Origin of the sequence: Streptomyces sp. AA1529, assembly GCF_000280905.1 — a bacterium.
Taxonomy (GTDB): domain Bacteria; phylum Actinomycetota; class Actinomycetes; order Streptomycetales; family Streptomycetaceae; genus Streptomyces.
Genome location: NZ_ALAP01000030.1, coordinates 57,672 through 115,342 on the forward strand (window position 1 = coordinate 57,672; position 57,671 = coordinate 115,342).

Sequence of the window (57,671 nt, forward strand, 5' to 3'; positions counted from 1 at the left end):
TCAAGGCCTTCGCGCGCGACTGCGTGAAGATGTCCGACTGCCCGCTGGGCACCGACGGCGTCCAGCAGGCCGGTGAGAAGCTCAGCGCGCTCTTCGCCCGCGTGGACCGCGACCCCCTCAAGACCGACGACCCGGCGCGCACCCTCACCGAGTCCTTGGCCACCACGGGTGTGATCCGCGCCATGTACGACGAGGGCTCCTGGCCGGTGCTGCGCGAGGCCCTGACGGCGGCGGGCAAGGGCGACGGCGCACCGCTGCTGGCGCTCTCCGACGACTACTTCGAGCGCGGCCCCGACGGTGAGTACAGCAACATCATGTACGCCAACCCGGCCGTGAACTGCCTCGACCTGCCCCCGGCCTTCTCCGACGCCGCCGCGGCCCGCAAGGCCCTCCCCTCCTTCGAGAAGGCCAGCCCGGTCTTCGGCCGCGGCTTCGCGTGGGCGGCGCTGAACTGCGCCGAGTGGCCGGTCGAGCCGACGGGCGCCCCGCACCGCATCGCCGCGAAGGGCGCCGACCCGATCGTGGTCGTCGGCACCACCCGCGACCCGGCCACCCCCTACCGCTGGGCCCAGGGCCTGGCCGGCCAGCTCTCCTCGGCCCGCCTCCTCACCTACAAGGGCGACGGCCACACCGCCTACCTCCGCGGCAGCGACTGCGTCGACAAGGCCGTCGACGCCTACCTGCTGCAGGGCAAGCCCCCCGAGGACGGCACCACCTGCGGCTAACGCGGCCACCCCCGTCCCGACCACCCCCGCAAACCCTGTAGACTTATCGCCGCAGCGGCCCCCAGACTGGCCGCACGCACTGCCGCCTTAGCTCAGTCGGCCAGAGCGACGCACTCGTAATGCGTAGGTCAGGGGTTCGACTCCCCTAGGCGGCTCCACATGGAACCCCAGGTCAGATGGATTCTGACCTGGGGTTTTGTGGTTCAGGGAATACGACGGTGACGTTTCGTCCGCTCCGCGCGGGTCCGCCCGATCTCAGTTTTGGTCTCAGGCGGGGTGCACCCTGTGAGAGCGCGAGGCCGATCGTTTACCAGCAGGATCCCTCCGATGTACCGCCCTGCGTCCATGAATTGATGTCCCTCGGTGCGCGGGCCAGGGGGCGGACGTTGCGCTCAGGGTGCGGCGACGGCCTCCGCTCGCCACCGGGGTTGCTCTGCGGGCGTCGGCTGCGCCAGGCCGGGGCGGCGGTCAACAGGGTGAGGACCGCGGTGCGGATCTGCTCGGCGACCGCTTCGGGGGTGGCCGCGTCGAATGTGCCGTCGAGGTGCAGGAACGCCAGGCCGTGCACGAGTGTCCACACCGAGGTCCACGACGCCTCCGGATCGGCCTCGGGGAACGTCCGGCGGGCGATGTCGCGGACGTATGCGGCGATGGTCGCGGTCGCGGCGACCCGCTCCTCGTTGTCGGGGTCGCAGGGCTCGGCGAACATCGCTCGGAATGGAGCCGGGTGGTCGAGTGCGAAGCGGACGTAGGCGACGGCCACCGACGCGATTTCCTCGGGGGACGTGGGGGAGGGGTGGGCGGCGGCGAGGTGCGCGGCGACTTCGCGGTATCTCTCGGCGGCCACCGCGGAGACGAGCGTCTCCCGTTCCGGGAAGCGGCGGCAGGGGACGGTCGGCGAGACGCCCGCGCCGTGCGACGGCCCGCATCGACAGGGCGGCGCTGCCGTCCTCCTCCAGCAGCTCTCGCGCGGCGCGCAGGCGGGACAGGAGCACGGACGCGGGCACGGACCCCGACGACGAGCTGGGTCGTGTGACCAGTACGCGTCAGGCTGGGGCGGGCGGCGGCCCCGGGGGAGGCGACGAACCAGGGGCGCACAGCCTCCCGGGCGCGCCGCCCGCCCGGCGCCGGGTCGTGACACGGGTTGCGCCTCGCGGGTGAGGCGCGACGATGAGAAGAGGGGGATATGCGCCGTTCTGTCCGACAGGTGCGGGATGGCGCGCGTAGGACATCGTGCACGTCGGAGCACGTACCCGGGACAGGGAGCAGCCATGACCGAGACGCCGCAGCCCGCCGCCCCCTACCTCGAACCCGCCGCACGGGAGTTGACCGAGGCGACCGATCCGCATCCGCGGATCTACGAGGTCCCTCCGGAGCAGGGGCGCCAGATCCTGCTCGACCTCCAGAGCGACACCAGCGTGGCCCGCCCGGATGTGGACGAGGAGTGGGTCGAGGTGGACGCCGGGCAGTGGGGCACGGTCCGCACCCGCATCATCCGGCCCAAGGGGACGAGTGGGCCGCTGCCGGTGGTGTTCTACATCCACGGTGCCGGATGGGTCTTCGGCGACGACCGGACCCACGACCGGCTCTTCCGTGAGCTCACCGTGGGGGCGGGCGCCGCGGGAGTCTTCCCCGTCTACGACCGGGCGCCGGAGGCGAAGTACCCCACCCAGGTGGAGCAGAATTACGCCGTGGGCCAGTGGGTCCTGGCGCACGGCGCGGAGCACGGTCTGGACACCTCGCGCATCGCGGTCACCGGCGAGTCGGTGGGCGGCTGCATGGCGACCGTGTTCGCGCTGATGAACAAGGAGCGCGGCGGGATCGATCTCAAGGCGCAGGTTCTGCTCTACCCCGTCGCCGACGCCGACTTCGACACGCCTTCCTACCGTCAGTTCGCCGAGGGCTACTACCTCACCCGGGACGGGATGAAGTGGTTCTGGGACGCCTACACCGCCGACCCCGGCCAGCGTGCCGAGGTGTACGCCGCTCCGCTCCGGGCGTCCCTGGAGCAGTTGCGGGGGCTGCCCACCACGCTGGTGATCACCGACGAGGCGGATGTGCTGCGTGATGAGGGCGAGCGGTACGCGGGCAGGCTGCGGGAGGCCGGCGTGGACGTCACCTCGGTGCGGGTGGCGGGCATGGTGCACGACTTCCTGTTGCTGGACAGTCTGCGCGACACGCGTGCCGCCAACGTCGCCCGGAAGCTCGCCGTCGACGCTCTCGAGGCGGCTCTGCACGGTTCCTGACCCGGGCGCTCCCCGCCGTCCGTCTCCGCGCCGCCTCCCGCCGATCGCCGCCTGCCAGAATGACCGGCCATGACGACTCGGGTTCTCATCGCCGACGATCAGGAGATGGTCCGCCGCGGTATGCGCCGCATCCTCGAGCAGCAGGCGGACATCGAGGTGGTCGGCGAGGCCGTGGACGGGGCGGAGGCGCTGGAGGCGGCGATCCGGCTGCGGCCCGATGTCGCTCTCCTGGACGTCCGGATGCCGCGCGCCGACGGGCTGGAGGTCACCCGCCGTCTGCTCGCCCCCCCGGCCGGGTTTCCGGGCAGGGTCGTCATCGTCACGACCTTCGACCTGGACGAGTACGTGTACCCGGCGCTGCGCTACGGCGCCTCGGGCTTTCTGCTCAAGCGTTCCGGACCCACGCTGCTGGTGGAGGCCGTGCGTGCGGCGGTCGCCGGCGACAGTCTGATCAGCCCTTCCATCACGGTGCGGCTGCTCAGGCACGTCACCGGCCCGGGTACGGGAACCGGCTCCGGCCCCGGGCCGGGTGCGGCCCCCGGGCGCGGCTCCCGTACGGCGGCCGGAAACCGGAGCGGCGCCCCTGTCCCCGCACCCGTCGAACCGCTCACCAGGCGGGAGGGCGAAATCGCCGGGAAGGTCGGCGAAGGGCTCACCAACGCCGACATCGCGGCGGAGATGTTCATCTCACCCGGCACGGTCAAGACGCATGTCGCCAGCATTCAACGGAAGCTCGGCGTGCGGAACAGAGTCGGGATCGCCGTATGGGCATGGGAGAAGGGGTACGTCACGAAGTGACGAGCCGCCCCGCACCCGCCGCCCCGCACCCGCCGCCCGGCTCACCGGCGAAGGGCGTCCGGCTCGGCGTGCCGCATAGGCTGCCGGTATGACGACGAGCCGTGCGGCGCCGGGGGGTTGGCGGAGCATCGCCGTCGGGGCGGCGGCCGTCTGCCTGGTCCCACCGGCGCTGCTCGGCCCGTCCGGCGCGCTGTTCGTCTCACTGTCGGCCCTGCTCGTCGTGGCGGTGCCGCTGCTGCGGTGGCCGTGGGGGAGGGTCACCGGGAGCGCGGCGGCACTGGCGGCCCTGGCCGTCTCCCTGCTCACGGACGTCCTCTACGCCGGCCGACCGGGCCTCACGCTGCTGTGGATGCCCTTCGAGTGCGCGGGGCTGCTGGTCCTCACCGGGCGTCTCGTCCGGCATACGCGGTCCCGGTACCTCGTCCCCGCCGGGCTGCTCGCGGTCCTCACGACGCTCGCCCTGCCGCTGCGTTTCACCTTGCGGAAGCCGGGTGCCGGGGCGGACGACGTGGTGGTCATGGTGCTGGTGACGCTGCTGCCGGTGGTGTGCGCGGTCGGCGTCGGCGGCTATCTGCGGTCCGCGGACAACCGCCGGCGGCGGGCGGTTCTCCGGGCCCGGCGGGAGCAGCGGTTGCAGCTGGCGCGGGTCCTGCACGACTCCGTCGCCCACGAAGTGACCGGCATGGTGCTCGAAGTGCAGGCGGCGCAGGTCTCGGCCCACGAACCGGGGGAGAGCCGGGCGCTGCTGTCCCGGCTGGAGGAGGCGGGGCTGCGGGCGCTCGACTCCATGGACCGCACCCTGCGGACCCTGCACAGCGCCGAGGAATCGCGCGAGGACGCGGCGGGCGAGGACCCCGCGCAGCCCTCGACCCGGGTGCACGGTGTGGCGGATCTGCCCGAACTGGTCGGCAGGTTCGCCGAGTCCGGCGGGGTCAAAGCCGAACTGGACTTGGACGACGAGGTCGCCGGGGCGCTGCCGCGAGAGATCGACGAGGCCGTGTACCTCCTGGTGCTGGAGGCGCTGACCAACGTCCGGCGTCATGCCGCCGCGGCCCGGGACGTCAGGGTGACCGTCGAGCGGGCGGGTGCCGAGCTGCGGGTCCGGGTCGTGAACGCCGGGGGCGGCAGCAGCAGGCCGCTGCTCCCGCTCCGCAAGGGCGGCGGCACCGGGCTGGTCGGACTGGAGGACCGGTACCGGAGCCTGGGCGGGGCGCTGGAGGCGGGGCCGTGCGACGGAGGCTGGCGGGTGGCGGGGACGCTGCCGCCGACCGCGCCGACGGCCTCCTCCGGGAACCGCTGACCGGGCACCCGCCCTCGCGCCGGGCACCGGATATCTGCCGAACGGCAGATGTCCGCCGCACTCGCGGCGATCACTCTGGATGCGGCCTGTCGAGCTTTCCGGAGGTACGTGTGTTCTTTGATGGATTGTCACGGAGTGTCGTGGCTGCCGGTGTCCTGTCCTCGCCGACCGTTCTCCCCGGTTGCGCCGGGGCCGACGACGCGGCAGCCGAGGGGGAGACGTGCGCCTCCGGCTTCCGGGCCCAGGTGCCGAAGCCGGTGGCCGTGCTGCGCGGCGGCACGGCCACGAGGCCGACCGGCAGCGGGAAGTAGGGGGCGTCGTGCTGGAACTCGTCGACGTCACCAAGGTGTACCGAGGCGGCAAGCGGGCCGTGGACGCCGTGACCATGCGGCTGGAGACCGGGTTGCTGGGGCTGCTCGGCCCGAACGGCGCGGGCAAGTCGTCGCTGATGCGGATCGCCTCGACCGTGACCCGGCCGACCCGCGGAAGGGTGCTGTTCCACGGCACCGACGTGGTGGCCGGGCCCGGGGCGCTGCGCCGCTCCCTCGGCTACCTCCCGCAGGACTTCGGTGTGTACCCGAACCTCACCTCGCGGGAGTTCCTCTCGTATCTGGCCGCCGCCAAGGGGCTCTCGGCCCGCTCGGCCCGTGCCCGGATCGACGAGCTGCTGCAACTGGTCAACCTCACCGAGGCGGTCCGGCGGCCCCTCGGCACGTACTCCGGCGGCATGCTGCGCCGGGTGGGCATCGCCCAGGCGCTGCTCGCCGACCCGGAGGTCGTCATCGTGGACGAGCCGACCGCCGGTCTCGACCCCGAGGAGCGTGTGCGGTTCCGGAACCTGCTGAGCGAACTCGCCGCGGACCGGGTCGTCATGCTCTCCACCCACATCGTCTCCGACGTGGAGTCCGTGGCCTCCGACATCGCCGTGGTCGCCCACGGGCGGCTGCTGCGCCGCGGATCGCCGCAGGACCTGCTGGCAGCGGTCGAGGGACAGGTGTGGGAGGTCCTCGTCGACCCCGGGGACCTGCCGGACGTACAGCGGCGGCACCTCGTCAGCAGGCTGGTCCGCACCGCGGGCGGGGTCCGGGTCCGGCTGCTGGCGCAGGGCCGGCCGTCCGCCGGCGCCGAGCAGGTCACCCCCGACCTCGAGGACGCGTACCTGGCCGTCGTGCACCGGGCCGGGCAGCCGCACCCGCCGTCCGACCCCGACGCCGGGCAGCCGCACGCGCCGTCCGCCACCGACCGGTCCGCGGGGTGGCAGTGATGCCGGGGACCGTTGTCGGGCTCGCCGTCGGCGACTTCCGCGACCGGGTGCGTCGGCCCGCCTACGCCGTCGTGCTGATCGCGGCCGTGGGGCTGGGCTATCTCGCCACCCCGGCCCCTGAGTCCGAATGGGTGGTCATGCAGGTGGGCGACTACCGGGGCACCTACAACAGCGCGTACACCGGCATGGTCGTCGCGCTGGCCGCCACCGTCTGGCTCCCGCTGGGCGGGTTCTACGTCGTGCGCAACGCGCTCGCGCGCGACGAGGCCACCGGAGTGGGCCGCCTCCTGGCGACGACGCCGCTGCGGACCTGGACCTACCTGGTCGCCAAGTTCCTCAGCAGCGTGCTGGTGCTGGCCTCCATGCTGGGTGTCCTGGCGGTCACCGCGCTGGTCATGCAGTGGGCGCGCGGGGAGACCATGGCGGTCGACCCGGTGCGGCTGCTGAGCCCCTTCGTGTACATCGCGTTGCCGCTGATGGCGTGCACCGCGGCCGCGGCGCTGCTGTTCGAGACGATCCCGCTGCTGCGGGCGGGCCTCGGCAACGTCCTGTGGTTCTTCGTCTGGACCGTCCTCGTGCTCGCCGGCCAGTCCCCCGAGGCGCCGCTCGGCGGCATCGGCGTGCACGGCGTCGTCCAGTCGCTGGGCGCGGGTCTGGCCGAGCAGGGCGTCGACCCCGGCACGGCCGGCGAGTTCAGTCTCGGGCTGACGCAGATCCAGGAGCCGTTGAAAACCTTCGACTGGCAGGGCTTCGATCCGGACCCCGCCTTCCTGCTCGGCCGCTGCGCGCTGGTCGCGCTCGCCCTGGGCCTCGCGCTGCTGCCCGCACTCTGGTTCCCCCGGTTCGACCCGGCCCGGGGGCGCGGAACCCGGGCCGCGGCCCCGGGCCTGCTCCCGCGGTCGGCGGGCACCGGGCACGGCGGTGCCGTGCCCGTGGGAGCCGGCGCCCCTGCCGGTTCCGCCGCGGGTGTCCGGGACGCCGACCTTGCGGTGGCGCGGCCGGCCGCGTTCGCGCATCCGCCGCGCACCTCCGTGACATCCGGCAGTCCCGCGCTGCGCCTGCTGGTGGGGGAGGTGCGGATCCTCCTCCAGGGCACTCCGCTGTGGTGGTGGGCGGGAGTTCTCGTCCTCGTCGTCGTCTCGCAGTCGGTCACGCCCGCGACCGGTGTCACCCGCATTCTGCTGCCCGCGGCCTGGATCTGGCCGGTGCTCATCTGGTCCCGGCTGGGCACCCAGCGCCATGAGCACGGCGTCGAGGCCCTGCTGGGCGCCTACCCCGCGGTGCGCGGCAGGACGGCGGCGGAGTGGGATGCCGGGTTCCTGCTCACGGCCGCGGCCGGCCTCGGACCGGCGCTCCGCATGGTCACCGGAGCCGACACCCAGGGCCTGGTCCACTGGTTCCTCGGGGCGTTGTTCATCCCGTCCCTCGCGCTGCTCCTCGGCACGCTCAGCCGGACGCACCGCCTCTTCCAGTTCACCTACCTACCCCTCTGGTACGGCACGGTCAACGGCCTCGCGGCGGTCGACTTCATGGGCGCGATCCGGGGTGCGGACGGCAGTCCGGCCGGTCCGCCGCCGGTGTTCCTGGCGGTGGCCGTGGTCATGATGCTCTCGGTCGTCTTCCTGTCGGGCGCCGCCCGCCGGGCGACGTCGTGACCGTACGGCGCGGTGAGCCGGTCCGGGCCGGCAGGTCCCCGCGCGGGCAGCCGGCGGGGAAGGTCCTCCGGACGGCGTCCGGCGTCCTCGGCGCCCCCTCGACGCGCCCCGGCAGCGCCCCTCGACAATGCGTCCGGACAACGGCTACGGGGCAGAATCGGGCCGGGGCGGCAGACGATCCCAGGCGGCACGTCGCGATTCAGGAGAGTCCGGTTCCGGGGAATCCCAGGAAAGAACTGCTCACGCTCGTCGAGGCCTTCATGGCGGGCGAGGACCGGTCGACGGCGTTGCTCGGCAGGGTCGAGGAGATCCTGGTCGCGCACTTCCCCGACTCGCCCGCCTTCGAGGAACCGGCCGAGCCGCTGTCGCTCTTCCGCCCCGGCGCCGGGCCGCCCTGCTACAGCGTCCGGGACATGTGTGCGGCACTTCAGAGTGCGGTATACGGGCCGAATCCCATGGAAGGGATAAAAATGTAGTCCGGTGCGGATATCGAATTCCGGCGCGGCTCTCTTCCGGCGAATCCATGACGAGGTCGTTCGTGAATGTGTGGGGAAGCGCCTGCCGATGCCGGGAAGTGCTGCTTCGGGGGCGGGGCCGGCGGATCGGGGGCAGCTCGGACCTGTCGGGGAGGTGCGGGCCCGGCGTGGAGCGAACCGCCGCGCCCCAAGGCGGACGGGGTTGCGGGGCACCGGATATGAGGTGCCGTCAGGGAGGCGAGGCGGGCCGAGTGGCGACGATCCGGGCTGCGACTGCCGGGAGTTGAGGGCGGGGGAGGCGTGTGGAGTGCGCGGGTGTCGGTCCCTGCCGGGCGTCCGCGGGTGCCGAAAACCTCTCGTGTGTACGGCGGTTGAGGCGTATCCGACGCCGGTCCGCGCTGGTGCGGAGTGCCCGCGGGGCGCGTCGGCGACGGGCGCCGGGGGCGCTCCCCCGGTGGTGCGGGCGCCTGGTGCGGGCGCCCGCGTGCGCGGCAACGTCGCAGCTCAAGACCGACTCGGGAAGAATATTACTATCCAGTTACCTACTTGACCGGATCACATCCTTTGGGTCATTGCCTTCCGCTGGGGGCGTCCGATAGTGTGATCTGTGATCACGGGGGTGACGGGGTAGTTTGAGCTGTCCCCTCGTGTATCTGCGGCCGTGAAATTCGCGGTCGATCACAACGGGGGCACAAAAATGTAGGTATTTACGGGTGCGGCGCTATGCCCCCCGATCTCGACGGCATATTGCTGTCTTCTTCCAGTTGCAGAGCTCACTGACGCTCTTCGGTCTCGCGGGATTCCATGGTGCCGTGAAAGGGCCACCGCTCTTCGTGTGTTTCGTCCTGCGATGCGCCGTCGTCTTCGAATCCGTATTTCTTCCTGGCCGGAATTCCCTTCGTCGCGGAGCCGGTCCGGGCTTCATTGCCGGCTCGACGCTGTTCTGGAACGGATACCGATGGCAGATCTGTCGACGTCCACCGAGACCCTCTCCGAGCCCTTCACCGGGTCCCCTGCCGGGAAGCCGGCCCCCGCTGCGCCCTCCCGTGCCCTGCCCGGCACCGGGCAGCCGGACCTTCCGCACGCCCCGGCGCCGGCCCGTCCGGGACTTCGCCGCGCCTTACCGCCGCGGTCCGCACATCCGCCCGCGGCGGGGACCGGATCCGCAGTCGCAGTCGGCACCATCCGTCCAGGCCGCGCGAGCCGTGGCCGCACCGGAGCGTGCCGCGTTCCGGTGCGCCGAAAGCAGAGGTGAATACATGGACGTCGCTGTCATCGGCCTCACCGGGCGCTATCCGCGGTCGGAGGACCTGGACTCCTTCTGGGAGCACCTGAGGAACGGGCGGGACTGCGTCACCGAGCCGCCTGCCGACCGGTGGCAGGAGGGCCGGCCGACGGGAGCCTGGGGCGGATTCGTCGACGGGATCGACAGGTTCGATCCGGCGCTGTTCGACATATCCCCCCGCGAGGCCGCGCTGATGGATCCGCAGCAGCGACTGTTCCTGGAGACGGTGTGGGAACTGCTGGAGGGCTGCGGCGTCACCCAGGAGAGCATCGAGGAACAGTACGAGCGCCGCGTCGGGGTCTATGTGGGCGCCGCCTACCAGTTGTACCGGGCGGACGCTTCCGCGGACCCGGTGAGCGCGGCCCTCACCTCGACGGCCTCGTACAACCTCATCGCCAACCGCGTCTCCCATTTCTTCGGGCTGGAGGGGCCGAGTCTGGCGGTGGACAGCATGTGCACCTCCTCGGCCATGGCCGTCCACCTGGCCTGCGCCGATCTGCTGCGCGGGGAGAGCGGACTGGCCATCGCCGGCGGGGTGAACCTGGCCACCCACCCGGACAAGTTCCTCGGGCTGTCCGAGATGGGACTGCTGGGCAGCCATCCGGGCAGCCGCAGCTTCCGGGACGGCGACGGCTACCTGCCCGCGGAAGCGGTCGGTGCCCTGCTGCTCAAGCCGCTGGACGCCGCGCTGCGGGACGGCGACACCGTGCACGCCGTCGTCAAGGGCACCGCCTCGCTGCACAGCGGCCGCGTCGGCGGCTTCCTGACCCCCAGCCGCCGGGCCCAGGTGACGGTCATGAACCGGGCGCTGGAGCGGGCAGGCGCCGAGCCGGAGTCGATCGGGTACGTCGAATCGGCGGCGAACGGCGCCGCGATGTCCGACGAGATCGAGATGAGCGCGCTGCGGGAGGTGTTCGCAGGGGTTCCCGAGCCACTGCCGGTCGGCTCGGTGAAGTCGAACGTCGGACACCCGGAGGCGGCCTCGGGTGTCGCGCAGCTCACCAAGGTCGCGCTGCAACTGCGGCACGGGGAACTGGCACCGCTCGCCGCGACCGGCGAACCCAACCCCGACCTCGCGCTGGACCGGGGCCCCCTGGCCCTCTGCGAAGAGCTGACCCCGTGGCCGGAGCGCCGGGACGCGCAGGGCCGCCGCGTCGCACGACGCGCGCTGATCAACTCCGTCGCGGCCGGCGGCAGCCACGTCAGCCTCGTGGTCGAGGCACCGCCGCAGAGCGTGGCGGAGGCGCCGGACACGACGGCGGCGGGACCGCAGTTGGTGGTGGTGTCCGCGCGGGACCGGGCACGGCTGCGCGGCGCGGTACGGCGGCTGGAGGAGTACCTCGGGAGCAGCGGCACCGCGGCGGACCTGGCGGATGTGGCGTACACCCTCCAGGTGGGCCGGGAGCCGATGCCCGAGCGGTTCGCGGTGGTGGCCGACGGCGTCGAGGAGCTGCGCGGCGCCCTGGCCGGCTATCTGGCGGCCCCCGACGGCTCCGGAAGCCCGGACACCGCCCCCGTGTACACGGGCAGCGCCGCGGACGGCGGGGCGGGCCCGCTGCTGACGATGCTCGACGGTGCGCCGGGTGCGGCGTTCCTCTCCGCGCTGGTCGCCGACGGAGACCTGGCGCGGATCGCCGAACTGTGGGTGAACGGTGCGCGGATCCCCTGGCGCAGGCTGCACCCGCGAAGCCGGCGGCTGCTGTCCCTGCCGGGCACCGCCTTCGAACGCGGAAGCTACTGGCTCGGCAGCACGGGGGCGACGGCACACACCGGGCCGTCCTCGGCCTCGGCGCCGGAGCCGGTCCGCCCGGACGCCCCGGAGCCCGCCGCGGCGGCGACCGTTCCCGGCCCGGCGGTTCCGGAGCCCGCGGCCGCGGGCCCGGGTACCGCCGCCTCCCTCCGCCGGGAACCGGAAGCAGCGGAACGGGCCGAGGGGACGGAAGGGCAGAAGACGGCGGAGAGGGAAGCCGTCGTCCTGGAGACCTGTGCCGAACTGCTCGGCTTCCGGCCCGAGGACCTCGGCCCCGCGGACAGCTTCCTGGCTCTCGGCGGCCACTCCCTGCTCGCGCACCGGTTCGCGGCACTGCTGCGGGACCGGGGCCTGCACTGCGACCCGCCCGGCATCCTGCGGGCCCGCTCGCTCGCCGCCATCGCCGAGGCCGCGGAGGCCGCCCCGGTCTCCACGACCTCCCCGGCCGCCCCCACCTCGCCGGCCGCCCAGGCCGCCCCGGCCGCCCCGGCCTCTCCCGCCTCCGCTGAGGCCTCCCGGACCACCGCCGAGGCCTCCCCGTCCGCCGCGCCTGTCGCCGCCCCACCGGAGACCGCTCGCGTCACGCCTGCCGCGTTCCCGCTGGTGTCCCTGACCGAGGAGGAACTGGCGGCCGTGGTCGACGCGGTGCCGGGCGGAGCGGCGAACCTCCAGGACGTGTACCCGCTGACTCCGATGCAGGAGGGCATGTTCTTCCACCACATCAAGGAGAGCGCGCACGACCCCTACGTCTCCTCGGGGCTGTTCTCCTTCGCGGACCGCGACTGCCTGGACCGGTTCGCCGATGCGCTGCGCGCGGTCGTGGCGCGGCACGACGCGCTGCGCACCGTGCTCCTGGCGGACGGGCTGAGCGGCCCCGTGCAGGCCGTGCTGCGGCAGGTGGAGCTCACCGTGTCGGAGATCGAGCTCGGTGCGGGGAGCCCGGCCCGGGAGCAACTGGCCGAGCTGGTCCGCCGTGCTCCTCGCATGCGGCTCGACCGGGCGCCGCTGATCCGGCTGCGGCGCGGTCGGCACCCCGGCACCGGGGTGTGGCACGCGATCCTCACGCTGCACCACACCATCCACGACGCCTCCTCGCTGGGCGTGCTGTTCAGCGAGATCGGCGCACACATGGAGGGGCGTGCCGACGCGCTGCCGGAGCCGGTGTCCTACCGCGCGTTCGCCGAGCACACCAGGCGCGGCCCAGGGGATCTGGACGCGGCCGGGGTGTTCTTCGCCGAGCTGCTCGGGGACGTCTCGGAGCCGACGGTGCTGTTCGGGCTGCACGACGTGCACGGCGACGGCGCGCAGGTGCGGGATGTGCGCAGGTCGTTGGAGGACGGCCTGGGCCGGCGCATCCGCGCTCTCGCGGGAGAGCTGCGGACGAGTCCCGCGACGCTCTTCCATGTCGGCTGGGCGCTGACCGCGGCGGCCTGCACCGACCGCGACGACGTGGTGTTCGGCACCGTCATGTGGGGGCGGCTGCACGGGCCGGCCGGGATGGAGAGCATGCTCGGCAGCTTCATCAACACGCTGCCGGTGCGGTTCCGGCTGTCCGGCAGCAGTGTGCGGGAGCTGGTGCGGCAGGCCGACGAGGCGCTGCACGGGCTGGTGCGCTTCGAGCGGACCCCGCTGTCCGAGGCCCGGTCGCACAGCGGACTGCCCGGAGCGGACGTCCCGCTGTTCAACGCGATCCTCAACTACCGGCAGATGCCGGGCGACAACGGGGTCGAGCGGCTGCTGGAGCGGGTGGGCGTCGCTCCGCTGTCGACGGAGGTGATCGAGCGCAGCAACTATCCGCTGACCGTCTCGATCAACGACCTGGGGGACGCGTTCCAGATCGACGCGCAGATCCACCGGGCGCAGGACGCGGAGGTGGTCGTCGACTGCCTGGAGGCGGCCATGGTCTCCCTCGTCGACGCGCTCTCCGACGAGGAGGGCGCACAGCGGCCGGCCCGTGAGCTGTCCGTGCTGCCGCCCGCGATGCGGCGCCGCGAACTGGCCGAGTTCGCCTGGGAGCCGGTGACCGCCGAGATCACCGACGCCGACGCTGAGCGGCATGTGCACGACTGGTTCGAGGAGGTGGCGCGCCAGGTGCCGGACGCGGTGGCCGTGTGCTGTGCGGACCGGACGCTGACGTACGGCGAGCTGAACGCGCGGGCGAACAGGCTGGCCCGCCATCTGCGCGAGCAGGGCGTGGGACACGAGTCGCTGGTGGCGTTGTGTCTGCCGCGAAGCGAGTGGCTGGTGGTGTGCGCGCTGGCGGTGCTGAAGGCCGGGGGCGCCTACGTGCCGCTGGACCCGACGGCGCCGCCCGAGCGGCTCGGCCACGTGCTGACGGACAGCGCGCCGCGCGTGGTGCTGGTGGACGGCGCGCTCCCCGACGGGCTGGAGGCCGGTACCGCCGTCGTGGTGGACGTGCCGGGTGACGCGGACCGCTGGGCGCAGCTGCCGGACAGCGATCCGGAGCCGGTGCCGGGAGCCTCCCCGGGCGACCTGGCGTATGTGATCTACACCTCGGGGTCGACGGGACTGCCCAAGGGCGTGATGGTCGAGCACCGCAACGTCGCCCGGTTCTTCCTCGCGGCCCAGGAGTGGTTCGGCTACCGGGAAGGGGACGTGTGGACGCTGTTCCACTCCATCGCGTTCGACTTCACGGTCTGGGAGATGTGGGGCGCGCTGCTGCACCGCGGGCGGCTCGTGGTGGTCACCCAGGACGTGGCGCGCAGCCCGGCGGACTTCTACACGCTGCTGTGCGAGGAGGGCGTGACCGTGCTCGGCCAGACCCCCACCGGGTTCGGCCAGCTGATCGCGGCGCAGGGCGAGGACGGCGCACCGCACCAGGTGCGGACGGTGCTGCTGGGCGGCGAGGAGCTGGACGCCTCGCCGCTGGCGCCGTGGTTCCGGCGGCCCGTCAATGACGGGACGACGCTGGTCAACATGTGGGGCACCACCGAGACGACGGTGGTCTCCACCTACCGGGAGGTGGTCGAGCCGGACACCCGGCTGACGACCCGGCCCATCGGCCGCCCCCTGCCGGGCATGAGCGTGTACGTCCTGGACCGGTACGGGGACCCGGTGCCGACCGGCGCGGTGGGCGAACTGGTCATCGGCGGCGAGATCGTGGCCCGCGGCTACCTCAACCGGGCCGAGCTGAGTGCGGAGCGGTTCGTGGCCGACCCGTACTGCGACGCGCCCGGGGCCCGCATGTACCGCACCGGCGACCTGGGCCGGCGGCTGCCGGACGGCACGCTGGAGTTCCTGGGCCGCAACGACGGCCAGGTGAAGATCCGCGGATACCGCATCGAACTGGGAGAGATCGCCACCCGTCTCAACGAGCACCCGGCGGTCGCCGAGGCCCGCGTGGTGGTGCGCGGCCGGGGCGACGACCGGCGCCTGGTCGGATACGTCGTCCCGGCCCGGGGCGCCGTGCCGCAGCCGCACCGGCCGGACGAGCGGGAGCTGAAGGAGGAGCTGGACGCCGCGCTGCGGGCCGCGCTGCCGTCCTACATGGCGCCCTCCGGTTACGTCCTGCTGGACGAGCTGCCGCTGACCGGCAACGGCAAGCTGGACACCGCCGCGCTGCCCGAACCCGAGCTGCCGCAGCGGTCCGGCGAGCCGGACTCGGCCGCGCGCACCCCGACCGAAAAGGTGGTCTGCGAGGTCTGGGCCGAACTCCTGGGCACCGACACCGGGCACCTCGGGATGGACAGCAACTTCTTCTCGATGGGCGGCAACTCGCTGCTCGTCACCCGGATGATCAACATGATCAAGCAGCGGACCGGCGTGGAGCTGCGTGTCCAGACGGTCTTCGCGGCGGAGCAGTTGTCCGTGCTCGCCGCCGAGGTGGAGCGCGGCCTCCCGGACACCGGGCCCGCGGCCGCGCTGGACCTGACCGCGCTCAGCGAGAGCATCAGCCTCGTCCAGGGCCTGAGCGATGCGGAGGTGGACGCCCTGGACCTCGGCAGTGCCCTCCCCGACACCCAGAGCTAGGCAGAGAGGCCGACGATGAGCATGCCGCAAGAGGAGAGCGGGCAGGAGCTGATCCGCAGGATCCAGTCCATGCCCTTCAAGCGGCAGCGTGCCGTGATCGCGCTGCTGCGCCAACAGGGTGTCGACCTGTCAACGCTGGACATCATCCCCCGCCTCCCGCGGAACGGGGAGGCACCGCTGCCGCTGTCCTTCGCACAGCAGCGGCTGTGGTTCCTGGCCCAGCTGGAGGACAGCAGCGCGCACTACAACGTCCCGATGGCGATGCGGCTGCACGGCCGGCTCGACCGTGCCGCGCTGCGCCGGGCGCTGACGGAGCTGGTGCGCCGCCACGAGGCGCTGCGCACCCGGTTCGAGGACCGGGGCGGTGTGCCGCACCAGTGCATCGACGACGGGTCCGGATTCACCTTGCGGGAGCAGGAGCTGGTCGGCGAGGCGGAGGTGGCCCGCACCTGCCAGCAGGAGATGCTCACGCCCTTCGATCTGGCACGCGACTCGCTGATCCGGGCACTGCTGCTGCGGCAGAGCGAGACCGAGCACGTCCTGATGGTGACGATGCACCACATCGTCTCGGACGGCTGGTCGGTCGGGGTCTTCTTCCGCGAGGTGACCGAGCTGTACGAGGCGGTCCGGCAGGGGCGGGAGGCGGCGCTGGAGCCGCTGCCCGTGCAGTACGCCGACTTCGCGCACTGGCAGCGGGAGTGGCTCGCCGGGGAGGTGCAGACGCGGCAGATCGAGTACTGGAAGAAGCAGCTGGACGGCGTCGATCCGGGGCTGACGCTGCCGGCGGACCGCCCCCGTCCCGCCGTGCGCGACCACGAGGGCACCCGGGAGTTCTTCCGTACCTCACCCGAGCTGCTCGAAAAGCTGCGCAGGATCGGCGAGCAGCACGACGCGACCCTGTACATGACCCTGCTGGCCGCCTACTCGGTGCTGCTGCACCGCTATACGCAGCAGACCGACATCGCGGTGGGCACCGTGGTGGCCAACCGCAACCGGGCCGAGGTGGAGGGCCTGATCGGCCAGTTCGCCAACACCCTCGTGATGCGCAACGACCTCTCCGGCGATCCCGCCTTCGCGGAGCTGCTGGCCCGGGTGCGGCAGACGGCGCTGGAGGGCTACGACCACCAGGACGTGCCGTTCGAGGCCGTGGTGGACGCATTGCAGGCGGACCGCAGCCTGAGCCGCTCGCCGGTGTTCCAGACGGTGCTGGTGCTCCAGGAGGAGCAGGCGGAGCCGAAGCTCACCCTGGGCGGTCTGGAGGTGACGTCCGTCGATGTGGACTTCAGCATCAGCAAGTTCGATCTGACCCTGGATCTGCGGGAGACCCCGGACGGGCTGACGGGCGCGGTCGAGTACAGCACCGCGCTGTTCGACCGGGAGACCGTGCGGCGTTTCGTGCGCCACTTCACCACGCTGCTGGAGTCCCTCGCCGAGGCGCCGCAGACCCGCATCTCGCGGCTGGAGCTGCTGGACGGCACCGAACGCGGCGGTGGGGCGGAAGCGGAGGCGGCGCCGGGCGGCGTGGTGCCGTGGGCGGACCAGTGCCTGCACGAGCGGTTCGAGGACGTCGTGCGGCAGGCGCCGGATGCGGTGGCGGTGCGGTGTGCGGACCGGACGCTGAGCTACGGCGAGCTGAACGCGCGCGCGAACCGGATCGCCCGGTTCCTGCGTACGCGGGGCGTGGGGCGCGAGACGCTGGTGGCGCTGTGTCTGCCGCGGAGCGAGTGGCTGGTGGTGTGCGCGCTGGCGGTGCTGAAGGCCGGCGGCGCCTATGTGCCGCTGGACCCGTCGGCGCCGCCCGAACGGCTCGGCCATGTGCTGGCGGACAGCGCACCCCGGGTGGTGCTGGTGGACGGCGGCGTCCCGGCGGGCCTGGACGCCGGCCGGGCCGCCGTGGTGGACGTACGCGACCGCTGGGAGTGGCTGCCGGACGACGACCTGCAGCCGGTGGCCGGGGCCCTCCCGGCGAACCTGGCCTACGTCATCCACACCTCCGGGTCGACCGGGCGGCCCAAGGGCGTGCTCGTCGAGCACCGGAACGTCACCCGGCTGTTCACGGCGACCGCGGAGCGGTTCGGCTTCGGGCCCGAGGACGTGTGGACGCTCTTCCACTCCTTCGCCTTCGACTTCACGGTGTGGGAGATGTGGGGCGCCCTGCTGCACGGCGGCAGCCTGGTGGTCGTCCCGCACGAGGTGGCACGCAGTCCGCGGGAGTTCTACGCCCTGCTGTGCGCGGAGAACGTCACCGTCCTGAACCAGACGCCCAGCGCCTTCGGCCAGCTGATCGCGGCGCAGGGCGAGGACGGCGCCCCGCACCGGCTGCGGACGGTGGTCTTCGGCGGCGAGGCCCTGGACACCGCGGCGCTGCGGCCCTGGTTCGCGCGGCCGGTCAACGCCGCGACCGAACTGGTCAACATGTACGGGATCACCGAGACGACGGTGCACGTCACCCACCGGGTGGTGACCGAGGCCGACACCGGGCGCGGGGTCAGCCCGATCGGCGGCCCGCTGCCGGACCTGGCCGTGTACGTCCTGGACACGCACGGGAACCCCGTGCCGACCGGCGCGGTCGGCGAGATGTACGTGGGCGGCGCCGGTGTGGCGCGCGGCTATCTGAACCGGCCCGAGCTGACCGCGGAGCGCTTCCTGGACGACCCGTTCCGGCCCGGCCCGGGCGCCCGCATGTACCGCACCGGCGACCTGGGGCGGCTGCTGGCGGACGGTTCGCTGGAGTACTACGGCCGCAACGACGACCAGGTCAAGATCCGCGGCCACCGCATCGAGCCGGGCGAGGTCTCCGCCCGGCTGGACGAACACCCCGGGGTGGGCTCCTGCGCGGTCGTGGCCCGCGAGGACCAGCCGGGCAACCGGCAGCTCGTGGCCTATCTGGTGCCCGCGGACGACCGGCCGGAAGCGGACCTGCGCACCGAACTGGACCAGCTCGCCCGGCGGACCCTGCCCGACTACATGCTCCCCGGCGCCTACGTGTGCGTGCCGAGCCTGCCGCTGACCACCAACGGCAAGCTGGACCGCGCCGCGCTCCCCGCCCCCGGCATCGACGCCTACGCACAGCGGGAGGAGACCCACGTCGCCCCGGCCACCGTCACCGAACGGACGCTGGCGACCGTGTGGGCGGAGCTGCTCGGCTTCGAGGCGGAGCGGATCAGCGCCAACGACAACTTCTTCACCCTGGGCGGGCACTCGCTGCTGATCACCGTGCTGGTGGCGCGGCTGAACGAGGCCGGACTCCGGCTCACCGTGCGCGACACCTTCAGCGCGCCCACCCTGGCGGCACTGGCGGAGCGCATCGACGCACACACCGGGGAAGCGGCGGCCGACGCCTCCGGCGAGGGCTGGACCGTCCCGCCGAACGCCGTCCCCGAAGGGTGCGAGCGGCTCACGCCCGAGCTGCTGCCGCTGGTCGCGCTGGGCCAGGAGCACCTCGACTCCCTCGCCGGCCGCGTGCCCGGCGGCGCTGCCAACATCGCGGACGTCTATCCGCTGGTGCCCTCGCAGGAGGGCATCCTCTTCCACCATCTGATGGACCCGGAGAACGACCCGTACGTGATGTCCGCGGCGTTCACCGCGCGGGACGAAGCCGCGTGCACCGCGTTCACCGACGCCCTCCAGACGGTGGTCGACCGGCACGACGTGATGCGTACGGCGGTGTTCACCGAGGGACTGCCGGAGCCGGTGCAGGTGGTGCTGCGCTCCGCCGAACTCCCCGTCGACCGCATCAGCCTGACGGAGGAGGCGGGAGACGCGGGAGACGTGAAGCACACCGGGGGCGCGGAGGACGCCGCCGACGGCCCCGGGGCCGCCACCGCGGCGCGCGAGGCCGCCGAGCGGCAGGTCGAGGCGTTGCTGCACACCCCGCCGCCACTGCCCCCGCACCAGGCGCCGATGATGCGGGTCCGCGTCGCACCGGAACCCGGTTCGCAGCGCCGGTTCCTGCTGGTGACCTTTCACCACCTCATCGAGGACGCCACCTCGCTGCGGCTGATCTTCGACGAGCTGGCGGCCCTCATGGCGGGCCGCGCCGACCTGCTCGCCCCCGCGCCGCCCTACCGCGACTTCGTCGCCCACACGCTGCACCAGTTGCGGACGGGGGACGCCGAGGACCACTTCCGCGCCACTCTCGGTGACGTCACCGAGCCGACCGTGCCGTTCGGGCTGAGCGACGTGCACGGGGACGGCAGGCGCACCCGCAAGCCGCGCCGCTCGCTGTCCGCCGACCTCACCGCGCGGCTGCGGGCCGAGGCGGGGCGGCTGGGACTGAGCCCGGCCTGGCTCTTCCACGCGGCCTGCGCCCGGGTCGTGGCCGCCAGCAGCGGACGCGACGACGTGGTGTTCGGCACCGTGATGTCCGGACGGCTGCAGGGCGTGCCCGGCGTGGAGCGGATGCTGGGCAACTTCATCAACACGCTGCCGCTGCGGGTGCGGCTGGCCGGACGCAGCGTCCGCGAACTGGTGGACGAGGTGGCGTCGGGGCTGCGCGAGCTGATCGTGCGGGAGCAGTCCTCGCTGAGTCTGGCCCAGCGGTGCAGCGGACTGGACAGCGACACCCCGCTGTTCAGCGCCGCGATCAACTTCCGGCACTTCGAGCCCGCGCGCGACGAGATACCGGGCCCGTCCCTGGAGGAGCAGGGCATCGGCTGGCTGAACGTGATGGACCGCACCAACTACCCCATGGGCATGTCGCTCGACGACGTCGGCGACGAACTGTCCCTGACCGTGCAGGTCGAGGACGCCGTCGAGCCCGAGACCCTCCTGACGTATGTGGAGACCGCACTCGACGGCATCGTCGCGGCGCTCGCCGCCGACGACGGCAACGGCACCCGGGCGCTGGACCTCCCGGTGCTGCCCCCGGCCGAGCGGCAGCGGCTGCTGACCGCGGCCCGCGGCGCGACGCCGGAGTACCCGCGGGACGCCTGCCTCGCCGAACTGTTCGAGGAGCAGGCGGCCCGGCACCCCGACGCGGTCGCCGTCCGCCATGGCGACCGGGAGCTGACCTACGCACAGCTCAACGCCCGCGCGAACCGGGTCGCGCACCACCTGCGCGACCGCGGCGTCGGGCCCGACGTCCTGGTCGGACTGTGCGCCGACCGCTCGGTCGAGCTGGTGACCGGCCTGCTGGGCATCCTCAAGGCGGGCGGAGCCTACGTCCCCGTCGACCCGGACCACCCCGGGCAGCGCATCCGCGCCCTGCTGGAGACCTCCGGCGTGCAGACGGTGCTCGGGCTCTCCCGGCTGCCGGACGTGCTGTTCGAGGACGTCGACGAGGTGGTGCACCTCGACACCGGGGAGCGGGCCGCCGACCGCACCCAGGTGCTCGCGGACCGGTCCGAGCACGACCCCTCGCGCGCCGGACTCGGGCTGACGCCGGACCACCTGGCCTACGCGATCTTCACCTCCGGCTCCACCGGCCGCCCCAAGGGCGTGCTGGTGGAGCAGCGCGGTGTGGTCCGGCTCGTGCGCAACCCGGACTACTTCGCCGCCGACACCGACACGGTGGTGCTGCACCACTCCTCGATCTCGTTCGACGCCGGCTCCCAGGAGGTGCTGACCCCGCTGCTCTGCGGCGGCCGGCTGGTGCTGCACGACGGGGACTCCAAGGACCCCGGGCAGGTACTGGACTGCGTCGAACGCACCGGGGTCGGCACGATGCTGCTGTCGGCCGCGTTCCTGCCGGCGTTCGTGCAGGCCGCGGCCGGACGCATGCTCCCGCTGCGCCACCTGGCGGTGGTGGGGGACACCTTCTCGGCGCGGGACGTGCGCCGGCTGTACGCGGCACACCCCGGACTGACCGTGATCGACGGGTACGGCCCCACCGAGAACAGCATCGCCTCCACCTACTACGAGATCCCCCGCGACATCGCCGAGGACGCCCGGGTGCCCATCGGCCGGCCCGTCCCGCACACCACCGCCTACGTCACCGACGAGCAGCTCCGGCTGGTCCCGGACGGAGTGATCGGCGAACTGTGCCTGGGCGGCGCCGGAGTGGCCCGCGGCTATCTCGACGCGCCGGAGGCGACAGCCGAGCGGTTCGTGCGCGACCCGTTCGGCGACGCGCCGGACGGCCGGCTCTACCGCACCGGCGACCTGGTGCGCAGGCGGTCCGACGGCACCCTGGAGTTCCGCGGCCGGGTGGACGACCAGGTCAAGATCCGCGGCTTCCGGGTGGAACCCGGCGAGACAGAGACGGTGCTGCAGGCGCACCCCGCGGTGCACAGCGCCGTGGTGGTGCCGCAGACCTCCGGCGAGGCGCACAGCCTCAGCGCCTATGTGCGGCCCGCCGAGGAGTGGCTGGAGGCGGCCGCGCGGGAGCAGACCGACGAGAACCTCGGCCAGTGGGAGCGGCTCTTCGAGGACCAGTACGCACGCAGCGGGGAGGAGACCGTCCCCGACGATCTGAACCTCGCCGGCTGGGAGAGCAGTTACACGGGCGAGCCCGTCCCCGAGTCGGAGATGCGGGAGTGGATCGACGGCACGGTCGCCGCGATCCGGCGGCTGCGGCCCGAACGGCTGCTGGAGATCGGCTGCGGTACCGGGCTGCTGCTCTTCCGCTACGCGGAGAGCTGCCGGGAGGTGCACGGCATCGACATCTCCGCCTCCGCGCTGGCGGACGTGCGGCGCGGTGCGGCGCGGCGCGGCTGGTCGCATGTCACCCTGCGGCAGGGCGACGCGCTGTCAGTGGGCGGTCCGGACGCCGATGCGGAACCCGGCGGGTTCGACGTCGTCGTGCTCAACTCCGTCGCCCAGTACTTCCCCAGCCGCCAGTACCTGGACGAGGTCGTCGGGCGGATCCTCCCCCTGCTCGCGGAGGGCGGCCGCATCCTGCTGGGCGACATCCGCAACCTCGATCTGTTCTCCGCACACGTCTCGGCCATCGAACGCAGCCGCTCCGGCGCGGCCGGCACGGCGGGCGCGCTGAACGCGCAGATCCAGCGCCGCCGCCGCCAGGAGACCGAACTCCTGGTCAGCCCGACCTACTTCGCCCGGCTGCCGGAGCGGTTCCCGGCCGTGGGCGCCGTCGACATCGCCGTCAAGCGGGGCGTGGGCGACAACGAGATGCTCGCCTACCGCTACGACGTGGTGCTGACCAAGGGCGCCGCCCTCCCGGAGCCCGACCACCCCTGGCTGGAGGCCGACACCCCGGCCGGACTGCGCGCCCTGCTGGACGCGGGGGCGCCGGAGCGGTTCGGCGTCACCGGGCTGACCAACGAGCGGGTGGCGGAGGACGTGCGCGTCTGCGCGGCGCTGGCCCGGTGGGCGCCCTCCCGCCAGGTGGAGCCGCTGCCCGGCGGGGAGCGGCTCTCCGCGCCGGCCCGGGAGGCGGTCCGGGACCTGGAGGCGGTGCTGGCGCACGCCGAGGACCTCGGGTACGAGGTCGCGGCCACCTGGTCGCAGGACCGGCCGGAGGGCCTGGACCTGGTCCTGGCCCGGGGCGAGGCGCCCCGGGCGCGGGCCCGCTCCCCCTACCGGGCCACCCGGATGGCGAACGCGCCGCAGGTGGACCGGCTGGGCTCGGCGCTGGTGCGGGAGCTGCGGGACCACCTCGCCGAGCGGCTGCCCGACCATCTGGTGCCCGGCGCCTTCGTCGTACTGGAGGAGCTGCCGGTCACCTCGCAGGGCAAGGTCGACAAGCGCGCGCTGCCCGCGCCGGACGAGGAGGACGTCGCCAAGGAGGTGTACGTCGCGCCCCGCACCGAGGCGCAGCGCACCCTGTGCCGGATCGTGGGCGCCGTCCTGGACCTGGACCGGGTCGGCCTCCAGGACAACTTCTTCAACCTGGGCGGCCACTCGCTGCTGGCCACCCGCCTCAACCTGCGGGTGAAGAAGGAGACGGGCGTCGATCTGCCGCTCCAGCTCATCCTCACCGCCGCCAGCATGGCGGAGATGGCCGCGGCCCTGGAGGAGGAACCGGCCGGGCCGTCCTCCGCCGGGCCCGAGCCCGCACAGCCGGCGGCGGCCGGGCCGGTGGCCGAGGGCGGGGAGGCGCCGCTGTCCACCGCGCAGCAGGACCTGTGGTTCCTGCGCACCCCCGGGCATCTGGGGATCGCGCACGACAACGTCCAGCTCGCACTGCGGCTGCGGGGCGCGTTGGACCGGGCCGCGTGCACCGGGGCCGTGCGCGCCCTGGTCGAGCGCCATGCGATCCTGCGGACCGGCTATGAGCGCCGGGACGGCGTCGTGACGCAGCGGGTGCACGGCGCCGACGGTTTCACGGTGGCCGAGGTGGACATTCCGGCGGACCCCGGTGGTGCCGCGCTGGACGCGTGGCTGCGCGCCGAGCGGGCCCGTCCCTTCGCGCCGGAGGACGCGCACCCCTTCCGGGCGCATCTGCTGGCCCTCGCCGCGGACGAGCACGTACTGGTCCTCACCCGGCCCTGGGGCATCTTCGACGGCTGGTCGACCGGCATCCTGATGCGGGAGCTGAGCGCCGGCTACCGGGAGTTGAGCCAGGGCCGGGAACCCCGGTTCGCGCCGCTGCCGTTGCAGTACGCCGACTTCGCCCGGCAGCAGAGCGGCACGGTGGACGCCGCGGAGCTCGACCGGCAGCGCGACCACTGGCGCGAGCAGCTCGCCGGGCTGCCCGCCTGCCTGTCGCTGCGCACCGACTACCCCCGCCCGCCGGTGAAGACCCACCTGGGCGGCACCGTGCCGTTCGCGGTTCCGGGCGACCTGGTGGAGCGGCTGCGGAAGCTCGGCGCCGACCACGGGGCCTCGCTCCACATGACCCTGCTCGCGGCCTACGCGGTGCTGCTCGGCAGCCGTACCGACGACCGCGAGCTGGCGATCGGCGCACCGGCCAGCAACCGGCCCGCGGCCGAGCTGGAGGCGGTCGTCGGCTACTTCGTGAACGCGCTCGTGATGCGGCTGGATGTCGCGCCCCGGCAGTCGTTCGGGGAGCTGCTGGCGCACACCCGGGAGGTGGTCGCGGCGGCGCAGGACCACAAGGACCTGCCGTTCGCCGATCTCGTCCGCACCCTGGTGCCCCGGCCCGACCCGTCCTGTTCGCCGCTGTTCCAGGTGATGTTCAACCTGGTGCCCGCGCTCGCACCGGCCGGTGCGGAGGGCGCGGCCGGTGCGGAGCCCGCCGGGGAGGAGGACGGCGTGCCCGGTCTGGGGGCCGAACTCGTGGCGGTCGGTGCGGGGACGGCCAGGTTCGACCTGAGCCTGTCGCTGCGGGAGACCGAATCCGGGCTGGAAGGACATCTGGAGTACAGCACCGACCTGTTCGCCGGGGGCACCGCCGAGCGGCTGGCGGCGGACTACGCGGGCCTGCTGGAGCGGATCGTCCGCAGCCCGGAGGCGGACCTGGCGGGGCTGGCCCCGGCGGCCGGTGCGGGGGACGGGGAGGCGGCGGGCTGAGCCCGCGACCGGCGCGCGGGAGCGGCGCCGGAGGCGCCCGGAGAAGAGTTCGGCACATTCTGCACAGCTCGTCGGAAGCGGCGGCGAACGAACGGGAGAGAGAGCAGCGTGAGCAGCACCGAGACATATGACGTCGTCGTCGTGGGCGGCGGCCCCGGCGGTTCGACCCTGGCCGCGCTGGTGGCCAAGCAGGGGCACTCGGTGCTGCTGCTGGAGAAGGAGTTCTTCCCCCGGTACCAGATCGGGGAGTCCCTGCTGCCGTCCACCATCCACGGCATCTGCCGGCTGTCCGGTGCCACGGACGAGCTGCTCCGGGCGGGCTTCCCGGTCAAGCGCGGCGGCACGTTCCGCTGGGGCGCCAACCCCGAGCCGTGGACGTTCTCCTTCTCGGTCTCGCCGCGGATGGCGGGCCCGACCTCGACGGCGTTCCAGGTGGAGCGCTCCAGGTTCGACAAGATCCTGCTCGACAACGCCCGCCGGTGCGGTGCCGAGGTCCGCGAGGGCTGTGCGGTCACCGAGGTGCTGGAGGAGGGCGAGCGGGTCACCGGGGTGCGCTGGACCGACGACGGCGGAGCGCAGCGGGAGGCCGCCGCCCGGTTCGTGGTGGACTCCTCCGGCAGCAAGAGCCGGCTCAACCAGCGGATCGGCGGACACCGGGAGTACTCGGAGTTCTTCCGCAACCTGGCGCTGTTCGGCTACTTCGAGAACGGCAAGCGGCTGCCGGAGCCCGACCGCAACAACATCCTGTGCGTGGCATTCGACAGCGGCTGGTTCTGGTACATCCCGCTGAGCGACACGCTCACCAGCGTCGGGGCCGTCGTGCGGCGGGACCTGGCGGAGAAGGTGCAGGGCGACCCGGAGAAGGCACTCCAGGCGCTGATCGACGAGTGCCCGATGATCTCGGACTGCCTCGCCCCGGCCCGCCGGGTCACCGAGGGGCAGTACGGCGAGGTGCGGGTCCGCAAGGACTACTCGTACCACCACACCTCCTTCTGGCGGCCGGGCATGGTGCTGGTCGGCGACGCCGCCTGCTTCGTCGACCCGGTCTTCTCCTCCGGTGTGCACCTGGCCACCTACAGCGCGCTGCTGGCCGCCAGGTCGATCAACAGCACGCTGGCCGGAACGGTCGGGGAGGAGGCGGCCATGAACGAGTTCGAGGCCCGCTACCGCCGCGAGTACGGCGTCTTCTACGAGTTCCTGATGTCGTTCTACGACATGCACCAGGCGGAGGGCTCCTACTTCTGGGAGGCCAAGAAGGTCACCCGGAACAGCCGCTCCGAGATGGAGTCCTTCGTGGACCTGGTGGGCGGTGTCTCCTCGGGCGAGTCGGCGCTCACCGGCGCCGACGGGATCGAGCAGCGCCTGCACACGCAGAACCGGGAGTTCGCCTCCGCCGTCGAGACCATCGCCGACGGCGGCAACGACAACTGGGCGCCGCTGCTGGGGTCGTCCGTCGTCCGCGAGGCCATGACCGAGAGCTCCAAGGTGCAGATGCACGCGGCGCTGGGTGAGGACGCCGAGGAGGAGACGCCGCTGTTCGACGGCGGGCTGATCCCCTCGGCCGACGGCATGACCTGGGTCCGCGCCGCGGCGGACTGAAGCGCGGCACCCGCTGCCGGCCCCACCGCCACCGGGGCCGGCGGCGGCTTCGACCACAGCACGCTCGGGCGCGGCACCGCGGAGCACGACGGCAGGGGGCGCACCCCGCCGTCGGGCCCGGTGGGTGCGGCCCCGGTGAAGCAGTACGAGCCCGAAAGAAGGTGCACCATGTCGAACAGCACGGCACCCGAGTTCATCGCCGAGGTCGACCGACTGCGCGAGGAGATCAAAGGGTCCCGCGAGTCCTTCCGCGACCAGGAATTCCTGGACCGGCTCGCGCAGCGCATATCCGAAGCCCCGCACCTCGGTCGGCAACCGGCCGCCCGGGCGCTGGTCGAGGATCTGCGGAACTTCTCGTCCAAGCCGCGCCTGGAATCCGTGAAGGCGCACATCAGCGAAGAGCGCGACCATCACATCTTCTCGCTCTTCGACGCCTCCTATTTTCCGTCCCTCTCGCTGGAGTATCTGACCTACGAGACACTCCCGACGAATCCGCATCTGGCGACCCGGTACGCCAGCAACACCATGCCGGTGAACATCACGGCTCGTTCGAAGGGATTCTCGTCGCGTGTTGTCGTGGCGCTCTTCCCGGAGAATCACATCGACGGCGTCCAGCAGGGGGACGACCTGATCTTCTATTTCATCGACAAATTCGTCGAGCGGCACAACCGCATCACCCGCAAGATGATCGACGAGGTCATGGCGCCGGGCAGCTTCCCCTTCCTGCAGGGCGTCGACGACACCACGGTCGAACAGGCTTCCTCGTGGTGGGTCCGGCTGCACGAATACCACCACCGGCACGGGGACATGCCGATCCCCGATTTCCTGCCGTTCAAGAAGAAGAAGCCGCTCGCCGGGCTGGAGGAGCTGCGTGTCGACGTCTCGGCGATGCTGGTGTGCCTGAACGATCCCGAACTCCCGCGTCGGGAGGCCCGGTTGGCCTACGAGTACATTCTCTCCGAGCGGTTGCTGCGCTACGCGGTGGAAGGCATTCCGCGCCCCAACTACGACGCCGTGGCCTCGCAGTTGCTCTTCAACTACCTGTCCGAGAACGGCGGGATCGAGCTGCGCGGCGGAGCGATCCGGCTGCACTCCGGACTGCCCGCCGTACTGGCGCAGTTCCTCGGCGAGATCGAGCGCATCGAGGGGGAGATCCACAGCACCCCGGTCGAGGACGTGCAGAAGAAGCTGCTGGAATTCACCAATCAGTACACGGACTACGACCCGGAAGCGAAGGACTATCGGCACATTCCGTTCTTCGCCGAGGTCAAGGAGCGCCTGGGTGTCTGAGGCCGAAGCCCGGGCGGCGGCGATCCGGCCGTACCGCGGCGGATTCGCGGCCGCCCGGGAGGCCGGCGCCGGGATTGCCGCGCCGGGACCGGAACGGTCGGGGAGAGGGGCGCCTCCGACCGGCCGCCCGCGAGGATCGCGACCCTGGGTTCATTGCCTTCCGCAGGCGGCGTCCGATAGCATTACTGGTGCTCACCGGGGGAGTTGACGGGTGCGACCGAGGTCCCTCCCGGAGGGCCTGTGGCCGTGCAGTCCGCGGCCCGTTCGACGGGGGTCAAATGAACGTCAGTGGTCTTCACGGGTGCAGCGGCGACGCTCCCCCATTCTGAATTCCGGCGGCACCGGGCCGCCTTCTTCTCTTGCGCCCGAGGGTTCTGCGGGATTCCTCGGAGCGGAAATCAGCCGCCATTCCGAGGAGCGGCGGCTGCTGATTTCCGTGTGCCCGCATTGAATTGTTGCATTCGAATCCACTCCGCGCTCGCGTGCCCGGAAGCCGGCGGGGCGGTCCCGCCGCGGGGGCCGGTCCGGTCCGCCGCCGGAGCCGACCGGGCGCGGACGGTCAGGTCCGTGTGAGGAGTCACGTGCGACAGGAGCACCCGGGTCGGAACCACCGGGCCGGCCACACCGTGTCCGGCCCGCAGCACAGTCCCGCGGTCGCCGTCGTCGGAATGTCCTGCCGCGTCCCGGGCGCCGACGACCTCGACGCCTTCTGGGAGCTGCTGCACGACGGCGTCGAGGCGATCGGCGACCTGCCGGAAGGGCGCTGGGATCTCGGCGACCTCCCGGACGGCGATGCACCGGCCGGGTTGCGGCGGGGCGGATTCCTGGATCGGATCGCCGACTTCGACCCGGGATTCTTCGGTATCTCGCCCCGCGAGGCCGCGGCGATGGACCCGCGGCAGCGGCTGGCCCTGGAGCTGAGCTGGGTCGCGCTGGAGCATGCCCGGGTGGTGCCGGAGACGCTGCGCGGCGGCTCCGCGGCGGTGTTCCTGGGCGCCACCGGCGACGACTACGCCGCGCTCGTGCACGGCAGCGGCGAGGGCGCGGTCTCCCACCACTCGCTGGCGGGACTCAGCCGGGGGGTGATCGCCAACCGGATCTCCTACCAGCTGGGCCTGCGCGGACCGAGCCTCACGGTGGACGCGGCGCAGTCCTCGTCGCTGGTCGCCGTGCACCTGGCGTGCGAGAGCCTGCTGTCGGGCGCTACCGGGCTGGCGCTGGCCGGCGGCGTCCATCTCAACCTCACGCCCGCGAGCACGCTCGCCTTCGCCCGCGCCGGCGCGCTCTCGCCGGACGGCCGCTGCTACGCCTTCGACGCCCGGGCGAACGGCACCGTCCGCGGTGAGGGCGGCGGTGTCGTCGTGCTGAAGCGGCTGGCGGACGCGGTGGCCGACGGCGACCGGGTGCACTGCGTACTGCTCGGCGGCGCGGTGAACAACGACGGCGGCGGCGCGGGTCTCACCGTCCCCGACGGCGATGCGCAGCGCGCACTGCTGCGCGACGCCTGCGACCGGGCCGGGGTGGACCCGGGCGAGGTGCGGTATGTCGAGCTGCACGGCACCGGGACGAAGGCGGGCGACCCCGTCGAGGCGGCGGCGCTCGGCGCGGTGTTCGGCCGGAACCGGCCGGACGGGCGGGCGGCGCGGGACGCTCCGCCCCTGGCGGTCGGGTCGGTGAAGACCAACATCGGGCATCTGGACGGGGCCGCCGGTGTGGTGGGCCTGATCAAGGTCGCGCTGTCCCTCGGCCACCGGAAGCTCCCCGCGAGCCTGAACCACTCCGGGCCCCCGCCCGCCATCCCGCTGGACCGGCTGGGAATCCGGGTCAACACCGCCACCGGCCCGTGGCCGGACGGACCCCGGCTCGCCGGGGTCAGCTCCTTCGGCCTGGGCGGCACCAACTGCCATGTGGTGGTGGCCGAGGCCCCGGCGGACTCCCCGGCAGAGGAGCCCGCCGAGCACGGGGAGGCGCCCCCGGCCCGGACGCGCCGGACACCGCGCCCGGCGGCGGCTCCGGTGCCGGCGGTCCCCTCCCGGTGCCGGTGCTCGTGTCCGGCAGGACGGAGGGGGCGCTGCGGGCCCAGGCCGGACGGCTGCTGGAGCGGGTGGCGTCCGACGCCGGGCTGCGTCCCGCCGATGTGGGGTACGCGACCGTCACCACCCGCTCGGTGCTGGAGCACCGCGGGGTCGTCGTCGCGGCGGACCGCGCGGAACTGCTGTCCGGACTGACCGCGTTGGCGGCGGGCGAACCCGCGTCGAACGTGGTGGACGGCGTGGCCGGTGCCGCCCCGGGCGTGGTGTGGATGTTCCCGGGCCAGGGGCCGCAGTGGGCCGGTATGGCACGTGAGTTGTGGGAGTCCTCGGCGGTGTTCGCCGCCCGGATGGACGAGTGCGCCCGGTTGCTCGCCGACGAGGTCGACTGGTCGCTGCGCGAGGTGCTGGACGACGAGACGGCGCTGCGGCGCATGGACGTCATGCAACCCGCCCTGTTCGCGGTGCAGATGTCGCTGGCCGAGGTGTGGCGCGCCGTGGGGCTGTCGCCGTCCGCCGTGCTGGGTCACTCCCAGGGGGAGATCACCGCCGCGTGCGCGGCCGGGATGGTGCCGCTCGGCGACGCGCTGCGGCTGATGGTCGAGCGCAGCCGGATCATCGCCGCCGAGCTGTCCGGGCACGGTGCGATGGCCCAACTCGCGCTGCCGCCAGAGGAGATCGACTCGGGCGAGGTCGCGATCGGCGCGGTCAACGGTCCGAACGCGACCGTGGTGTCGGGCACCGTCGAGGCCGTGCGCCGGACGGTGGCCGACTGCGTGGCACGGGGCGTGCGCGCGCGGATGGTCCCCATCGACTACGCCTCGCACTCACCGCAGGTGGAGGCGGTCCGCGAGCAGGTGCTGCGGGCGGCCGGACACCTCACGGCCCGGGACACCGAGGTCGCCTTCCACTCCACGGTCACCGGTGGCCGGCTGTCCGCGGACGCGCTGGACGCCGAGTACTGGTACCGGAACCTGCGGGAGCGGGTGCGGCTGGAGGAGGCCGTCCGCTCGCTGTCCGCGGCCGGCCACAGGGTGTTCGTGGAGGCCAGCCCGCATCCGGTGCTGACCGTGCCGGTCCAGGACACGGTCGGCGGCGTGCCGGGCGCCGTGGTGCAGGGCACCCTGCGGCGCGGCGAGGGCGGTCTGCGGCGGCTGCTGCTGTCCATGGCGGAACTCCACGTCAACGGGGTCGCCCTGGACTGGCGGCCGGTGTTCGAGGGCACCGGTGCCCGGACCGTGCCGCTGCCCGGCTACGCCTTCCAGCGGCAACCCCACTGGATCAGCACCGGGTCCGCCGCCGTCGCCCCCGCGCCGCCCCCGGCGCCGGAGCCCCGCCCGGAGCCCGAGCCCGAGCCGGTTGCCGACACCGACGCCGACACCGACACCGGCCCGTCGGCTCCGAGCGACCGGGAGCTGCGGGACCTGGTCCGCTCCCAGGCGGCGGCCGTCCTCGGACACGCCGACCCCGACGCCGTCCGCCCCGACCGCCCGTTCCAGGAGCTGGGCTCCGACTCGGTCACGGCGGTGGAACTCAGCAAGCGGCTGAGCCGCGCCACCGGACTGCGGCTGCCCACGACGCTGCTCTACGACCATCCCACCCCGGCCGCTCTCGTGCGGCACCTGCACCGGGAGCTGGCGGGGGACGCCGCGGACGGTGCGGAGGGCGCGGAGCGGCCCGGCGTCGCGGGCGACGCCGTGGCGATCGTCGGCATGGGCTGCCGGCTGCCGGGCGGCGTCTCCTCGCCCGAGGAGCTGTGGCAGCTCCTGGCCGCGGGCACCGACGCGGTCTCCGCGTTCCCGGAGGACCGCGGCTGGAGCCCGGACCCGGCGGAGACGGGGCACGTCCGAAGCGGCGGCTTCCTGTCCGGTGCCACGGACTTCGACGCCGACGTCTTCCGGATCAGCCCGCGGGAGGCGCGGGCCATGGACCCGCAGCAGCGGCACCTGCTGGAGGTGTCCTGGGAGGCGCTGGAGCGGGCGGGGATCGACCCCGTCTCGCTGCGCGGCAGTCGGACGGCCGTCTTCGCGGGCATCTCGGACCAGGACTACGTGCCCCGGCTGCACGAGACCTCCGACAGCTTCGGCGGCTACGCGCTGACCGGCGGAGCGGCGAGTGTGGCGTCCGGTCGGGTGGCGTACACGCTCGGTCTGGAGGGTCCTGCGGTGTCGGTGGACACGGCGTGTTCGTCGTCGTTGGTGGCGTTGCATCTGGCGGCGGGGTCGTTGCGTGCGGGTGAGTGTTCGCTGGCGCTGGCCGGTGGTGTGGCGGTGATGTCCACCCCGGGGATGTTCACGGAGTTCTCCCGGCAGGGCGGTCTGGCGCCGGATGGCCGGTGCAAGGCGTTCTCGGCGGCTGCGGACGGTACGGGGTGGTCGGAGGGTGTGGGGGTGCTGGTGCTGGAGCGGCTCGCGGACGCGCGGGCCAACGGGCACCGGGTGCTGGCGGTGGTGCGCGGCTCGGCGGTCAACCAGGACGGCGCCTCCAACGGGCTGACCGCCCCCAACGGACCCTCCCAGCAGTCGGTCATCCGCGCCGCGCTGGCGAGCGGCGGGCTGACCGCCGCGGAGGTGGACGCGGTCGAGGCGCACGGCACCGGAACGGTGCTGGGCGACCCCATCGAGGCGCAGGCGCTGCTGGCGACCTACGGGCAGCAGCGCACCGAACCGCTGTGGCTCGGCTCGGTGAAGTCCAACCTCGGGCACACCCAGGCCGCCGCCGGGGTGACCGGTGTGATCAAGATGGTGCTGGCGATGCGGCACGGGGTGCTGCCGCGCACGCTGCACGTCCAGGAGCCGTCCCCGCACATCGACTGGTCGGCCGGTTCGGTGGAACTGCTGACCGGCCGGCGCCCCTGGCCCACGGCCGACGGGCGGCCCCGCCGGGCCGGGATCTCCTCGTTCGGCATCAGCGGCACCAACGCCCATGTCGTCGTCGAGCAACCGTCCCCGGACACCGGGCACGCACCCACCGGGGAGCCGGCCGCCGGGCCGTCCTCCCCCGTGCCGGTGGTGGTCTCCGGTGCGTCCGAGGCGGCGCTGCGGGACCAGGCGGACCGGCTGCGCCGCCGGGTGGCCGCCGACGCGGACCTGAGCACGGCGGACGTCGGGCGGGCGGCCGCCGTATCCCGTACCGCGTGGCGGCACCGCGCCGTCGTCGTGGCCACCGGCCGGGAGGCGCTGCTGGCCGGGCTGGACGCGGTGGCGCGGGACGCGGAGGCCCCGGGCACCGTGCGCGGAGCGGCGGCCGGGAGCGACCGTCCGGTGGTGTTCGTCTTCCCCGGCCAGGGCTCCCAGTGGGTCGGCATGGCCGTGCGGCTGCTGGACGAGGCGCCGGTCTTCGCCGAGCGGTTCCGCGCCTGCGCCGCGGCGCTCGCCGAGTTCACCGACTGGGCACCGGAGGACGTGCTGCGGCAGGCGCCGGAGGCGCCGACGCTGGAGCGGGTGGACGTGGTGCAGCCGGTGTCCTGGGCGGTGATGGTCTCGCTGGCCGCGCTGTGGCGCTCCTACGGAGTGGAACCGGCCGCCGTGGTGGGCCATTCGCAGGGAGAGATCGCCGCGGCGTGTGTGGCCGGTGCCCTCTCGCTGCGGGACGCGGCGCGGGTGGTCGCGCTGCGCTCCCAGGCGGTGGCCGGGGGGCTGGCCGGGTTCGGCGGCATGATGGCGCTGGGGCTGTCCGCCACGGAGGCGGCGGACCGGGTCGAGGCGTGGGACGGCCGGCTCGAAGTGGCCGCACTCAACGGCCCGGCCGCCACCGTGGTCGCCGGTGACCCGGAGGCGCTGGAGGAACTGGGCGCCGCCTGCGCGGCGGACGGGATCCGGGCCCGCCGGATCCCGGTGGACTACGCCTCCCACACCTCCCAGGTGGAGCGGATCGAGGACGAACTGACGCGGGTCCTCGCCGAGGTGCGGCCCCGCCACGCCCGGGTGCCCCTCTTCTCCACCGTCGAGCGCGACTGGCTGGGCGAGCGCCGGACGGACGCCGCCTACTGGTACCGCAACCTGCGGCAGCCGGTGCACTTCCGGTCCGCCGTGGAGGCGCTGGCCGAGCAGGGCTACGGAACCTTCGTCGAGGTCAGTCCCCATCCGGTGCTCACCACGAGCGTCCAGGAGACCCTGGAGGGCCGGGTGGGCGAGGCGGCGGAGGCGATGGTCTCGGGCTCGCTGCGGCGTGACGAAGGCGGTCTGGAGCGGTTCCTGACCTCGGTGGGGCAGGTGTGGGCCCGCGGCACCGCGGTGGACTGGAGCCCGCTGTTCGACGGGTGCGGCGCACCGCCCGCCGAGCTGCCGACCTATGCCTTCCAGCACCGCCGCCACTGGCTGGACGCCGCCGTGGACCGGCCGCTGCTGGACACCGTCGTGGACCTCGCGGACGGTTCCGGCACCGTCCGCACGGAGCGGCTGTCGCTGCGCACCCGGCCGTGGCTCGGCGATCACCGCGTGCTCGGCCGGATCGTGGTGCCGGGAACCGCGCTGCTGGAGATGGCCCTGCGCGTCGGTGACACCGTCGACGAACTGACGCTGCACGCACCGCTGGTGGTGCCGGAGCGCGGCGAGGTCGAGGTGCAGCTCACCGCGGCCGCGCCCGACGACGCCGGACGGCGTGCCGTGCACCTCCGCAGCCGGGCCGCCGCGGACGGCGAGGACTGGCAGCTGCACGCCACCGGAACGGTGCGCACGACCGGTCCCGGCGGTACGGACGGTGCCGCCCTCGACCTCACCCGGTGGCCGCCCGAGAGCGCCGTGCCGCTGGACCGTACGGGCTGGTACGACGAACTCGCCGCGCGCGGCCTGGAGTACGGGCCGTGGTTCCGGAACGCGCGGCAGGCGTGGCGGGACGGCGCCGATCTCCTCGTCGATCTCGAACTGGCCGACGAGGCGGGTCCCTTCGGGGTGCATCCGGCGCTGCTGGACACCGCGCTGCATCCGCTGGTGCTGGAGGCGGGTGCCGGGACCGCCCCCATGGTGCCGTTCTCCTGGACCGGGGTGCGGCTCGTCCGGCCGGGCGGTGCCCGGCTGCGGGTCCGCATCAGCCCGCACGCCGCGGACCGCGCTGCGCTGACCGCGGCCGACGGCAGCGGCGCCGAGGTGCTCTCGGTCGACTCCCTCACCCTGCGGCCGCTGGACGCCCGGCGGGTCGACCCCGGGCTCTTCCAGGTGGACTGGCGCGAGGCGGCCGTCCCCGCGGGGCCGCTACCGGCACGGGACGCCCGCACCACCGTGCTGGCGGTTCCCCCCGGCGCCGGGGACGCGCCCGATGTGCCCGGCGCCGTCCACCGGGTCGCCGAGTCCGTGCTGGACGACGTCCGCACCTGGCTGGAGAAGGCCGGCGGCGACGACCGGCTGCTGGTCGTCACCCGGCATGCGGCGGCCGTGGAACCGGACACCGTGCTCGACCTCGCCGCCGCCGCGGTGTGGGGCCTGCTGCGGCCGGCGCAGACCGAACACCCCGGCAGGATCGTGCTGGTGGACTCCTGCGGGGACGGCGAGCCGACCGCCGAGGAGCTGGACCGCGCGCTGGCGTCGGACGAACCCCAGGTCGCGCTGGACTCCGGTCGGGTCCTGGTACCCCGGCTCGGCCGCGGGTCGGTGCCCCCGCCCGATCCGGAGCGGGAGCCGTTCCCGTCCGGCGGCACCGTGCTGATCACCGGCGGTACCGGTGGACTGGGTGCCGCCACGGCCCGGCACCTGGTGGCCCGGCACGGCGTGCGCCACCTGCTGCTGGTCAGCCGCAGCGGCCCGGCCGCCGAGGGCGCCGAGGACCTCGTCGCGGAGCTGACCGCGGCGGGCGCTGAGGTCTCGGTGGCCGCCTGCGACGTGGCCGACCGGGCCGCACTGGACGAGGTCCTCGCCTCGGTACCCGCGGCGGCGCCGCTGCGGGCCGTGGTGCACGCGGCGGGCACTCTCCAGGACGCCGCGCTGCTGTCGCTGACTCCGCGGCGGCTCCGCGCGGTGCTGGCGGCGAAGGTGGACGCTGCCTGGCGGCTGCACGAGGCGACGGCCGGCGCGGACCTGTCGGCGTTCGTGCTGTTCTCCTCCGTCTCGGCCACCGTCGGCCTGCCCGGGCAGGCGAACTACGCGGCCGGGAACGCGTTCCTCGACGCGCTCGCCCACCACCGGCGGGCTCGGGGCCTGCCCGCGGTGTCGCTCGGCTGGGGCCTGTGGGAGCAGGCCACCGGCCTGACCGCCGGGCTGGCCGGCGCCGACCGGGAGCGGATGGCGCGGCTGGGACTGCGCCCGCTGCCCGCGGACGACGGGCTGGCCCTGCTCGACCTCGGCGTCGACGCGGACCGGGCGCACCTGGTGCCCGCCCGGTTCGAGCTGTCCGCGCTGCGCGGCGGCGATCCGCCCGCGATGCTGCGCGCGCTGGCCGGGGCCGCGCCCTCGCGCGGCCCCGGCCGGCCGGAGGAGGGGCAGTCGCTGCGCGACCGGCTCCTCGCGCTGCCCGAGCACGACCGGGAGGTGACGGTGCGGCGGTTGGTGCAGGCGGAGGTGGCGTCGGTGCTGGGCCGCTCCGGGGCGGGAGAGGCGTCCGCCGAGCGGGGTTTCACGGACCTCGGGTTCGACTCGCTGACCGCGCTGGAGCTGCGCAACCGGCTCGGCAGGCTCACCGGGCTCACGTTGACCGCGACGGTCACCTTCGACCATCCGAGCCCGTCCGCGCTGACGCGGCACCTGCTGGAGCGGCTCGCGCCCCCGGAGTCCCGGCCCGCAGCCGGGCCGGTGGCCGCCGAGCCGCCCGTGCCCGGGCCGGTGGCGGAGGAGCCGCTGCTGACCGCACTCGACCGGCTGGAGGAGAGCGTGACCGCCGTCGCCGACGACGCGCTCCGATCGGCCGTCACCACCCGCCTGTGGGAGCTGCTGGCCGCGGTCGGCTCCGCGCAGGAGACGGCGGCGCCCGTCCACGACCACGAGGTCGCCGCCGCGAGCGCGGACGAGCTCTTTGCCCTGATCGACGATGAGCTGGGAAGGCCCTGACATGAGCGACGAGAAGCTGCTCGGCTACCTGAAGCGGGTGACCAGCGAACTGCGCAGCACGCGGCGGAAGCTGGACGCGCTGGAGTCGGCCGAGCGGGAACCGCTCGCGATCGTCGGTATGGCGTGCCGCTTCCCCGGCGGGGTGACCTCGCCCGAGGAGCTGCACCGGCTGGTCGTCGACGGGGTGGACGCGGTCTCCGAGTTCCCCGTCGACCGCGGCTGGGACCTGGCGGACCTCTACGACCCGGACGCGGAGCGGCCCGGTACGAGCAGCACCCGGCACGGGGGATTCCTGCACGACGCGGCGGAGTTCGATCCTGCCGTCTTCGGCATGTCCCCCAAGGACGCGCTGGTGACCGATCCGCAGCAGCGGCTGCTGCTGCAGTCGAGCTGGGAGGCGCTGGAGCACGCGCGGATCGCTCCCTCCTCCCTGCGCGGCAGTGCCACCGGAGTCTTCGCCGGGGTGATGTACAGCGACTACGCGGCACGGCTGGCGCATGACGCGGGCGGGTTCGAGGGGCACCTGTTCACCGGCAGTCTGCCGAGTGTCGCCTCCGGTCGGGTGGCGTACACGCTCGGTCTGGAGGGTCCTGCGGTGTCGGTGGACACGGCGTGTTCGTCGTCGTTGGTGGCGTTGCATCTGGCGGCGGGGTCGTTGCGTGCGGGTGAGTGTTCGCTGGCGCTGGCCGGTGGTGTGGCGGTGATGTCCACCCCGCGGACCTTCGTGGAGTACTCGCGGCAGCGCGCGCTGGCGTCGGACGGCCGGTGCAAGGCGTTCTCGGCGGCTGCGGACGGTACGGGGTGGTCGGAGGGTGTGGGGGTGCTGGTGCTGGAGCGGCTCGCGGACGCGCGGGCCAACGGGCACCGGGTGCTGGCGGTGGTGCGCGGCTCGGCGGTCAACCAGGACGGCGCCTCCAGCGGACTGACCGCCCCCAACGGGCCCGCGCAGGAGCGGGTGATCAGGCAGGCGCTGGCGAGCGGCGGGCTGTCCGCCGCGGAGGTGGACGCGGTCGAGGCGCACGGCACCGGAACGGTGCTGGGCGACCCCATCGAGGCGCAGGCGCTGTTGGCGACCTACGGGCAGCAGCGCACCGAACCGCTGTGGCTCGGCTCGCTCAAGTCCAATATCGGCCACGCGCAGGCCGCGGCGGGTGTCGGCGGTGTGATCAAGATGGTGCTGGCGATGCGGCACGGGGTGCTGCCGCGCACGCTGCACGTCCAGGAGCCGTCCCCGCACATCGACTGGTCGGCCGGTTCGGTGGAACTGCTGACCGGGCAGCGTCCCTGGCCCACGGCCGACGGGCGGCCCCGCCGGGCCGGGGTGTCGGCCTTCGGCGCCAGCGGCACCAACGCGCATGTGATCCTCGAACACCCCTCGGAGCCGGAGTCGGAGGCGGAGGCGGACGACGCGGAGTCCGCGGGGCCGAAGGCGCCCCGCTCCGGGGCCGGGGTCCCGGCCCCGGTGGTGGTCTCGGCCGCGACCGGGACGGCGCTGCGTGCGCAGGCCGGCCGACTGCTGGAGCGGGTGGAGTCCGACCCGGACGCGGACCCGCTGGACATCGCCTTCTCCACGGTGACGACCCGCTCGGCGCTGGAGCACCGCGGCGTGGTCGTCGCCGGGGACCGTGCCGAGCTGCTGGCCGGCCTGGCCGCGCTGACGACGGGCGAGCCCTCGCCGCGGGTGGTCGAGGGGGCGGTGGCGCCCGAGTCCGGAACGGTGTGGGTCTTTCCCGGGCAGGGCTCCCAGTGGGCCGGCATGGCCCGGCGGCTGCGGGAGACCTCCCCGGTCTTCGCCGCCCGGCTGGAGTTGTGCGAACGGCTGCTGGACGAGCACGTCGACTGGTCGCTCTCGGAGGTCCTCGACGACGAGGCCGCGCTGTCCGAAGTGGACGTGGTCCAGCCCGCGCTGTGGGCGGTGATGGTCTCGCTGGCCGAGGTGTGGCGGGCCGCGGGACTCGAACCCTCCGCCGTGGTGGGCCACTCCCAGGGCGAGATCGCCGCCGCGTGCGTCGCGGGCGCGCTGTCCCTGGAGGACGGCGCCCGGATCTCCGCACTGCGCAGCCGCGCCCTGCGGGCGCTCAGCGGCAGCGGCGGGATGCTGTCGATCGTGGCCTCGCAGGAGTGGGTCCGGGAACGGATCGCACCACTGGGCGACCGGGTCTCGGTGGCGGCGGTCAACGGCCCGCACACGGTGGTCGTCTCGGGCGACCCCGACGGGCTGCGGGACCTCGGCAGGGTGCTGGCGAAGGCCGGGGTGATGCGGTGGAACGTGCCCGGGGTCGACTTCTCCGCGCACTCCCGGCACGTGGAGGCCCTGGAGGGCGAACTCGCCGACGTGCTGTCCGCGGTCGAACCGGGCCCCGCCCGGGTACCGTTCTGGTCGACGGTGACGGCGGGCCCGCTGGAGGGCACGGAGCTGGACACCGGCTACTGGTACCGCAACCTGCGGGAGCCGGTGCGGTTCGAGGAGACCGTGCGGGCCCTGGTGGCGGCCGGGTTCGGGACGTTCGTGGAAGTCAGCCCGCACCCGCTGCTGACCACAGCGGTCGAGGACACCGCGGACACCGAGGACACGGCGGACACCGTCCCGGGCGGCGGAGTCGTGGTGGCGGACACCCTGCGCCGGGACGAGGACGCCGCGCACCGGTTCCTGCTGTCCATGGCCCGGCTGCACGCGAGCGGCCGCGCCGTGGACTGGACACAGGCCTTCGAGGGCACCGCCGCCCGCACGGTCGACCTGCCCACCTACGCCTTCGAGCAGCGCCGCTACTGGCTGGAGACCCCCCGGCCGCTGCTGGAGGCCCCCCTCGACCTGGCGGACGGCGAGGGGACCGTGCAGACCGGACGGCTCTCGCTGAGCAGCCACCCGTGGCTGGCGGGCCACCGGGTGCGGGGCCGGGTCGTGGTGCCGGGCACCGCACTGCTGGAAATGGCGCTGCAGGCCGGGACGGACGGGGAGGTGGTGGACGAACTCACGCTGCTGGCGCCCGTGCTGGTGCCCGAGCAGGGCGAGATCGAGCTGCAGCTCCAGGTGGAGCCCGGTGACGGGAGCGGCCGCAGGCCGCTGCGGCTGTATGCGCGGGAGGCGCGGACCGACTGGCGGCTGCACGCGGCCGGGGCGCTCTCCGCGCCGACCGGACCGGCGGACACCGTCGGGCCGGACATCGCCGACTGGCCGCCCGCCGACGCCGAACCGGCCGACCTCGGCACCCGGTACGAGGACCTGGCCGCACAGGGCCTGGAGTACGGGCCCGGCTTCCGCGGCCTGCGGGCGCTGTGGCGGCGCGGCGACGAACTGTTCGCCGAGGTGGCCTCGGCCGAGCCGGTACGTGCGGCGCTGCTGGACGCCGCGCTGCACCCGGCGCTGGACCCGGAGACCGAGCCCGCGCTGCCGTTCTCCTGGCACGGGGTGCGGTGGCTGGACCGGGACGCGGCAGCGGAGGCGACCGGCCTGCGGGTGCGGCTGACGCTCCTGGCGGACGGTTCGGTGGCCGTGCTGGTCGCCGACGGCACCGGCCGCGGAATCCTGTCCGCCGACTCCCTGGCGCTGCGTCCGCTGAGCGCCGCCCAGGGCGCCCTCGCGGGCGGCGAGGCGGCGCTGTTCGAGCTGACCTGGCACCCCGCCGGGCCGGACGCGGTGCCCGCGGAACCCGCCGTGCCGGACGCGCACGGCGTCCCCGCGGACGTCACCGTGCTGCACTGCCCGACCGCCGAGGGCGACCCGCCCGCCAGGATCCACGCGGTGACCTCGGCGCTGCTGGACGAGTTGCAGACCTGGCTGGCCGGGACCGAGACCACCGGCGGACGCCTGGTGGTGGTGACCCGCGACGGCGTGCCGGCCGGCGACGGCGCGGACACCGGCGAGGAGCGGGCGGACGGTGCCGGAACCCGCGCGCTGCCGGACCCCGCGGCGGCCGCGGTGCACGGCCTCGTACGGTCCGCGCAGACGGAGAATCCGGACCGGATCGTGCTCGTCGACACCGACGACCCCGACGGGCTGCCGCGGGTGCTGCCGTCCGTGCTGGCGTCCGGCGAGGACCGGGTCCTGGTGCGCGAGGGCGGGATACGGGTGCCGAGCCTCGTCCGCACCCCGCCGCACGCCGGACCCGCCCGGGCCGCGTTCCCCGCCGACGGCACGGTGCTGATCACCGGGGCCTCCGGCACGCTCGGCGCGCTGGTGGCCCGGCATCTGGTGGCGGAGCACGGCGTGCGGGATCTGGTGCTGGTCAGTCGCCGGGGGGCGGCGGAACTCGCCGCCGAACTGACCGCCGAGGGCGCGACGGCGACCTCCGCTGCGTGCGACGTCGCCGACCGCGCGGCGCTCGCCGACGTGCTGGCCGCGATCCCCGGCGACCGTCCGCTGCGTGCCGTCGTGCACGCCGCCGGAGTGCTGGACGACGGCGTGCTCGGCTCGCTCACCCCGGAGCGGCTGCGCACCGTGCTCGCGGCGAAGGCCGACGGCGCCTGGACGCTGCACGAGCTGACCCGGGACCTCGACCTCACGGCCTTCGTGCTGTTCTCCTCGGTGGCCGCCACCCTGGGCACCGCGGGCCAGGGCAACTACGCGGCGGCTAACGCCGCCCTGGAGGCGCTGGCACACCACCGCCGCGGTCTGGGCCTGCCCGGGCTGGCGCTGGGCTGGGGTCTGTGGGCCGAGCGCAGCGCCCTGACCGGCCGCCTCGACGAGGCGGACCTGGCGCGGCTGGCCGGTGCCGGAGTGCGCCCGCTGGCCACCGAGGAAGGGCTGGCGCTGCTCGACGCCGCCGTGGGCGGCGACCGTGCGCACCTGGTCGCCGCCCGGTTGGACCCCGCAGCCGGGGAACCCGGCGCTCTCGCCGCGCTGTTCCGCGCCCCGGTTCCGGCCCGGCGCCGACGGCCCACCGGACTCACCGCCGCATCCTCGGCCGGGGGGCCGGTGGCCACCGGCGGCCGGGGCACGGACGTGGCGAGCATGTCCGAGGCCGCGCGCGAACGCTTCGTCGGCGAACTGGTTCTGCGGGAGGCCGCGGTGGCGCTGGGGCACGAAGCGGCCGACACCGTCGACCCCGACGCAGGGTTCCAGCGTCTCGGCCTCACCTCGCTCGGGGCGCTGGAGCTGCGCAACCGGCTCGGCGCCCGCACCGGGCTGCGGCTGCCCGCGACCATGGTCTTCGAGCACCGTACGCCGCGCCGGCTGGCGGCCTTCCTCGCCGGCCGGCTGGCCGACGCGGGGGCCGCGCGGGCCGCCGCGGTGGCCCGCACCGGAACCGCGGACCGGCCCGCTGCACCGGAACCGGCACCGGAACCGGCGGAGGGGCCGGCTCCGGACCGCCGTGCGGCCGCGGACGGCGCCGGGGACCGGATCGCGATCGTCGGCGTCGCGGGCCGCTACCCGCTGGCCGAGACCGTCGGGCAGCTGTGGGAGAACCTGGCGCGCGGACGGCACTGCATCCGCGAGGTGCCCGCCGATCGCTGGGACGCGGACGCCCACCACGACCCGACCGGCACCTGGGGCTCCTACAGCAAGTGGGCGGGCTTCCTCGACGACGTCGACGCGTTCGACCCGCTGTTCTTCCACATCTCTCCGGCCGATGCCGAGGCGATGGACCCCCAGGAGCGGCTGTTCCTGCAGACGGCCGCCGCCGTCCTGGAGGACGCCGGGTATCCGGCCGACCGGCTCGCGGCACAGGGCCCCGTCGGGGTGTTCGCCGGGGTGATGAGCAACGACTACGCGTGGCTGGGCGGTGAGGCCGACGCACTCGGCGTGCCGACGGACGCACATTCCCACCACTGGTCGGTCGCCAACCGGGTCTCCGCGTTCTTCGACTTCACCGGGCCGAGCCTGGCGGTGGACACCGCCTGCTCGGCGTCGCTGACCGCGGTCCATCTGGCCTGCCAGAGCATCAGGGCGGGCGAGTGCACCGCCGCGCTGGCGGGCGGCGTCAACCTGATCCTGCACCCGCAGCACCTGCGCGGCCTGGCCCGCGCCGGGATGCTCTCCCGCGGGGACCGGCTCAAGGCGTTCGGGGCGGAGGCGGACGGTTTCGTCGACGGCGAGGGGGTCGGCGCCGTGCTGCTCAAACCGCTGGCGGCGGCGGTCGCCGACGGCGACCGGGTGCTCGGCGTGCTCGGCGGATCGGCCGTCAACGCGGGCGGCGACGCGGGCGGCTACACCGTGCCGAAGGCGTCGGCGCAGGCCGAAGTGGTCCGTGCGGCGCTGGAGCGGGCCGGATTCGACGCCGAAAGCGTCGGCTACGTGGAGGCGCACGGCACCGGCACCCATCTCGGCGACCCCATCGAGGTCGCGGGTCTGGTGGAGGCGTTCGGCGGACCGGTCGACCCGGCGCACCGGGAGCAGCGGCCGACGACGGCCCTCGGCTCGGTGAAGACCAACATCGGCCATCTGGAGGCGGCGGCCGGCATCGCCGGGCTGACCAAGGTGCTGCTCCAGTTCCGGCACCGCAAGCTGGCACCCTCGCTGCACGCGGAGCGCCGCAACCCGGAGATCGACTTCGGCAGCACGCCGTTCGAGGTGCAGCAGTGCCTGGAACCGTGGTCGCGGCGGGGGAGCGGGGCGGACGACGCCGCGGCGGATGCGGCCGGCGGCGCTTCCGGGCCGCCGCTGCGGGCCCTCGTCAGCTCCTTCGGCGCGGGCGGGGCGAACGCCTGCGTGGCCCTGGAGGAGTACGTGCCGGCCGGGGCGCCCGAACCGCCGGAGGACACCGGGGAACAGCTGCTGGTGCTGTCGGCCAGGAGCGAGGAGCGGCTGGGTGCCTACGCGGCGGACCTGGCGGCCTTCCTGCGCGGTGGCGGCGGCCCGGACCGGTCGGGGCCGGAGAGCGGGGCCGCAGTGGACGCCGAAGAGCTGTGCGTGCGGCTGGCCGCCGAGGTGGCCGGGGTGCGGCCCGGCTCCCTCGAGGCGGCGGACGACCTCGTCGACTGCGGCTTCGGCCTGGCCGAGCGCGCTCACTACTTCACGCTGCTGTCCGAGGAGTTGGGCGCCGAGCTGCCCCCGGCCGTGCAGGGCGCGGACACCATCGGCGCCGTCGCCGACGCGGTGACCGGACTGCTGCCCGGTACGGGGAGGGCCGTCGACCCGGCGCTGCGGCTCGCGGACATCGCCCACACCCTGCAGTCGGGCCGCAGCGCCCATGAGTTCCGGCTGGCGCTGACCGCGGCTTCGGTGGCCGAGGCGGCGGAGCTGCTGGAGGCGTACGCGGCGGGCCACGCAGGGGACCGGGTCGTCACCGGGCAGGCCGCGCCGCACCGGGCACGTCCGGACGAGGCGGCGGCCGGCACTCTGGAGCAGGCGCTGACCCGCGGCGACGCAACGGCGGTCGCGGCGTGCTGGCTGGCCGGGGCCGAGGTGGACTGGTCCCGGATCGCCCCGGCGGGCGCCCGCCGGATCGAGCTGCCCGGCTACCCCTTCGCGCGCAAACGCTGCTGGATACCCCGGCTCCCCGCCGACCGCCGCCCGCTCCCGGGCGCCGCCCCGACCGGCGCGGCCCCGGCCCCGGCCGGCGCGGCCCCGGCCGCTGCGTCCCCCGAGCCGCCCGCGGCGGACGGGTCCGGCGGCCCCGGCGCCGAGCCGGGTCTCGACCCAGCCGTGGGCCGGGTGCTGGCCGGGTACGCGGCACTGGACGCGGCCTCGGTCTCCGGAGTGCTCGGCGCCTACCAGGAGATGGGCGCCTTCCGGCGTCCCGGCGAGCAGCACCGCGCCGAGGAGCTGCGCGGCGCGCTCCGCATCCGGGAGAAGTTCCGGCGGCTGCACGAGGCGCTGCTCGACCTGCTCGCGGACGCCGGATATCTGACCTACGAGGACGGCTGCTTCACCGCCACCGCCGCGGTCGGCCGTGCGGGGGAGTGGGAGGCCGCGCTGGAGCGCGCCGCGGCCGACTGTCCCGACATCGCACCCACCGCGTCCCTCAACCGGGAGTTCCTGCGGGTGTACCCGCGGCTGCTGCGTGCCGAACTGGTCGGGACCCAGGTGATGTTCCCCGACTCCTCGATGGAGCTGGTGCGGGACCTGTACCGCGGCAACCCGCTGACCGACTTCTTCAACTCGCTCGTCGCGGACGCCGTCGGGCGCCATCTGGCAGCCCGGCTGCCGCAGCTCGCCGAGCGGGAGACCTTCGAGGTCCTGGAACTGGGCGCCGGTACCGGGGCCACCACCGAGCGTGTGCTGCCGGTCCTGGCCGGGCACACCGACCGCGTCGGCTACGCCTTCACCGACATCTCGCCGCGCTTCCTGGACCACGGCCGCGAACGCTTCGCCGCACAGCACCCCGGTGTGCGGTTCCAGTTGCTCAATCTGGAGCGCGACCCGGCCGAACAGCGGATCGCCCGAGAGTCGGCGGACGCGGTGGTCGCCACCAACGTCGTCCACGCCACCCGGAACCTGCGGGACACCCTGCGCGCGATCCGCTCGCTGCTCAAGCCCGGCGGCCTGCTGGTGCTCAACGAACTGACCGCCATCCGCCCGTATCTGACGGTGGGCGGCGGCGTGATGGAGGGCTGGTGGGCCTTCGAGGACGGTGAGCTGCGCATCGGCGGCTCGCCGCTGGCCACCCCCGACCGGTGGGCGCGGCTCCTGGAGGAGGAGGGCTTCACACAGGTCGCGGCACTCGGCGCGGACGAGGCCGACCTGGGCCAGCGGGTGCTCGTGGCCCGCAGCGCACACCCCGTGACCGGTCCGTCCGCCGCGGTTCCGCAGGCCGCCCCCGCCGCGGAGACGCCGGCGGCGGGGCCGGTGCCGGCCGAGGGGGTGCAGGCCCGGCTGCGGGACCTGCTGGAGCGGATCCTGAAGCTGGACGAGCCGATCGACCCCGACCGCTCGCTCGCGGACTACGGTTTCGACTCGCTCAGCGGGCTGCGCATCGTCTCCGCGGTGGACGAGGAGTTCGGGGTGGCGGTACCGCTGGACGAGTTCTTCGAGCGTCCGACGCTGCGCGAACTCACCGTCCACCTGACCTCGGAGTGGCTGACCGGTACGGCCGAGCCGGCCACCGCGGCACCGGCCACCGCGGCACCGGCCACTGCCGAGCCGCTCGCCGCCGGTCCGGAAGCCGCTGCGCCGACCGCCGCCGAACCGCGGGCCGCCGCCGAGCCGCCGACCGCCGCGGTCCCGGCCGTGTCCGCGGCTCCCGTGCGGGCCCCGGCGGAGGTGTCCGCTCCCGTGCCGGCCGCCGCGTCGCCCGTCGACGCGGCGTCTCCTCCCGGTGCGTCACCCGCTGCTGCGCCTCCTGCCGGTGCGTCCCTCGCCGGTGCGTCGCCGGCCGCGGCGGAGGCCGCGCGCGTCCTGCGGCCCCGCGGTACCGGAGCGCGGACGTCCCACCCGCTGTCCGAGGGCCAGCGCGCCCTGTGGGTGATCGAGCAGATCGCCCCGGGCAACCATGCCTACAACCTGCCGCTCGCCTTCTGGCTCGACCGCGGCGTCGACGTGCTCGCCCTGCGCGTCGTCCTGCAGGACCTGCTCGACCGGCACGAGGAACTGCGCGCGACAATCCGCACCGGGACGGACGGGCCGTACGTCCGGATCGCGGACGAACCCGAACTCCCCTTCCAGCAGGTCTTCCTCACCTCCGTCGCGGAGGACGACCTGCGCGAGCGGGTGCGTGCCGACCTGCGCCGACCGTTCGACCTGGCCGAAGGACCGCTGCTGCGCGCGACGCTGTACACGCTCGGCGACGGTGCCCAGGCGCTGCTGCTGACCGTGCACCACCTGGTGCTCGACGGGGTGTCGATCCCCCTGCTGCTGGAGGAGGTCGACCGCGGCTACCGTGCGCTCCGGGCGGGGAGTCCGCTGCCCACCGACCGGCCGGAGCACACCTTCGCCGACTTCGCGGCATGGCAGCGCGACCTGCTCGACGGCCCCGCGGGCGACCGGCTGCGCGCGTACTGGACCGACCGGCTGCGGGGCCGCCGGACCTCCGTGGCGCTGCCGCTGGACCGCCCCCGGCCGCCGGTGCCCGGATTCCGGGGCGCCGCCGTGGAGGGGCGCGTCCCGGCGGAGGTCACCGAGCGGGTCCGCGCCCTGGCCGGCGGGGAGCGCACCTCGCTGTCCAGCGTCATGCTGGCGGTCTTCTTCGTGCTGCTGCACCGCTACAGCGACCAGGCCGATGTCGCAGTCGGCACCCCGACCGCGAACCGGCCGCCCAGCGGCTACGACGACGTGCTCGGGTACTTCATGAACATGGTCGTGCTGGCCGAGCGGGTGGACGGGCAGGAGTCCTTCCGCGAGCTGCTGCGGCGCACCCACCGCACCGTGCTCGGCGCGCTGGAGCACAGCGGCTATCCGCTGCTCACCCTCACCGAGGAGCTGCGGCGCGCGGAGCCGGGCGCGTCCGCGGGCCCGCTGTTCGACGTCGCCTTCTACTTCCACAACTGGACCCGCGACCTGCGCGGTGACGGGCTGGTGGGCGAGCGCGTCGACGGCGTGCACCAGGAGGGCGAGTTCGATCTGACCCTGGATCTGGTCGACCACCCCGACGGCTGCCGGTACACCCTCAAGTACAACCCCGACCTCTTCGACGCGACCACTGTGGAGCGCCTCGGGGAACACTTCGTCACCCTGCTGTCCTCCGCCGCGGCCGCGCCCGCGACCGCGGTCGGCGCGCTGGACCTGCTGACGGCCGACGAGCGGACCGCACTCGCGCCGCCCGCCCCCTCCGAGTATCCGGCCGACACCCTGGTCTGGCAGTTGGTGCGGAGCCAGGCCGAGGCCCGGCCGGGAGCGGTGGCCGTCCGCGACGAGACGGGCGAGCTGACCTACCGCGCGCTGCGGGAGCGCGTCGAGGCACTCGCGGCCCGGCTGCGCTCCGCCGGTGTCGGCCGGGGACGCACGGTCGGCGTGCTGCTGCCGCGCGACGCGGACCTGCCCGCGGCCCTGCTCGCGGTGCAGGCGGCCGGAGGCGCCTACGTGCCGCTGGATCCCGCCTACCCGCAGCAGCGACTGGAGTTCATGGCCCGGGACGCGGGACTGCACCTGCTGCTCACGCACTCCGCCGTCGAGGCGACCTGCGGGGACACGGTGCCCCGGCTGCTGCTCGACGGGGGCGCGGAGCCGCCCGCCGCCCCGTCGCCCGGGCCCGCGGACCCGTCCGACACCGCCTACGTCATCTACACCTCGGGGTCCACCGGCACGCCCAAGGGCGTACGCGTCCCCCACCGGGCACTGACCAACTTCCTGTGGTCCATGGCACGCGAGCCCGGATTCGGACCGGGGGACACCCTGCTGGCGCTCACCACGGTCTGCTTCGACATCTCGGGCCTGGAGCTCTACCTGCCGCTGATCACCGGCGGCACCGTGGAGATCCTGCCGACCGCCGCGACCAGGGACGGACTGCGGCTGCGCGACGCGGTCGAGCGCAGCGCCGCCACCGTGCTCCAGGCCACCCCGGCGACCTGGAGCATGCTGCTCGCCGCCGGATGGCGGGGTGACCCCCGGCTGACGGTGCTGTGCGGCGGCGAGGCGCTGTCCGCCGAACTGGCGGAGGCGCTGCTCGCGGGCAACCGGGAGGTGTGGAACCTCTACGGCCCCACCGAGACCACCATCTGGTCGGCGGCGGCCCGGCTCGCCCCCGGCGACCGGGTCACCGTCGGGACGCCGCTCGCCAACACGGCGCTGTACGTGCTCGACAGCGCGGGCAGGCCCGTCCCGACCGGGGTGCCGGGCGAGCTGTACATCGGCGGTCACGGAGTGGCCGAGGGCTATCTGGAGCGGCCCGAGCTGACCGCCGAGCGCTTTCTGCCCGACCCGTTCGCCATCGGGTCCGAAGCCCGGATGTACCGCACCGGTGATCTGGTCCGGCGGCTGCCCGACGGGCGGATCGAGCATCTGGGCCGGATCGACTCCCAGGTCAAGGTGCGCGGCCACCGCGTGGAGCTGGAGGAGATCGAGGCGGCCCTGCGGCGGCTGGCGGGTGTCCGCGACGCCGTGGTGGTCGCGCGTGGCACCGGCGGCGGCGACCGCTCGCTGCTGGCCTGCTGGACCCGGAGCGGGAGCGGCCCCGACCCGACCGCCGAGCAGCTCGCTGCCTGGCTGCCGGCGTACATGGTCCCGGACGTGATGATCCCGGTAACCGGCTTCCCGCACACCCTCAACGAGAAGGTCGACCGGGCCGCGCTGGCCGCCCTGCCGCCGGACGCGGTGCGGGCCCGCTTCGGCGTCTCCGGCGTCCGGGGGCCGGAGACGGGGGCCGGGGTGCCGTCGCAGCCTGCCCCGGGACCCGGCGCGCCCACCGCCGCGCTGGAGGCCGAACTGGCCGGTACGGTGGCCCGCCTCGCCGGCGTGCCGGCCGAGGAGATCGGGGCGCACACCCCGCTCGGCGAAGTGGGCATGAACTCGGTGACCTTCACCGCGCTCAGCGCCGAACTGCGCACCGCCTACGGCATCGACGTCCGGCCCACGCTGTTCTACCGCCGCGGCACCCTGCGGGCGCTGGCCGGGCACCTGTGGGAGCAGTATCCGGCGCAGCTCGGCGCGCGTTTCGGCGCCGCCGACCCGGCCGTCGTCCCGGCCGCCGGTCAGGCCCTCGCCGCTGACTCCGCCACGGCGCCGCAGCCCGCCGAGCCGCGTGCCCAGGAGCGGCGGGGCACGGACATCGCGGTCGTCGGCATGGCCGCACGCCTGCCCGACTCACCGGATCTGGCCGTGTTCTGGGAGCATCTGGCCGCCGGGAACGACCTGGTGAGGGAGGTGCCCGCGGACCGGTGGAGCGGACAGCGGTCCGGACAGCAGGGGCCGCACCCCCTGCGGGGCGGCTTCGTCCCCGACGTGGACTGCTTCGACGCGGCCTTCTTCGGGATCTCCCCCCGGGAGGCGGAGCTGATGGACCCCCAGCAGCGGATCCTGCTGGAGGTGGTGTGGTCGGCCGTGGAGGACGCCGGATACCGGCCCTCCGAACTGGCCGGCAAACGCGTCGGGGTGTTCGTCGCCGTCGCCAACAACGACTACCTGGAGGCCCAGCGGGCCGCCGGGCACGGCCCGCAGGGGCACACCGCCACCGGCGCGGCGCTGTCGGTGATCCCGAACCGGATCTCCTACATGCTGGACCTGCGCGGGCCGAGTATGGCGGTGGACACGGCCTGCTCCGGCTCGCTCACCGCGGTCCACCAGGCGTGTGCCGCGCTTCGGGACGGCACCTGCGACCTGGCGATCGCGGGGGGCGTCAATCTGATCCTCACGCCGAGCGTCTACGAGGTGCTCGACCAGGGCGAGATGCTCAGCCCCGACGGCCGCTGCAAGACGTTCGACAGCCGGGCCGACGGCTATGTCCGGGGCGAGGGTGTCGGCGCGGTGTTGCTCAAACCGGCCGACCGGGCCCGGCGGGACGGTGACGCCCCGCATGCCACGGTCAAGGCCGTGGTCGCCAACCACGGCGGCCGCACCACGTCACTGACCGCGCCCAACCCGGATGCCCAGGCCGAACTCCTGGTCGAGGCGTACCGGACCGCCGACGTCCCGGTGGAGTCCGTCGGCTACCTCGAGGCGCACGGCACCGGCACCGCGCTCGGCGACCCGATCGAGACGGCCGGGCTGTCCGCGGCCTTCCGGCAACTCCGCGCGGAGCAGGGCACCGAGGCGGCGCCCGGCTGCGCACTCGGCTCGGTCAAGACCAACATCGGCCACCTGGAGGCCGCCGCCGGACTCGCCGGAATGTTCAAGACGGTGCTCGCGCTCGGACACGGCACCATCCCGGCCGGCCTGCACTTCCACGAGCAGAACCCCCACCTGGAACTCGACGGCGGCCCGTTCGAGGTGGCCGCCACCGCCCGGCCCTGGCCGCGCCGGTACGACGCCGCCGGACGCGAGCTGCCGCGCCGCGCCGGGGTCAGCTCGTTCGGCTTCGGCGGGGCCAACGCACACATCGTGCTGGAGGAGGCACAGATGCCGGACGCCCGTGCGGAGGAGGCGGCCGAGCACGCCTACGTGCTGTCGGCACGCACCCCCGCTGCGCTGCGGAGCGCAGCGCAGCGGCTCGCGGACCACGTGGCGGACCGGCCCGTCCCGCCGGGCGACCTCGCGTTCACGCTCCAGACGGGCCGGGAGCCGATGGCGTACCGGCTCGCCGTGGTGGCGGACGGCGTGGCCGCGCTGCGGAGCGAGCTGGCCGCCTATCTGGCGGGCCGCCCCTCGACGGTGCGCACCGGACGGGCCGAACGGAACGCCACGCCGCGCACCGTCACCGCGGCCGGGGACCTGAGCGCGGCCGTCGACGCCTGGGTGGCGGGTGCCGAGGTCGACTGGGCCGAGCTGCACCGGGACGCGGCCCGCCGGCGGGTGCATCTGCCGGGCTACCCCTTCGCCCGCACCCGCCACTGGTTCGCGCCGCCCCAGGCCCAGCTCCCGGCCGCGGCCCAGCCCCCGGCCGCGGCTCCGTCCCCGGCTCCGCAGCCGGGAGCCGCCCGGCTGCACCCCACCCTGCTGGACTCCGAGGTCTCCCCATCCGCCGAGGGCTCCGCTCCCGGTGAGCGGGTGTTCGCCAAGACGCTCACGGGTACGGAGTTCTTCCTGCGCGACCACGTCGTCGGCGGCGAACGCGTGCTGCCCGGCGTCGCGTACCTGGAGATCGCCCGGCTGGCCGGTGAACTGTCCGCCGGGCGGCCGGTGCGCGGCGTCGACGGGTTGGTGTGGGCCGCGCCGGTGCGGCTGCCCGCGGCCGGCGGGCAGCGGCTGGAGGTCCGCCTCGGTGCCGACCCCGCGGGCACCGCCTTCGAGGTGCACAGCGCGGACGGCGGCCCCCGGGCCCATGCGCGCGGCACCCTGCTGCTCGGCTCGCCCGGACCGCGGCCCGCCGGGGTCGACGTCGCGGCGGTACGCGGCCGCTGCCCGGCCGTGCAGGACGGCGCGAGCTGCTACCGCGACTTCTCCCGGCTGGGCCTGGACTACGGCACGAGCTTCCAGGTGATCGAGGAACTCGCCGTGGGGGAGCGCGAGGCGCTGGCGGCGCTGCGCCTGCCCGCCGACCGCACCGCGGACGCGGGCGACTACGTCTTCCATCCCTCGCTGCTCGACGCGGCGCTGCAGACGGCGGGGCGGCTCGCGTCCGCGGCGCACGACCCGGCCCGCCCACTGCCGTACCTGCCCTTCTCGCTGGGCTCGGTCCGGCTGCACGCAGCGCTGCCGCAGCAGCTGTTCGCCCACGCCACCCCCGCCGCGGGCCCGCGCGCGGCCGGGACACTCTGCTTCGACGTGGCGCTGCTGGACCGCACCGGCGAAGTGGTCGCCACCCTCGACGCCTTCACCCTCCGGGAGCTGCCCCGCACCGACGCCGCGGGCGCGCCGGACGCGGTGGCCGCGTTCGAACCGGTCTGGCAGCCCGCACCGCAGACCCCGCGGGCACCGCGCGGGACCGTCCTGGTGCTGGACGCGGGTTCCGAGGGGGCGGCCGTGCAGGCCGCGCTGACCGTGGCGGGCGCGGACGTGCGGCGCCTCGTCCCCGACTCCGGGCCCGGCATCGAGGCGGCCCTCCGGGCGGAGACCGGCGCGCCGCTGCACGTCGTGCAGCCGGCCGGTGAGCACACCGACCCCGACAGCGCGCTGGAGCACGGCTTCCACACCGCCAGGGCGTTCCTCCAGGAGTGGCAGCGGCAGCGCCGCGGCGCGCTGCGCTACCTCTACGTGCACCGGGAACCGGCCACCTCGCCCGCCCACCCGGCCATGGCCGCGTTCGCCCGCTCGGTGCGGGCCGAGCATCCGGCGGTCGACTTCGGGGTGCTGGCCGTGGCGGACGGTCCGCTCGCGGACGCGGTGGCCGCCGAACTCGGCGCCGAGGGCGAGCCCGAGGTGCGGATCTCCGCCGCGGGCCGCAGCCGGCGCTCCTGGCGGCAGGTCGCGCTGCCGGCCGCGGACGCCTCGGCGTTCACCGGTCCTGGTGCCCATGTGATCACCGGTGGCACCGGTGCGCTCGGGCTGCTGCTCGCCGAGCACCTCGCGGGCGTGCGGCGCGCGGCGGGCCTGCCCCGGGGCGGGATCGTGCTCGCCGCGCGGAGCGCCCCCGGTCCCGAGGCCCGTGCCCGGGCCGAGGCGGCCGGTGCCCGGGTGGTGCCGGCCGACGTGGCCGACGGCGCCGCGGTGCGCGCGCTGCTGGCCGGGGTCCGCGCGGAGCACGGAGCGGTCTCCGGTGTCCTGCACGCCGCCGGGGTGCTCGGCGACGGGCTGATGCAGCGCACGGACCGTGCTGCCGCGGAGGCGGTGCTGGCCGCCAAGGTGCGTGGGACGGTGCTGCTGGACGAGGCCACCAGGGACGACGCACTCGACTACTTCGTGCTGTTCTCCTCCGTCGCGGCGGCGTTCGGCAACGCGGGGCAGACCGCCTACGCGTTCGCCAACTCCTTCCTGGACCACTTCGCCGAGCAGCGGGAGCGGCTGCGCCGCGAGGGCGTCCGGCAGGGCCGCACCCTCGCCGCCGGCTGGCCGGTCTGGGCGGACGGCGGCATGCGGATCGACGCCGCCGCGGAGGAGTACGTGGAGCGGGTGCTGGGCATCCGGCCGCTGGGCACCGCACCGGGGCTGGAGGCGCTGGAGGGCGCGCTGGCCGGCACCGCGCCCCGGCTGCTGCTGGCGCCGGGTGATCCCGTCCGGATCCGCACCGCGCTCGACGGCCGCTCGGCGCACGCCCCGGCCCCGGCGGTGCCGTCGCCCGCCGCCGCAGCGCAGCCGGGCAGCGGCGTACGGGAGCAGGCCGAGCGGGTGGTGCTGGGGATCCTGGCCGAGGAACTGCGGCTCCCCGCCGCGGAGATCGACCCCGCGGACTCCTTCGACCACTACGGCGTGGACTCGCTGCTGACCATGAGCGTGACCCAGCGGCTCGAAGCGCACTGCGGCCCGCTCTCGAAGACCCTGCTGTTCGAGTACGTGACGGCAGCCGAGCTGATCGACCACCTGGCCGCGGCACACCCCGACGCGTTCGCCGTGCCCGAGCAGCCCGCGCCGCCCCAGCACGCGCCCGCGCCGGAGCCGGTACCGGCCGCCGCGGCGGAAGCCGGGGCCGCCGTCGCCGGTGCGGCACCGGCGGCGCGGGGCGCGGTCGAAGCCGTCCGGCCGGCGGAAGGCGGCGCGGCCGGGGCCGGGGCCGGGGACGAGATCGCCATCATCGGCGTCGCGGGCCGCTATCCGCAGGCCGACGACATCGCCGAGTTCTGGCGCAACCTGCGCGCCGGCCGGGACTGCATCGAGGAGATCCCGGCCGACCGCTGGAACCACGCCCCGTTCTACGACGCGGACAAGTCCGCCGCCGGCCGGACGTACGGCAAATGGGGCGGATTCCTCCGCGGCGCCGACCGGTTCGATCCGCTCTTCTTCCGGATGTCGCAGATCGAGGCCGAACTCACCGACCCGCAGGAGCGGGTCTTCCTGGAGACCGTCTGGCACCTGCTGGAGGACGCGGGCCGCACCCGCGAGAGCCTGCGCGGCTCCCGTACCGGCGTGTTCGCGGGCATGATGTACGGCCAGTACCAGCTCTACGGCGTCCAGGAGGCGCTGCGGGGCGAGGGGCCGCCCCCGCACTCGTCCTACGCCTCGGTGGCCAACCGGGTCTCCTACTTCTTCGACTTCACCGGCCCCAGCGTCGCCGTGGACACGATGTGCTCCTCCGCGCTGGTCGCCATCCACCAGGCGTGCCAGGCCATCCGCGACGGCGACTGCGAGACGGCCGTCGCAGGCGGGGTCAACATCTCCACGCATCCGGCGAAGTACCTCCAGCTGGCCTGGCGCAGCTTCCTCTCCGAGGACGGCCGCTGCCGCAGTTTCGGCGCGGACGGGACCGGCTACGTCCCGTCCGAGGGCTCGGGTGCCGTGCTGCTCAAGCGCCTCGACGCGGCGCTCGCCGACGGCGACCGGGTGCTGGCCGTCGTCAAGTCGTCCGCCGTCAACCATGGCGGCACCGGCCGCGGCTTCAACGTGCCCAGCCCCAAGGCGCAGGGCGATCTGGTGCGCACCGCGCTGGACCGCGCCCGGATGCGCCCGGCCGACCTGGACTACATCGAGGCGCATGGCACCGGCACGGCCCTCGGCGACCCGGTGGAGATCACCGGCCTGCTGCGGGCCTTCGACGGCGACCTGCCCGAGCGGCTGCCGATCGGCTCCGTCAAGTCCGGTATCGGACACGCCGAGTCGGCGGCGGGCATCGCCGCGCTCACCAAGGTGCTGCTCCAGATGCGGCACGGCGAGTTCGCCCCGTCGCTGCACGCCGACGAACTCAACCCCAACATCGACTTCGCGGCGACCCCGTTCCGGGTGCAGCGCGACGGGGCGCCCTGGCCGCGCCGGCTGCGCGCGGACGGCACCGAGGCGCCGAGGACCGCCGGGGTGAGCTCCTTCGGCGCCGGCGGCACCAACGCGCACATCATCCTCCAGGAGCCCCCCGCGGCGCCCGAGCGGCCGGCCGCCCCGGCCGGTCCGCAGCTCGCGGTGCTCTCCGCGCGGGATTCCGACCGGCTGGCCGAGCAGGCCCGCCGCCTGGCCTCCCGGCTGCGCACCGAGGGTGCCGGGTGGGCCGGGCACGAGGTCGCCTGGACGCTCCAGTCCGGCCGTGAGGCCATGGCGCACCGGCTCGCCGTCCGGTTCGAGACGCTCGGTCAGCTCACCGCGCGGCTGGCCGAGTTCGCGGACGGAGGGCAGCCCCAGGAGAGCTGGACCGGGGTGGTCGACCCGCGCAAGCCCGCCGGGGGCGACCCGCCCGGGAACGATCCGGCCGCCTGTGCGGCGGCCTGGACCTCCGGACAGCCGGTCGACTGGAGTGCGCTGCACCCGGGACCGCTGCCCCGCCGGGTGCCGCTGCCCGGCTACCCCTTCGGCGGCGAGCGGGTCCGGCTGGCCGCGGCGGATGCCGAACTCGCCGCCGTCGGCGCGGCGCCGGTGACCGGTACGCCGTCGGCGCCCGGCCCGGCACCGGTCACCGGGGCCGGGCCCGCGCCCGGCCCGTCCCTCCCGTCCGCGGGACCCGCCGCCGGGCCCGCCGCCGGATCCACCCCCGGACCCGGCACCCCGGAGGCCGGACCCGCCGCCGCAGAGCTGCTGCTGACCCGGGACTGGGTCCCGGCGGAGCCCGCCGGGCGCGGCGCCCCGCCCGCGTGCACCGCGGTCCTGGCCGCCCCCGGCACCGAGGAGCTGGCCGCCCGGCTGGCTGCCGCGCTCCCGGCCGCCGACGTGCTCGGCACCGCCCGGCTCGACGCCGAGCTGGCCGATCCCGGGACCCGCTGGGACCGCTACGACGCGGTGGTCGACCTGGCGGGCTGCGCCGGATCTGCCCTGCCCGTCGACGGCCCGGCGCTGTACACCTGGCTGCGCTGGCTGCAGCAGGTCGTCGACCGGGGCAGCCGCGAGCTGCGCGCGCTGCTGGTGTCCCGGGGCCCGGAGTCCGCGCTGGGCGGCGCCTCCCGAGTGGGCCTGTACCGGATGCTCCAGAGCGAGTACCGGCAGCTGCGCTCCCGGCATGTGGACGTGGGCCCGTGCGGGGACGAGCAGCTGTGCGCCCGGGTGGCCGGTGAACTCGCCCTCGACAGCGAGGAGCCCGAGGTCGCCTACCGCGAGGGCGTCCGCCACCGGGCGTCGCTGCGGACGCTGCCGCCCGCCGCGCCGCGGACACCGCGCTTCCCGGAGGGCCGCGTCCTGTGGGTGACCGGCGGCACCCGCGGGCTCGGGCTGCTGACCGCCCGGCACTTCGTCGCCCGGCACGGTGTGCGCAAGCTCGTCCTGACCGGCCGCGAGGAACTGCCTCCGCGCGCCGAGTGGGCCGCACACCTGCGCGCGGACACCGCGCTGGGCCGCAAGCTCCGCCCGCTGGCCGAACTCGCCGACCAGGGCGTGCAGCTGGAGGTGCGGGCCGTTCCCCTGGAGGACCCCGCGGCGCTCGCCCGGACCCTGGCCGACGTGAAACGCGAGCTGGGCCCGGTGGGCGGGGTGATCCACTGCGCCGGTGCCACCGACTCCGAGAACCCCGCCTTCGTCCGCAAGACCCCGGAGGACCTGGCCCGGGTGCTCGGCCCGAAGGTCTTCGGGCTCGACGCGCTGACGCAGTGCTTCCGCACGGAGCCGCTGGAGTTCTTCGTGCTGTACTCCTCGGTCACCGCCGCGGTCCCCGCGCTGGCCGTCGGACAGAGCGACTACGCGCTGGCCAACGCCTTCCTGGACGAGGTCGCCGCGGCGCGGCCGCACGGGCTGCCGCTGATCAGCGTGCAGTGGCCCAGCTGGCGGGACACCGGCATGGGGGAGGTGCGCAGCGCCGCCTACCGCGCGTCCGGGCTCGCGGCCCTCCCGGACGCGCAGGGACTCGCGCTGCTGGACCGCGCCCTGGCCGCCGGGGAGCGGGTGGTCCTGCCCGCGGCGGTTCGCGCGGACGCCGACTGGCGCCCCGAGCTGCTGACCGGCCGCCGGGCGCCGGCGTCCGGAGTGCGAGCGGCCGCGCCCGCCGCGGACCCGGCAGCCCCCACCGGAGGGCGGAAGGCCCCGGGCCGTACGCGACCCCACGGCGAGCCGGCCGCCGCGGATCCGGCTCCGGCCGAGCCGGGCGCCCTCCTCGCGGCGCGGGAGGCGGTGGCCTCCTGGCTGCTCGACCGGCTCGCCCTGGAACTCCGCTTCGACCGGGCCAAACTGTCGCCCGACGTGCCCGTCCAGGACTTCGGCATCGACTCGATCCTGGTCACCCAGCTCGTGCAGACCCTCGCCAAGCAGCTCGACGTCTCGCTCGACCCGACGGCGCTGCTGGAGTACCCGACCGCCGACGAGTTCGCCGAGCACCTCGCCGAGGAACACCCCCGGCAGCTCGCCGCGGTCTTCGGCCGTTCCGCAGCCGGCACCGCGGAGCCCGTGGCACAACCGGCACCCGCCGTCCCCGGATCGGCCCCGGACGCCACGGAGTCCGGCGCGGCGGGGTCCGGACCGGACCGGGACCGGGCCGCCCCCCGAGGGCAGGCCGCACCGCGCGGAGCG

The 57,671-nt window shown here is 74.6% G+C and carries 13 protein-coding genes, 1 tRNA gene and 3 pseudogenes (2 of these 17 cut by a window edge); 16 read left to right on the forward strand and 1 reads right to left on the reverse strand.

What is annotated here, in order from left to right; all coding sequences use genetic code 11:
* Window positions 1-725, forward strand: the final stretch of a protein-coding gene (locus A949_RS0108500; RefSeq protein ID WP_037706025.1) for an alpha/beta hydrolase. Its footprint begins 940 nt before the window's first position; the window shows 725 of its 1,665 coding nt (coding positions 941-1,665); its start codon lies off the left edge, out of view; the stop codon is at window positions 723-725.
* 81 nt (window positions 726-806) lie between these two features.
* A tRNA-Thr gene (locus tag A949_RS0108505) sits at window positions 807-883 on the forward strand.
* A 287-nt stretch (window positions 884-1,170) separates the two neighbouring features.
* Here the strand turns inward: A949_RS0108505 and A949_RS32875 are convergent.
* Window positions 1,171-1,732, reverse strand: a pseudogene (locus tag A949_RS32875) (TetR/AcrR family transcriptional regulator); the annotation flags it as partial.
* A 264-nt stretch (window positions 1,733-1,996) separates the two neighbouring features.
* Here A949_RS32875 and A949_RS0108515 point away from each other — a divergent pair.
* The 14 genes and pseudogenes from A949_RS0108515 to A949_RS38955 all read left to right on the forward strand — a co-directional run.
* Window positions 1,997-2,971, forward strand: coding sequence for an alpha/beta hydrolase (locus A949_RS0108515; RefSeq protein WP_019355582.1), 975 nt, complete (start codon window positions 1,997-1,999; stop codon window positions 2,969-2,971).
* Between the two features lie 69 nt (window positions 2,972-3,040).
* Window positions 3,041-3,769: a response regulator gene (locus tag A949_RS0108520; protein ID WP_019355583.1), complete on the forward strand. Its 729-nt coding sequence runs from the start codon at window positions 3,041-3,043 to the stop codon at window positions 3,767-3,769.
* A gap of 88 nt (window positions 3,770-3,857) precedes the next feature.
* Window positions 3,858-5,069 carry a sensor histidine kinase gene (locus tag A949_RS0108525; protein WP_019355584.1) on the forward strand — a complete coding sequence of 404 codons (1,212 nt, stop codon included), beginning with the start codon at window positions 3,858-3,860 and terminating at the stop codon, window positions 5,067-5,069.
* A gap of 140 nt (window positions 5,070-5,209) precedes the next feature.
* On the forward strand, window positions 5,210-5,380 hold the full coding sequence (locus A949_RS38030) for a hypothetical protein (RefSeq protein ID WP_019355585.1): 171 nt from the start codon (window positions 5,210-5,212) through the stop codon (window positions 5,378-5,380).
* A gap of 8 nt (window positions 5,381-5,388) precedes the next feature.
* Window positions 5,389-6,333, forward strand: coding sequence for an ATP-binding cassette domain-containing protein (locus A949_RS0108535; protein ID WP_019355586.1), 945 nt, complete (start codon window positions 5,389-5,391; stop codon window positions 6,331-6,333).
* Complete coding sequence (locus tag A949_RS0108540; protein WP_019355587.1) at window positions 6,333-7,988, forward strand: ABC transporter permease; 1,656 nt, start codon at window positions 6,333-6,335, stop codon at window positions 7,986-7,988. Before A949_RS0108535 ends, A949_RS0108540 begins: the two co-directional genes overlap by 1 nt.
* A 260-nt stretch (window positions 7,989-8,248) precedes the next feature.
* Window positions 8,249-8,464, forward strand: a complete 216-nt coding sequence (locus A949_RS0108545) for a hypothetical protein (protein WP_019355588.1) — start codon at window positions 8,249-8,251, stop codon at window positions 8,462-8,464.
* Window positions 8,465-9,723: 1,259 nt separating this feature from the next.
* Complete coding sequence (locus tag A949_RS0108550; protein ID WP_019355589.1) at window positions 9,724-15,489, forward strand: non-ribosomal peptide synthetase; 5,766 nt, start codon at window positions 9,724-9,726, stop codon at window positions 15,487-15,489.
* A gap of 21 nt (window positions 15,490-15,510) precedes the next feature.
* Window positions 15,511-24,864 carry a non-ribosomal peptide synthetase gene (locus A949_RS0108555; protein WP_019355590.1) on the forward strand — a complete coding sequence of 3,118 codons (9,354 nt, stop codon included), beginning with the start codon at window positions 15,511-15,513 and terminating at the stop codon, window positions 24,862-24,864.
* Between the two features lie 108 nt (window positions 24,865-24,972).
* Entirely contained in the window at window positions 24,973-26,463 is a 1,491-nt protein-coding gene (locus tag A949_RS0108560; protein ID WP_019355591.1) for a tryptophan 7-halogenase, read from the forward strand.
* 168 nt (window positions 26,464-26,631) lie between these two features.
* Complete coding sequence (locus A949_RS0108565; RefSeq protein WP_019355592.1) at window positions 26,632-27,753, forward strand: DUF6421 family protein; 1,122 nt, start codon at window positions 26,632-26,634, stop codon at window positions 27,751-27,753.
* A gap of 668 nt (window positions 27,754-28,421) precedes the next feature.
* Window positions 28,422-29,648, forward strand: a pseudogene (locus tag A949_RS38950) (polyketide synthase); the annotation flags it as partial.
* Window positions 29,649-29,800: 152 nt separating this feature from the next.
* Complete coding sequence (locus tag A949_RS32880; RefSeq protein WP_158687562.1) at window positions 29,801-36,760, forward strand: type I polyketide synthase; 6,960 nt, start codon at window positions 29,801-29,803, stop codon at window positions 36,758-36,760.
* 28 nt (window positions 36,761-36,788) lie between these two features.
* Window positions 36,789-57,671, forward strand: a pseudogene (locus A949_RS38955) (amino acid adenylation domain-containing protein) (its annotated part continues 1,356 nt past the right edge of the window); the annotation flags it as partial.

Coding starts and splice junctions, on each gene's coding strand:
- A949_RS0108565 (WP_019355592.1), top strand. CDS start 26,632: ATGTCGAACAGCACGGCACCCGAGTTCATCGCCGAGGTCGACCGACTG.
- A949_RS0108540 (WP_019355587.1), top strand. CDS start 6,333: ATGCCGGGGACCGTTGTCGGGCTCGCCGTCGGCGACTTCCGCGACCGG.
- A949_RS0108525 (WP_019355584.1), top strand. CDS start 3,858: ATGACGACGAGCCGTGCGGCGCCGGGGGGTTGGCGGAGCATCGCCGTC.
- A949_RS0108520 (WP_019355583.1), top strand. CDS start 3,041: ATGACGACTCGGGTTCTCATCGCCGACGATCAGGAGATGGTCCGCCGC.
- A949_RS0108555 (WP_019355590.1), top strand. CDS start 15,511: ATGCCGCAAGAGGAGAGCGGGCAGGAGCTGATCCGCAGGATCCAGTCC.
- A949_RS0108515 (WP_019355582.1), top strand. CDS start 1,997: ATGACCGAGACGCCGCAGCCCGCCGCCCCCTACCTCGAACCCGCCGCA.
- A949_RS0108550 (WP_019355589.1), top strand. CDS start 9,724: ATGGACGTCGCTGTCATCGGCCTCACCGGGCGCTATCCGCGGTCGGAG.
- A949_RS0108545 (WP_019355588.1), top strand. CDS start 8,249: ATGGCGGGCGAGGACCGGTCGACGGCGTTGCTCGGCAGGGTCGAGGAG.